Source organism: Marinobacter litoralis (genome assembly GCF_003336705.1).
Classification (GTDB): domain Bacteria; phylum Pseudomonadota; class Gammaproteobacteria; order Pseudomonadales; family Oleiphilaceae; genus Marinobacter; species Marinobacter litoralis.
The window spans coordinates 1-55,345 of the sequence record NZ_QMDL01000006.1 but is presented as its reverse complement, the minus strand read 5'-3'; the positions used below and the strand labels follow the sequence as shown (position 1 = coordinate 55,345).

Sequence of the window (55,345 nt, the reverse complement as noted above, 5' to 3'; positions counted from 1 at the left end):
TTTCGACGAGTCACTGTCCTGATATTTCGTATCTGAAATACCTCGGCCAGCGCCCACACGAATTACTTGGTCAACTTTTTAAAGAGCGTTTGAGCGTCTCGTTGCTCAACAGTGGGGCGAATTCTACAGCGTTCTCGTGACCTGTCAACAAGTATTATCAAAAGATTTCGTCTTGTTTCGGTTTCCCGCAACTCACTGATACACAATCGTTTATTAAACAACCAATGCGAGCAAGAAACAACCAGAACAACTTGCAAAATCGCGTTTGGAAGTGGTGTTACTATAAGGCAAATGCTACGTTCCTACTATAAACAAAACAAACGAACCTGATTTCATGCCGAACTCACGCCTAGCCTCCAAGCAGTCTGACCAAAACCATTCCCTTAGTGACTCTATAGAGAAGCATCGGTACCAGTCACTCCTCGCGCTTCATCCAGAGGCGGTATTCGAGCTTGACCGCGATGGTCACCTCGTCACGGTGAATGAGAAATTCAAACTCCTTCTGGGAGCACAGAATGAAGAGGTTATTGGAAAGCGCTTCCAGAGCCTCGCTAATATTGAAGATCATACGAACTTCACTAATGCCTTCAGTACTGCTCTTCGGGGACACCCAGCTCAGCTCAAGTGCACAGCTTTTCGGAGCGCAGAACAAGCCACGCCGATAGAAATCACCCTCTCGCCTTCAGCCGTGGGTGGCGTTGTTGCCGGCGTATTCGGGATTGCAAAGTTGCTAACACACAACGCGACAGGCCGAACGGGCGAAGATACCCTTACCGGGCTACCTAGCCGTGCTACATTCGAAAACCGAATCAATGACCCTCGGTATCTCGGGGAAAAACTCGCGGCTGTCCTAATTATCAATCTGGATGACTTCGGGTCGGTAAACCGGCACCTGGGCCACGACATTGGTGACAGGTTGCTCCAGGATGCGGCAAAACGTTTAGCCGAAGGTCTACAACCCGGCGATTACCTTGCGCGGTTTGCTGGCGACGAGTTTGCGCTGCTCTTACCGAATATCGCGAGTGAAGACATTGCACTTCAGATTGCCGAGGGATATCTCTATCTTCTCTCCTGCCCCTTCGTTATTGACCACCACGTGCTGCAAATAACAGCCAGCATAGGCATTGCATTTCACCAGAACCCTAATCTTCATAGTGCGACACTCATTCAACGCGCGTGCATTGCGGTAACCGATGCCAAAACACAAGGCCGTAATACCTGGGGTTGGTATTCTGATGATTCCGATTCCGTTGTTCTGGAACATATTTCTCTTCGCCGTGACTTGGCCGATGCCATTGAAACCAACAGCCTCGTTCTGCACTACCAACCGCTGGTAGATGCACAGACGGGTGAAGTGAAGTCGCTCGAAGCGCTGGTCAGATGGCAACATCCCGACCGCGGCTTGATGTCTCCGCAGGAATTCATTGCGCTGGCTGAAAAGACCGGTCAAATCATCGATATTGAACGCTGGGTACTCCGGCGAGCCTGTAAAGATATCCAGACACTCAACTCTGGTCGGATGGCACCTTTATCCATCGCCGTTAACATCTCCTGCGCTCATTTCGGCCGAAACGGTTTCATTGAAGAGATTGAACACATACTGCAAGTCAGCGGTCTGAATCCTCATCACCTGGAGCTTGAAGTGACGGAGAGTTCGTTAATGGCCGACACAGATAAATCGGTTAAGCGCCTACGCGCTCTTCGTTCTCTGGGAGTTAGAATCGCAATCGACGATTTTGGCACGGGCTATTCTAACCTCGCGTATCTGCACCAGTTCCCAATTCACACGATTAAAATTGATCAAGCGTTTATCCGGAACATCGATACCAATCATGCCAATGCGGCAATTGTGGAGGGCATTATCACTATGGCCCACCGGCTGGGCCTTAAAGTTGTTGCTGAAGGCATTGAAACGGCCGACCACCGCAACCATCTAGTCGAACTCAGTTGCGATACACTGCAAGGCTACCTTTTCTCCAGAGCCCTGCCGTATAACCAAATCGAAGAGCTCCCCGTTCATTTATATGATCAAACCGAGCCCTGTTCTGACCGTAAGGAGACCTCATGAAGACGCTCTTTCCCAAACTCTTGTTCGCCATTTCATTGGTTGCAAGCATGCCGTTATTAGCTCAAGACAACCCTTTGAGGGTTGGCATGTCTGGATCTTACTTCCCTTTCACGTTTGTTGAGCAGGACGAACTGAAAGGCTTTGAAGTTGACGTAATGAACGCCTTGGGCAAAGAAATGGGACGCGACATCCAGTACGAGACCGCAAACTTCTCCGGGCTGTTTGGCATGCTGCAATCCGGACGTATCGACACCGTCGCAAACCAGATAACGATCACCGAAGAGCGCAAAAAAGCTTACGTGTTCAGTGACCCTTACGTTTATGACGGAGCCCAAGTGGTCACCAAAAAAGGCAACACCGATGTGCAATCCGTCGAAGACCTGAAAGGCAAGACGGTCGCTGTAAACCTGGGTTCCAATTTTGAAGATCTTCTGCAGCAACTGCCTTACGCAGACCAGATCACCATCAAGACCTATGAAAGCAATCTTGAACGGGATACGGCCCTGGGACGGGTGGACGCTTTCGTGATGGACCGCGTGAGCGCCAGCCAAATAATCAAAGAGAAGCCCCTTCCCCTTGAATTGGCAGGCCCAACGTTTTCGCAAATCAGAAACGCCTACCCGTTCCACGACAACGAAGCCGGCCGAGCCCTTCGCGATGAGGTAAACGAGGCCATGGCCACTTTGCATGAAAACGGAACACTCCGGTCGATTTCTGAAAAATGGTTCGGAACCGATATAACTCAGCCTTGAGGGGCCTACCGAGGACTCGCTTTCCATGGACGTATTGAACGTCGAGTACATGCTTGGCCTGGTACCTGTGTTACTCAGGTACCTCCCCCTCACTTTGCAGTTAGCCGGCATCGGGATGGTTTTTGCGCTGGTGCTTGCGTGTTTGTTTGCAGTTGTACGGGTGCTGCGGATTCCGGTACTCAACCAGCTAACGATCGTATTCATCTCGTTCTTTCGAGGCACGCCGTTACTGGTGCAGCTGTTCCTGTTCTATTATGGGCTACCGCAACTGTTCAGTGCGCTTACCGTGATCGATGGCATTACCGCCACCATCATGGGTCTGACAATGCACTTTGCCGCCTACATGGCGGAATCCATCCGTGCTGCTATTGTCGGGGTTGATCGCAGCCAAACCGAAGCAGCCTTGTCTATCGGCATGACAAACGGTCAGCTGATGCGCCGAATTGTGCTGCCACAAGCTACCCGCGTGGCACTGCCAACGTTGATGAATTATTTCATCGACATGATCAAAGCAACGTCACTGGCATTCACTTTGGGTGTTACCGAACTGATGGGCGCCACACAGAAAGAAGCCGCCGGAAGTTTTCTCTACTTCGAGGCATTTATTGTCGCAGCCATCATGTACTGGATCGTTGTAGAGATTCTTTCCAAACTCCAACATTATCTGGAAGCCCGCCTTAACAGGGCCTATAACCGATGATCAAACTAGCCTCTCTTAGCAAATATTTCGGCGAAACCGTTGTACTTGACGGGATCGACCTGACCATAGAAAAAGGCGAGATTGTTGTCATCATCGGCCCTTCCGGCACCGGCAAATCCACTCTGCTCCGCTGCATTAATTTCCTCGAACAACCTACTGGCGGGACCATTACCGTTGGCGACCTAACAGTTGATGTTAAGCGGGCCAGCCGCGCCGACATTCTTTCACTACGCAGGCAAACCGCCTTCGTATTTCAGAACTATGCACTTTTTGCCAATAAAAGCGCCCTGGAAAATATCGCCGAGCGCCTGCTGGTCGTCGATAAATGGCCGAAAGAAAAGGCTCACCAAAAGGCACGCGAGATTTTGGGAAAGATCGGTTTAGCGGAAAAAGCCGATGCCTATCCTGCGTCAATGTCCGGCGGTCAGCAGCAACGCGTTGCGATTGGGCGAGCCATGGCTGCGGGAGCGGAAGTGATCCTGTTTGATGAACCCACCTCCTCTCTGGACCCAGAATGGGTGGAAGAAGTGCTGGGGCTAATGAAGCAGCTCGCTGCAGAGCGCCAGACCATGCTGGTAGTCACCCATGAAATGTCGTTTGCGCGGGATGTGGCAGATCGCGTGATCTTTGTCGATGGCGGCCATATTGTAGAGCAAGGACCTCCCAGCGAGATATTTCAGAACCCGAAAGACCCCCGAACCAAAGATTTTCTAAAGAAAATTCTCGCCACCAATCCCGTGTAAGTCTATCTATCCGCCGCAAGAGCGCTGGCGGGTAGATGCAGGCGCTTCCAGAACACCGCCTCTTTCGACGCCTCTGCGCACGTCTTGCTTTTCACGCAAGGTAACCAACCCCTGAATCACTTGCTGACGAAGCACAGAAGCCAGCTTGGTGGAGCTATAACCTTGGATAACATTGACGGGCGGGTGAAACATAATATCAACGCGTAGCGGGGGCTTACTCAACAGACGGAAAAGGTGCGACACGAACTCATCGTCATTGATAAAAGGTACGATTCGATCACGCTGCCCCTCTCGGTGGTAGGCAATGGTCACTGCCTGCACAGGGCGATTAGCTGCGAGCGCCGCACCCAGCAGATTCGGGTGAAACCGTTTGACACTCTCCCCGTTAGTCGTGGTTCCTTCCGGAAACAGCATGACAGATCTTCCGTTGTGTAAAGCTGAAACCAGTGTCTGCCGAACAGCTGCCGAGTCGCCCGCCCCACGTTGCACAAAGAGCGTGCCGACCTGACGCGCAATCCAGCCGATAAGCGGCCAGGAGGCCACCTCCTGTTTAGCGATAAACTGCAACGGAACATTGGCAGCCAGGATGGGAATGTCAGTCCAGGAGATATGATTGCATACCAACAGTCCTGTGCCATCTATGGGTGATCCATGAGTCTGGATGCGCAAACCCAACAGACGACATAAACACAAACAATACCGATGCACCAATATGGACTGGTTGATGGGCCGCCCACGACACAGTTCAAATGCCCGAATAAATACAAGGCTCATCATGCTGAACAACATAAACCCGACAAAAAACCCCAGCCGCATAGACAACCGAAGGCCCCCCGTAATGCTCTCTATTGCGATCAAGCGGTCTTGCTCTCTATGTTGAATCGGCGTGCGTAACGGGCTGCCAGATTATCCACGCTCAACAAAACCAACAGATCAGCACACCGGAACACAGGATCCCAACACGGCTCGCCGCACACTTCTGCTCCAAGCCGCATATAACTTCGAATCAACGGCGGAATGGTCACGTTTTCTGAATGGCCCCGATGATTGGCCAGATGAGGCAATTTACGCTTGGGCGTTACCCGGAACCTCTCATCAGCGAGGAAATCCTGCTCAACTTGGCGGGCGACTCGCCATGCTCTGTATCCACCGTCCAGCATACTTATACTTGCGCAGCCCAGCAGATAGTCGATTCCCTCCTGAACGAGATAGCGAGCCACCTCAGACCAAAGCATGCTAAGCGCCGCACCGGAGCGATAGTCGCTCCGTATGCAGGTCCGGCCAAGTTCTGCAAATACACCGGGATTTCGCTTCAAGCGGTCCAGATTGAATTCGTCTTCCGAATAAAAACCACCAATTGTCTTCGCAGCCTCACCGTGCAGTAACCGCGTGGTTGCCACTACGTCGCCAGATTGATCAACAACGACAAAGTGGGTACACCAAGGATCAAAGCGATCCACATCGATATCGATACCAGCACCCAGATCAGCGCCGTACTCGGCACTAAACACCTCGTACCTGAGTCGCTGAGCCTCAACTACTTGAGCTGGTTCCGTGGCCACGCCGGAGGCTAGCTTCCGACCTCTACTCGAGGCCATAGGCGTATTTTGCATGCTCTGATTCCTTTGACTGGCTAGTTTGAGCCCACCGGACATAGAGGCAGACCGGAATAACCAGACAATAAGCATGCGGGTTTACAAACAGATGAAGCGTTTGCTGCGGATCGATGACATTTCAGTTAGTGGGATTCTGACCAGGTAAGCCCTGTGGAAAGTGGGTAGCCAGTTGATCGATAAGCCACTGGGGGGCATCAAGAGGCAGGTCATGGCCGGCAGCGGGATGCAACTCTAAAGGGCACTTCAGGGCTTCAGCCAGAGCCAGACTGCAGCGCCAATCCGTCAGCCGATCCCCCTTACTTGCCAGCACAAGTGCCGGCACCTTTATGTTTTGAGCCCTCGGCTTATAACGCGATGCCGCATAAAGTTGACGTAGCACGTTAGCCCGGCGTACCGGTCGCTTCAGTTGAATCGCCCGCCATTGCTCAGCAACTGCCCCGTTGATTGGCCGGTTGCTCGTCAGCGAGAGAATGGCCAACTCCCTTGCTTCTATATTGGCTTGAGCCATCAAACGCACTACATTCGGCCATTGGGCGGGCTTCATGCGACGCCAGGGCGTGCTAAGACCGGAGCTGGAGGAAATCAGCACAAGACCTGCGCAGTCTTCAGGGTTTTCGAGCGCCCAGTCCAGCGCCACCATACCGCCGAGAGACAAACCTATCAGCCCCAGGGGGCGCGGCAACTGGAGACTTTGTTTCTCCGCGTACCCCCTTGCCTCAGCAATAGACGTTGGTGAACACAGATTTCGGGCGCCCCCTGTGCCGGGAAGGTCCAACGTGTGGAAGCGATCCATGGGGCGTGCATGTTGCAACTGCTTCAGCCAGCCTCCCCAATGTGCACCTTCCCTTGCCAGCCCACGAATCAACAGCCAGTCCATTACAAAGTTTCGCCCTTGCTGTACCAGTGCGTTCTTGCCGCCGCCCGAAGCCATTCACCTTCTGATGAATTGGGAACCCAGTGGCCATAATTTGCACAAGCATCAAGGAGGAAATTGAGCAGAATGAGATGACTGCGCAAGACACGCTGATGCCGATGAGCCACCAGCGGATTGAACAGCCCCTCCCGACTGAACGCCTGGCGAGGACTCTTGCGTAGCCAACGCCAGGAACCCATTTCCAGAGTTAACGGCAGCCAGGGTGCACTGGTTCTGCGATTATGGCGTTTGTAGAAATAGTCCCAGAGGTCGCCATGAGTGACATAGTGCTCTGATTGCGGCTCAAATTGATAATCATGGTGGGGGTAGGACTGCTCCCAAAGCAGTTTAAGCGCCATGATGGAAGAGATGTTACGCATCGGGCGGCGCCGGTAGGCGTAGGGAAACCAGATTTGGTCTCGCCAGCCAAAGCCGGAGTGGCAATCCAGCGAGATGCTGAATGGCCGGCCCGGGAGCACGTCGTCGATGATTCTCTGCAGAGCCAAATTTTCCGGCTCCATTTTATGGTTCAGCTTGCCTCGGTACCATGGAAGTAGCGGCGATATGCGTTGCCCACCTACCAGAAACGAGCTCTGGCCCTGGGCTTGAATCGGGGCATTTCGCATAAGATCTACACCCGAGGGGTTGCTACGGCGGTTCAGATACATACCACCGGGATTGAGCATCGGCACCACCACCAAACGTACGTGCTTTAACCGTTCAGCCAGATGCTCGTCCCAGCGCAGGCGATTGGCCAAATTGCGTAGCCATGCCAGAACCACCTGCGTGCCGATACGCTCCAACCCATGTACGCCGCCCACCAACAACAGTGCTGGTTGGTCAGCCGGAGCATCTCCAACCTCAACACGGTAAATTGGCAGATCGAGCGCGCCAACCGGCACGGTTGCCGTCACCTGTGCCGAAAACGGCTGAGGCGATTCGGCTAGGATTCGCTCAAGCTCAATCAACTCCGGTAACCGTCGGCGCAACAACCGGCGTTGTTTTGCATCTCGGAGATTCTGCTGTTCCGGAATTACTTTGATATGAGTGAGGGCCCTCAGTTCAGTCACGACCCCACCCAAACTCTTGAGCGGGTTGCGTGGGCCTGCACCTCGCCCCTCATTGCCATGCCGCCAGCCAACTGGTTTATGCCGGGCACTGCCATAACGCCCCTCCCTGTTCGATCTTGGTCAGTCTCTGATCATTGCGGCCTACTGTGCTGTGAGGCCTTGATAACGCATTCTGATTCCAGAAACTAATCGCGGAACGTTAAGCAGGCGTGTCAGTTTTTCTACGGTAAGATGACATGGAACCTGGCCAACCCAATGTTTGCATGCACAACGGGTAACAAAAGCGGCGACTTTGCTCGGTCAGGCCAATACTGTACGCAGATAAGAGAAAGAACCGAGGGTTTTATGTGCGGCCGATTCAATGTCACAGATTCACCCGAGATCCGGGCACTGATGGAACAGCTCGGCTTGCCCGGCATAACACCGAGATTCCAGCACAACGTGCCGCCGGGTGGTATAGGCGAATTCGTGATGGAATCAGGTGACGCTCGCTATCTGCTTTCGGGCATTTGGTCGCTACTGGTCGAACCTAGGCCGGACGGTCATGGGTATCGGCCAAACCCGAAATTTCACACATTTAATGCTCGAAGTGACCGACTAACCAGCAGTCCGCTCTGGAAGAAGGTGTACCCCTCAAACCGGTGTATCATTCCAGTTAGCGCTTTCCATGAATGGCAAGGCAAGCAGGTTTACAACGTTCATCCGTTAAATGAGGCTACCGCTCTCGCCGGTCTCTGGCAATCTTGGTACTTTGGCGACGAACAGGTGAACTCATTCACCGTCATCACCCTTCCACCACACCCCAAGTTCAGCCATATTCATCCAAAAAGTATTCCACTGATGCTCAGGCCTAAAGAGTTTGATCTATGGCTGGATCCACACTTTCATCAAGTGGAAGCGTTTCAAAAGCTCCTGAAAACACGCATTCCTGTTCCGCTGGTGTGTGAGCCGGTTCGCGGCCCTAAAGACTTAAAGCTAGTGGGCGATGTAGAGGTTATTCCGTCAGATTAATGGTTGCATTAGAGATGGGGTTTAGGGCGATGGAAAGGTAAAATCGATGTCACCATTTTGTCGCCATCGACACGCCGGTTAAGACAGCAAAACGCTAAGCGATTGAAACAAAAGGGTAAAAAATAGAGGCGCGGGTCGGAATCGAACCGGCGCACACGGAGTTGCAGGTCGGGCCGACATTAACGACAAACCTCTATTTATCAACAATATAGACAACTCAACTAAAGTGGCAAATTAACTAAAATCAGAACTTTTAGGTAACTTAAAATCAAGGGATTACGTTTGTTTTGTCGCCATATATTTTAGCCTTTCTGAGGCTCTAGAAGTCATTTCAGCAGACCGCGTCATGTGTCCTTTGCACCCCCTTGTAGTGGTCAACTAATCCCGGACAGTATTTTAAGGTTTTCCTCCGCTGCAACGGGAGAAATGCCCCCGTTGAACGTATGAGGTCGTTGCCGGTTGTAGTAGTCCATCAGATAGTCACCAACATCTTTTTTGGCCTCAGGCAGATTCCGGTACCCCATGGCAGGTATCCATTCAGATTTTAGACTCCGGAACAGTCTCTCCATCGGTGCGTTGTCCCAGCAATTGCCACGTCGGCTCATGCTTTGTGTCATTCGATAGCGCCAGAGCCGCTGACGGAACTTTCTGCTGGCATACTGGCTTCCCTGGACGCCCTTCTAAGAGTCAAGCAGCTATTTTCGACTGCCGAATCTCACGTTGCCGCTGGCGTAAAAGATAGAACAGCTCTCGCGCTATGTAACGTTTCAGACAACGGATAGCTTCCAACTTTGAATGGCCTTCTGTGATTCGTCTTGCAACATATTCTTGGGTTTTTGTGTCCAGTCGAAGTCTACCGATCGCAATTATGTGCAGTGCGCTATTAGCTGCTCGATCGCCCCCTCGGTTAAGCCTGTGGCGCTGCGTCTTTCCAGAAGATGCCGGTATGGGGTTGACCCCGCAAAGCGCAGCAAAACTGGCTTCGGAGCCAAGTCGATCTGGGTTGTCACCTACGGTAATCAGCAGCTGCGCAGCCGACTCATAACCGACAGCTGTTCTTGCCACTAAGTCGGGCGCAAGTTCGTCAACAATGGACTTGATCATGGTGTCTAAATCTGCGATCTCGTCATGTAGCTCTACATATCGGCGAGCGAGGGACTTGAGGGCTATTCGATAGGCCATCATGACGTCTCGGTATCCGCCCAGATCGGGACGTGATGATGCCAACGTCCGGATAAGTTGCATGCGCGTCATGTTCCTGAGCTGGTCCCGCAACTCCTCCGGTGCGGAGACAATCTGGGTTTGAATCATCTGAAGCGCTACCCTACGGGCTGCGACCGCAGTCTTTCGACAGACTTTCAGAACACGCAAGGCTTCAACCATGCCGTCACGGGTCTTCGGCGTTACCGTACGAATTCCTGCAAAAGCCGCGTGCGCAGCATTCTCAGCATCAATGCGGTCGTCTTTACCCCGCTTGCGGCGGACGGATTTATCGGGACTTGTAACCTCCAGAGTCGTGATGCTGGCCTGCTGTAAATAGCGCAACAAACCCGCGCCATAGGTTCCTGAGCATTCAATCCCTATTCTGGTGACGTCGCCAAAGCTACGCATCCACGCCAACATGGTTTTATAACCATGGCGCGTCGCTGGAAAGGTGGCTGTTCCGAGAACCTGATCCTGCCCATCAACCGCGGCAGCAACATGCAGATCTTTATGGGTATCAACGCCACCGACAATCACTGGTCGAGCAGCCTGCTGTAAAGACATGACGAAGCTCCTGGCTATCTATTTGAAGATGGCTTCACCATGCACGATAGCCTGGACACGACAGTAACGAGACAGGCTGTCAGGCCCTTCTTGAGTCACATGCATCGGCGGGGTGAAACCCCTGCCGCTAGGTGTTCTCGGATTTCCGACAGGTCCAGGGAAAGACACATATCTGGGTCGATCGGAGTGTGGGTCAGGAAATCCGAGAACACTTGCGACACCCAGTATTTCAAGTTGAGCCAAAATCAGAAATACCCGGCACTGACAGTATTACTATCCGAGTGGAACATGGTTTTCTCCGGTTGGCCACGCTGCTCCCAGGCGTGATCCAGAGCTTTTACAACCAGGTCTGCATCTGGGCTCGATGACATCGCCCAGCCAACAACCCGGCGAGCGTACAGATCCAGTACCACCGCCAGATAGCTCCATCGCTGGCCGCTCCAGATGTAAGTAATGTCGCCACACCAGACCTGGTCAGGCTGCTCGACTGCAAACTCACGATCCAGATGGTTCAGAATATCCGGTCGCTCAACGGTCGCCTGCTTGTAGGCGTGAGGGCCTGGCTGCTTACAGATCAGTCCCAGTTCGCTCATAAGACGTCGAACCTTGAAGCGACCGACGACAATACCTTCCTCGCTGAGCAAGCCCTTGATCGTCCGGCTGCCGGCAGAACTTCGGCTCTTAGTAAACAAACGGTTCACCTGAGCCTTCAGGGCCAGACGCTCAACATCCACACGGTTCCCCCGTTGGCGGTATTCGTAGTAACTGGAGCGACTGATATCAAACGCATTACTGACCATTTCAATAGGCACTCGCTCACTCAACTGGTCTATCAGCGCGTACGATTCATCTCGTCCGACATCAAGAGAGCGGTAGCCTTTTTTAGTATGTCTTTCTCCTGCTCAAGGCGTTTACAGCGGGCCTCCAGCTCCTGAATACGGCGCTGTTCCGGGGTTAAGGCTTTGCCCTTTGGGGTGACACCTTCACGCTCCTCGGCCAATTGGTTAACCCAGCGCCGAATAGCGCTTTCACCGACTCCCAGGGACACACTGGCCTGTGGAATGGTGTAACCTTGATCCAGCACCAGGCTGGCTGCCTCCTGTTTGAACTCAGGAGAAAAAGAACGTCGCTTTCTGGTCATCAGACACCTCGTTTATGGTGGCGATCTTACCACCTACGTTGGTGTCCGGAATCATTGAACCACTACACCTTAACAGCCTCCAACTTACAGACTCATAATTTCCCACCTACGCTTAAACGAGCCATCTTTGGTGCTGGTTAACCCCCTCCCATAACTCCCCACGAACTTACCGATCTCCCTATCCGAAGATCAACAATGTCGTTTTTTGGTCTTTTTCTGTCGGTTTTTAGAAATTGGGCCTGTCACCTTGTGGGTCACACTAGGCCATGTACCGGGCAGATATCTCAAGGAGCAATTGAGCTCCAGAAGTTTCTACCTGAGTAATGGCGAAAAATAGCAAAAACAAAAACCCCAAGCCGGAGTGATGAATCCTCATGTTATCTGCACGTTTCTTACACCCAAAATCCATCGCTGTGTTTGGTGGGCGTGAAGCAAAAAAAGTTATTGAACAGTGCGAAGCCGTGGGGTTTACCGGAGAAATCTGGCCGGTTCACCCAAAGCATGCCGAAATTTCCGGGCGCAAAACATACCGCTCGGTTGCTGAGCTACCCAGCAGCCCGGACGCGGCTTATATCGCTGTTAATCGCAACCTGAGCATCCAGATAGTTGCGGAACTAGCCGCTCGGGATGCAGGTGGTGTGGTGTGTTACGCCACAGGGTTCTCTGAGTCTGGTGAGGATGGTAAGGAACTTGAGCAGCAACTTTTAAAGGCAGCCGGAAATATGCCGTTGCTCGGGCCTAACTGTTATGGGTTCCTGAACTATATTCAGGGAGCAATGATGTGGCCTGACCAGCAAGGCGGTCGACAGGTAGATCGAGGCGTCGCTCTCATTACCATGTCGAGTAACATCGCCTTCAATCTCACCATGCAACGGCGCGGCCTGCCGATCTCTTACCTTGTGTCTTTGGGCAACCGCCTCAAATTTGATCTCCAAGACGCGATCACCACCTTTGCCGAGCAAGATGAAGTCACTGCAATTGGCCTATACGTCGAGGGTATTACCGATCCTCGAGCATTCCAGGAGGCAGCGGAAGTAGCGCGTCAGTTTGGTAAGCCAATTGTCGCCCTGAAGTCCGGCCACTCAGAAGTAGCCAGCCAAGTTGTAATGTCGCACACCGCTGCGCTCAGTGGTTCCGACGAACTGATCGATGCCTTGTTCGAACGCTCAGGCGTAGCCAGGGTTAACTCTTTGGAGACACTAATTGAAACGTTGAAGCTGCTACATGTGCACGGTCCCCTTCGCGGCGCCCGTATTGGTGCAATGAGCACTTCCGGCGGAGACATGACAATCCTGGCAGATGCTATTAGCGAAACAGAGCTATCTCTGGCGCCCCTATCTGACAGCGGTGCGATAGCGCTGAAACAAGTAGTTCACGAGCGCATGGCGGTTGGCAACCCTCTGGATTACCAGTTGTTCGATTGGGGTAACCAAGAACGCCTGCAGATCACCTATGAAGCGTTTATGAACGATGGCTTCGACCTGGCTATTAGCATGCTCGACCTTCCTCGCGAAGATCGATGCGATGCGTCTGACTGGCAAAGTGCCGAGTACGCTTTCATTGAAGCCAGCAAAAATACTCAGTACCCAACTGCCGTCATGTCGACAGTTTCAGACAACTTGCCTGAACCACTGGCACTTCGTTTAATTGACAGAGGTATCGTCCCCCTAAACGGCATTCAAGCGGCAGTTCCGGCCATCGAGGCTGCAGCCCGCATCGGCCAACTCTGGGCGCGCAATTGGACAACGGAACTGATACTGCCGAGTGTACCAACAGGTTTGTCGGGCGAGCAGATTATTGATGAAGCGAGCGCAAAAGCAGCGCTCGCCAAACACGGCTTGGCAATCCCTTCGTCCCGCATTGTTAAGACCGAAGAGGAAGGCATTGCAGCCGCTGAAGCACTTGGGTACCCGGTGGTTATAAAAGCACTGGGCATCGCTCATAAAACCGATGTAGGCGGCGTTCGCCTGAACTTAACCAGCCCAGCGTCTGTTGCCGACGCCGTGTCTGAAATGAGGCTACTGGCTAAGGATGTTCTTGTCGAAAAGATGGTAACTGGCGCTGTCACCGAGTTGATCGTCGGAGTTAGCCGCGACGAGCAGTTCGGGTTGCATCTTGTGGTTGGTGCCGGTGGCATCATGGTAGAGCTACTTAAAGACAGTCGCCCGCTTTTATTACCAACCAGCCGGTCTGAGATTGAGGCAGCCCTTCGCTCACTTAAGACCTCAAGCTTGTTGTTTGGCTTTCGCGGCCGGGAAGAAGCTGATCTTGAAGCTGTCATTGATGCTGTTATGGCGATCGCTGCCTACGCCCAAGAACACGCTTCTTCGCTGATCGAATTAGACGTTAACCCATTAATGGTTCTACCTAAAGGCCAAGGCGTGGTGGCTGCCGATGCCTTAATTCGCAAGTCACCCGCACTCCCTCACGCAGAACAAGCCGTTCGTGAGACCGCCGATAAGGAGCAAGCGTGATGAGCAACTACCTGGAACTGGAACGTCATGGGGCGGTGCTCGAAATAACGCTGAACCGTCCGAAAGCAAACACCATAGACATCCCGTTAAGCCAAGAACTGAGCCGGGTATTTGCTGAGTTTCGCGATGACCCCGAGCTTCGTGTTGCCATTATGACGGGGGCGGGAGATCGCTTCTATTCAGCGGGCTGGGACCTAAATGCAGTTGCTGATGGCGAGGAGTACATCGGTGAATTCGGCGAAGGCGGATTCGCCGGCTTCCCCGAATTGAGATCACTCAACAAGCCAGTGATATGTGCGGTCAATGGCATGGCCGTAGGTGCTGGTTTTGAAATGCTAACCCGTGCTGACTTTGTTGTTGCCGCCGAGCACGCCGAGTTCTTGTTGCCAGAGGTAGGCATCGGAATTGCCCCGGACATCGGGACCTTTATGCTGCCCAAGCTGTTAACCCGCCAGCGCGCCATGGAGGTCCTAATGACTCGGCGACGCTATTCGTCCCAGCAGATGGCGAGCTGGGGCCTAGTAAACCAAGTGGTTCCTAGGTCAGAGCTTATGACGGCTGCTCGGGCACTTGCAGAGCGCTTGCTCGCCTCCGCCCCACTGTCATTGGCTGCCATCAAAGAAACCGTTAACGAAACTGAAACCACGACGTTTTCTGACTGCTACCAACGTTTGCGGGGCAATCCCTGGCCAGCATTCAAGGCCATGCTGGAGAGCGACGACGCAGTAGAAGGTGCCAGAGCATTTGGTGAGCGCCGCCCTCCCCGCTGGACTCACAAATAAACAACTGAGATCCACAGAAAACTATAAAGGATGATCGTAATGTCTGACTATTTACACGCTGAACGTAACGGCGAAATTTTCGAAATCACTTTAGATAAGCCAAAAGGCAACGCCGTCAGCGCTGCCCTGAGCCGGGAGATGGGAAAACTGTTTGCCGAATTTCGAGACGACCCATCCCTACGAGTAGCGATACTGACTGGTGCGGGCGAGAAATTCTTCTGCGGCGGGTGGGACCTGAATTCGGTGGCAGACGGAGAGGAGTATACCGGTGACTTCGGTGAAGGTGGCTTTGGCGGTTTCATCGAAATGCCAAAACTCTACAAACCCGTCATTTGTGCCGTTAACGGCTACGCGATCGGTGCGGGTTTCGAAATGCTGCTGCGCTCCGACTTTGTGATCGCTGCTGAAAACGCACAATTCTGGCTTCCAGAATCCCAGCTTGGTGTAGCGCCAGATGTAGCAACCTTCCTGCTACCGAAACTCTTGCCTCGTCAAAAGGCCATGGAAATTTTAATGACCGGCCGTCGATATACAGGCCACGAGCTGGCCGACCTGGGATTGGTAAACAGTGTTGTGCCAGCGGGGCAAGCAATAGCCGCAGCACGCGATCTTGCAGAGGAACTCATCAAAGCCGCTCCGCTATCGCTGGCAGCCATAAAAGAAGCCGCTGAACTGACTGAGGGGCTTACATTCAGTGAAAGTTACGGCGCCCTTCGCTCGAAAGAGTGGCCAGCGTTTATGGCCATGCTTGAAAGCAGTGATGCGCAGGAAGGCGCCAAAGCTTTTCTCGAGGGACGCTCTCCAGAGTGGACCGGACAATAACAATAATCTAATCGGAGAAACGTTATGGATTTTCAACTGACTGAAGAACAGAGCATGCTGGTGCAGACCGTATCCACGTTTGTGGAAAAAGAGCTGCTGCCTTATGAAAACGAAGTTGAGGAACGTGGCTTTGTAAGCCCTGAACTAGCGGCAACCATCCGATCCAAAGCCCTTGATGCAGGCCTTTACGCTTTCAACCTGCCTGAATCTGTTGGTGGGCTCGGAATTGATCACGTTAGCCAAGCACTTATTGAGCGGGAACTATCGAAAGTTTCGTGGGCGCTTCACGTAAACGTAGCTCGTCCAAGCAATATCTTGATGGCCTGTCGAGACGACCAAATCAATGATTACCTAATGCCATGCGTACGCGGCGAAAAATCGGACTGCTTTGCACTTACAGAGCCAGGCGCCGGTTCGGACGCTGCAGGCATCACCACTCGGGCACGAGAAGACGGTGATGAGTATGTTATTAACGGAAGCAAGCACTTTATAAGCCACGCCGGTGAAGCTGACTTTGCCATTGTATTTGCGATCACAGGGGTTGATAACGCCTCATCACGTCCACGTAATCAGGTGACGGCATTCCTGGTCGACAAAGGCACAGCTGGCTTTGAATGCCGCCGCGGCCCGATTTGCGTCAGCAACCGCGGTTACGAGCAATATGAGCTGTTCTTTGATGATTGCCGTGTACACAAGTCCAAGGTGCTGGGTGAAGTGGGCAAAGGCTGGGAAGTCGCCAACACTTGGTTGACAGCGGGACGCGTTATGGTGGCCGCAAACTGTGTGGGACAAGCGCAGCGTGCCATGGACATGGCCGTCCAGTGGGCAGCAGATCGCAAGCAATTCGGAAAAGCCATAGGAAGAAATCAGGGCGTTTCTTTCAAGCTTGCGGATATGGCAACAGAGATTCGCGCCGCAGAGCTGTTAACGCTTCATGCTGCCTGGAAGATGGACCAAGGTACAATGACCGATTCAGATGCAGGTATAGCAAAATTGTTCGCGAGTGAAATGCTTGGTCGAGTCACAGACGAAGCCGTGCAGATCTTCGGTGGCATGGGGCTAATGAATGAAACACCTGTAGAGCGATTGTGGCGAAACGCCCGCATTGAACGGATTTGGGAAGGCACTTCTGAGATTCAGCGCCACATTATTTCAAAAGACCTGCTGCGAAATCAGGCACAGTAAAAGATATTGCCCAAAAAGATCTTCCAACAATAAAACAGATCAAAACAAAGGCATTGAACAATGAACAACAATATTGCAGGGGCTACCCGCCCCAAAGATGCTCCGATCGATAAACACATCTTCTGGCCTTCTTGCCTAATCGTTTCAGCAGTCATCCTTGGGATGATTGTCTTTGAAGATCAGGCGCTAGCAGGTATCAAGGTCGCATTTGATTTTGTTACCAACCAATTCGGCTTTGCCTATATCTGGGCTGGCGCGTTCTTTTTTGGTGCAGTGTTATGGTTATCGCTAGGGCGCTATAGTCAAGTACGCCTTGGCGGGCCCGACGCTCGCCCTGAATTCTCACGCCTAAGCTGGATCACAATGTTTTTCTGCTCAGGCATTGGCACCTCGCTGATCTTTTGGTCTTCCATTGAGTGGACCTATTACTTCACTGCGCCGCCTTTTGGGTTAGAGCCCAGAAGTGATCTTGCCGCAGATTACGCTGCGATGTACGGCATGTTTCATTGGGGACCGCTTGCCTGGGCGTTCTATTGTTTGACGGCCTTCCCTATCGGATACGCCTTCTACAACCGGAAAAAATCTCAGCTGCGACTGAGTGCTGCTTGTTCAGGGCTTCTTGGCGACAAGCACGCCAATGGCCTCGCCGGTAAGGTCATCGATATCCTGATGGTGTTCGGTCTAGTTGGCGGTATCGGCACGGTACTAGCGTCGGGGACACCGATGCTCGCAGAGGCCGTTAGCCGTCAATTGAATATTGAGCACACGTTCAAAGTCGATATCGCGGTAGTGCTCGTCTGGGTTGCGATCTTCGTTACCTCCGTCGTGCTCGGCCTTAAGAAAGGCATCCAACGCCTAAGCCGACTCAACATGTATGCGCTGACCATCCTGTGCCTCATAATTTTTATTGGTGGCCCTACCTTCTTTATGCTGAACAGCTTTACCAACAGTCTCGGCCTTATGGTTACTGAGTTTGCCCATATGGCGTTCTATACAGACCCAGTTGCAAACAGCATGTTCCCGCAGTGGTGGACGATTTTCTACTGGGCTTGGTGGGTAGCGATGGGGCCCTATATGGGCATTTTCATTGCACGGATCTCTCGTGGCCGTACCTTCAGAGACATTGGCCTAACCGTTTTGTCGGCGGGCAGCGCGGGGTGCATGTTGTTCTTCGTACTCTTCGGCAGCACCTCTATGAACGCTGAACTAACGGGTGCTTTCCCGGTACTCGAAACAATTACCAACGAAAGTCCTTCGGCTGCCATTTTAGGCACATTAGAGCAGCTTCCGTTTTATGACGTCATCCTCATCCTGTTCATCGTAGTCGGCTTCGTCTACTCAGGCACAACGGTCGATTCCTCAGCGTACGTTTTGGCCTCCGTCACTTCCTATAACCTCCGTGAAGGCGTTGAGCCAAACGTTGCCAACCGCTTTTTCTGGGCGATTGCGTTAGGGGGTGCCGGACTGGTTCTTATGAACGCGGGTGGCCTTGAGCCCATTAAAACAGCAAGTCTCGTTGTCGGCGTGCCACTTCTGGTAGTGATGTGCATGTCCTTCTTCTCACTTTTAAATTGGCTGAAGGCAGACTACCCCATGCATACCCCAAGCATAGAGAAGAAAAAGGCTAGCAACGAACACATGAATGCCGAAGCCAGCCGTAATTCAGCAGTAGGAGCAGAGAGCTATGTTTAAGACTCGAATAACCGAACTCTTCGGTATTGAGCACCCAGTTATTCAGGGCGGAATGCAACGGGTATCAACTGCAGAGTTGGTTGCAGCTGTGGCCAATGCCGGTGGGCTCGGATTTCTGAGCGCCCTCACCCAGCCCACCCCTGCGGCTCTGGCTGAGGAAATTGCTCGAACTCAGACGATGACGAACAAACCGTTCGGAGTGAACCTAACGATCTTGCCGAGCATTACACCTCCTCCATACGAAGAGTATGCTCAGGTCATCATTGATTCTGGCGTGAAGATCGTCGAAACCGCAGGGCGCAGTCCCAAACCGTTCATGGCCGCATTTAAGGAAGCGGGAATAAAGGTGGCCCACAAGTGCACATCTGTGCGCCATGCGCTGAAAGCACAAGAAGTCGGCTGCGATGCGGTCATCATTGATGGATTTGAGGCTGCGGGTCACCCAGGCGAAGATGACATCCCTTCTCTCGTTCTACTACCTCGCACCGTTGATGCTTTGGACATCCCGGTTATAGCCTGTGGTGGGTTCAGCGATGGCCGGGGGCTAGCGGCGGCTCTGGCCATGGGAGCGGAAGCCGTCAGCATGGGCACCCGTTTTTTAGGAACTGTAGAAGCACCTGTGCACCAGAACCTCAAAGACAAACTTCTCGAAGGCAGCGAGCTAGATACCCAGCTGATTTTCCGTAAGTTCCGTAACACGGCCCGAGTCTACCGAAACTCGGTGGCTGAAGAAGTTGTCAGCATTGAGCAAAAGAAGGACACAGAATTTTCGGATATAGCGGAATTAGTGTCCGGTAAACGAGGTGCAAAAGTTCTAGAAACCGGCGACATGGAACACGGAATCTGGTGGGCAGGTATGTCACAAGGCCTGATTTACGACATCCCAACCGTGGACGTTTTGGTAAAACGAATAGTCTCAGATGCTTACGAAATTGTTCAGGGGCGCCTAGCCAAACTGATCAGCGCCTAGTACATACTAAACAGAAATATGCCTTAAGCTTTGCCCCTTCGGGGGCTTTTTTTATGCCTGAATAGACGCTGCTGCACGTGCCCGGTGAGATTTACGGTCATTCGACGGAGTGCAGCTATATACCGATCGGTAATTTCGTGTCAGAGCTGCAGAAGAACTAAACCCACAACGCACCGCTATCTGAGTTATTCCGAGACTAGTTTCCCGCAATAAACGCTGTGCTGCGGCTATGCGCAACTCAATGTAATGCCGGGCCGGTGTTGTTTTAAATATTTCATGAAATTCTCGCTCGAGCTGACGTTGCGAAGCTCCTACCTTTGAAGCTAAATCCGAGATCGCGATTGGCTGTTCAATATTAGCCTCCATAATTCTCACGGCTTTTGCCAATCGCGGCGCTCGAACGCTAAGCCAAGTAGACGCATATTCTCTCTGTTGTTTACTGCCCGGCTGCTCAATATCGAATATAAGGTACTCAGCTACCGCAAGGGCTAATTGCTCGCCGTGGTGCTGGCGTATCAACTCCAAGATGAGGTCCATAGAAGTGCTCGCCCCACCTGTCGTAATCCTGTCTCTATCAATCACATAACGGTCGGCACACACTTTGATGTCGGGAAAACGCTCATGAAACACCTCTAGCTCTGCCCAATGAATCGTGGCCCGATAACCACTCAGCAAGCCCGCTTTAGCAAGCGCAAAAGCACCAGCATCCATCCCCGCAATTTGAACGGCATAAGGTTTAAGTTTCCGGAGGCTCTTAACCAAATCCGCCGTGATATAAGATTCATAATTATAGCTGGCTAATACAAAAAGCACGTCCAGCGGTGCTGTACCGGGAATGTCAGCAATGCTTTGATTAACAGGGAACGTCAGTCCACTGGTACTTGATACACATTGACCATCAACCGAGAATAAATGCCACTTAGCAACAGGTCGATCTGACAAATCATTTGCGGCGCGAATAGGCTCAATAAGATTGGAAAAACAGAGATTACTGAACTCTGGCAGCAAAAGGATGCCGTAATTTTTGATCATCGCTCACCGACCCGATTCATCACCGTTGACAATAACGACTGCCCCATTTCGTTACAAGGCCGCACATCCCATGAGACGGCTCAGTCATAACTGGGGGACCGCCGTTCCAAGAAAGCCCTAACCCCTTCTACGAAATCATCGTCGTAAACACAATCGGAAAAGCTATCTAACTCCGCTGCCAGAGTTGCATTAAATTCATCGAAATTACGCTGAGCATGCAGCAACCGCAGCGTATTTGCTGAGGCAAGATTCGGCCCTGAAACCAGTTGTTGCGCCACTTGGCTGACATCTTCCTCTAACTCATTTGCCTCAACCAACCTCGTAACAAGCCCCCAGTTCTCAGCCTGCTCAGCATCAAAGCTACGGTTAGTCAAAAGTACATCTGATGCTCGCCGCTCGCCGATCAAACGGGGTAGGCTGTATGACAGTCCGCCATCAGGTGTCACGCCAAGACCAAGGTAGGCGGGTACAAATCGGCTTCCACGAGCCGCAACCACTATATCGGCGACGCAACACAGACTAAGACCAAAGCCTGCGGCCGCGCCTTGCACAGCCACCAGCAACGGAACACGCAGTGAAGCAAAAAGCGCCATAACTTCATGAGCTAAGCTAACGTATTGGCGCGCTTGTTCAGACCGTTCGGAAGAAGGGAGGTCAACCAGTTCTGCGAAGAAATCAATATCACCTCCCGCACAGAATACCTTGCCATCACCCTTCAATATCACCACTCGTACGTCTTGATTGTCATGCAACTCACGAAGCACTTGCCTGAGCTCAAGAAAGGCTCCTTCAGACAAGGAATTGAGCTGCGAGGGGCGGCTAATGGTAATAGTCGCTGTATGCTGAACGTATTCAAGATTGACACAATGGGACATCTTAACCTCGCTGGGGTGCGCGTAGACTGGTTCGTATTCCAAGACTCAAATAATTATCGTCGCTATGAGCTTACTGAATTTTCAGCGGACAATCTCTTGGACTTTAGGCCGTTGATTCTCTGCGTGTTCACGTGTTCAGTTTTATCCGCCATCGCTTTTGTTTTGGTCTAAATCCATTTAAAGCCCAAACCGCTTTATTTTCCGGTACAGCGTTGCTCGGGTTATGCCCAACTCTCGCGCCGCAGCACTAATATTGTCACTGCATTTTTCGAGCGCCGCACACACAGCCTCGCGTTCGGCATTAGCCAATAAGCGTCCCGATTTCGGAGTCATTGCTGGCGCTAACGCGGTAAATCGATTCGCTTTTACTGCTTCAGGCAGGTGATCAACTTCAATAACACCGTTATTAGCCAGCGCCTGCCCTAACTTTAGTGCCTGTTCCAGCTCTCGAATGTTTCCTTTCCAGGGATAATTTCTTAACAGGTTGCGGGCTTCCGGAGACAATATCGATGGTCTATCTGGTGATGCGGCGACCGCCAGCAAATGATCGATCAACCCATCTAGATCTTCACGTTCTCTTAATGGCGGCAACGTTACCTTCAGGCCATTCACCCGATAGTAAAGATCATCGCGAAAGCTCCCTTGTTCCATTAGCTCATCCAGATTCCGGTGGGTAGCGCAAATCAAAGAAAAGCAGACCTCACGAGTTTTTTCTTCCCCCAGCCGAGTTACCGTTCGCTCCTGCAGTACACGTAACAAGCGTGCTTGAAACTCCACCGGCATGTCTCCAATCTCATCAAGAAACAGCGTCCCTCCGCAGGCCTCTTCGAACTTTCCTTTGGCGCCCCCACGGCGAGCACCGGTGAACGCTCCGTCGGCGTAGCCAAATAGCTCAGATTCAATTAAGCCTGCTGGGATAGCTGAGCAATTTACAGCCACAAAGGCACCTTTAGGGGAAGGGCCCTGCGAGTGTAACCAACGGGCAAGCACCTCCTTTCCTGTTCCCGTTTCACCGCTAATCAACATCGGCACACGATGCATGAAAGCACGGCGTGCCTTTTCAAAAAGAGGACGCAGGGAAACCTCTGCAAAAAATGGAGACGGTGCTGTTGCTGATGCGCGTTCCAACACAACTTGGGCGTGAACAGGTGAGGATACTTCGGGCACTGTTTCGGCCTTCAAAAACAGTTCTGATCCATTGTGGCATGCCACCTTAATTGGACTACGTTGCGAACGCCTTACCTCATCAAGACTGCAAGAGAACAAATCTCTGAACGTCACCGCTCCCCCGTTCTGCTCAAGAATGTCCAGTTCCAGCATCTGCCGAGCAGTGGGGTTTGCCCCCAACACTTCACCATCTGCACAGAAATGAATCAGACCTCGCATCGGCGAACCGGTTAGCTCTGGAAGATAGTGAATCGCAAGCACCCAAGCACCAGACAAATCTCCTACCATCCGGTTTTCAACAGCTCTGCTCGCCAAAGCAACGGACTCGAGTATCCCTACAGGACGACCATCGTAGTGCTTAGTCGCATTCAGGGCCCCGATCACCATTCCTGCCGGGTCAAAAATGGGGACAGCAACGCAAGCAAGATCTCGAAATTCATGCAAAAAATGCTCATCACCACACACGACTGAAGGCCTGTGTTCGAGCAAAGCACAGCCAGGGCCATTAGTACCCGCAACTTGCTCAGAAAGATCGAGCCCCGAGCTTAACGATGTTCCCAGCAGGCTTTCCTTTCCAAAATACTTAATACTCCGACCTTCTCTTTCCAGACAGGCAAAGACCCAGCCAGCTGCCCCCCAAGACCGAAACAAATTTCGCATTTCCGGTTCTACATAACACAGAAGATCTCGGTGCTGATCGTGCAAATAAGGTAATTCATTGAGCGACAAGGTCTTTCGTAAAACCTGATCGACAGGAGAAAGGCCGTGCTCTCTAGAGCGCAACCAGGATCGCATAACCTCATCCCGCACCCACTGAGACGGCACCTCAAGGCCCGCATCAAAAAGCTCCCGTGCTTGCTGAACCCGGGTATCTTGATCGAAATTATGTACCTCCATACTTCCTCCACCAAGCTGTTTTATTTTTATTCACCTGACCGGATGGTGTGTATTAAAACGATCCAGTTTTTCCTTCCCTGGGCCTTTATGTATTTCTATTGATCCGTAACCCTCTGTTTCATCGGTCTATTTATATTTCAGTTTACTTGGCACGAGCTCTGCTTAGACACGTCTGCGGTACCAACAAAATCAATAAGGAATCTGCACTATGCCATTTATGTCAAGCTTTGGAAAAATAACCCCAGCGTCCTCAAAGCAGCGTTTCCTATGCCTAGCTACTGCTACCATAGCCTCTTTGCTGCTCTCTTCAGGCAATGCCAACGCCGTTGATATCGATGCGGGAGACTACACTGCGCTCCCGCCGGGCACTAATCTAGCAATGGGCTACTACCAGTTCGCTACTCGGGACTCCCTCTACTCAGACGGCGATAAAGCCCCTATCAATGCTAGGCTCGATTCACATATCGGTATTCTTCGGGGCGTCCACTTTACTGAAATCGGAGGTTACACCGTAGATCCTCAGTTCCTTCTACCGGTAGGAAAGCTTGAAGGCAAGGACGACACATCTGGCCTAGGCGATGCCAGTGGCGTAGGTGATCTGATCTTAGCCGCCACAGTCTGGCTGGTAAACAAACCTGAAAGTAACACCTATTTCGGTATTACTCCTTTCCTCTACCTCCCCACTGGAAGCTATGACCGAACTGACGCTTTAAACCTTGGAGAGAATCGTTGGAAATATGCCTTGCAAGCCGGCTACGTTAACGGGATTACCCCTAAGATCTCACTAGATCTGGCCGCTGACGTTACGGTTTATGGTGACAACGATAAGTTTGGATCGACTAACGCAACCCTAGAACAGGACCCTTCTTATCAATTCCAAGGGTTTCTTCGTTATCACCTGTCTTCACAATTGGATTTTCGCGCAGGAGTTTCTCACACACTAGGAGGCGAAACATCTGTGAACGGTACCGATCAGGACAACCGGATATCACACACAAAGATAACCGTGGGTACGGCTTGGTCCGCGACGCCAGGCTTACAGTTAATGGCAAATTATGGGACAGACCTTTCAGTAGACAACGGGTTTAAAGAACAGCATCGAATCAACCTTCGTGTTCTCAAAGCCTTCTGAATGGCTAGAAGCAGAAATAACAAAGATAAAGGACATTGAGATGACATTTATAAAAAACGGCTCCGGAATCCTTATAATACCCCATGCCCTCCGATTGGCCCTGGTGGTGAGCCTAGGGTTTACTAGCGCTCATGCAATCGCTGCCAATCGCATTGACCAAGTCAATGAACGCTACATCTTAGAAAACGCCAAAACAGGCAAAGATTGGCCGGCTCACGGTTTCGATTACTCAGAAACACGCTACAGTCCCCTCTCCCAAATTACAGCCGATAATGTCGATAAACTGGGGCTCGCCTGGACCTACGACCTGCAATCAAGTCGCGGGATTGAAGCGACCCCCTTGGTTGTCGACGGAGTGATGTATGTCACCGCATCCTGGAGCGTGGTGCATGCAGTTGATGCCAAAAACGGTAAAAAGCTATGGACGTTCGATCCGGAAGTTCCTCGCGAAAAAGCCTACGAGGCCTGCTGTGACGTGGTCAACAGAGGTGTCGCCTTATACGAAGGCAATGTCTATGTTGCGGCACTTGATGGGAGACTGGTCGCCGTCGACGCAAAAACAGGCAAAAAAGTCTGGGAAAAAAATACGCTGATTGACAAGGAAATTGGTTACACGCTGACAGGGGCACCACGGGTGTTTAAAGGCAATGTAATCATCGGAAACGGCGGCGCAGAACGCGGTGTAAGGGGCTATATAACAGCATACGACGCCAAAAGTGGAGAGCAAAAATGGCGCTGGTTCACCGTACCCGGGAACCCAAACAAGCCCTTTGAGAACGAGGCTATGGAAAAAGCCGCAAAGACCTGGGACCCCAGTGGCAAATACTGGGAAAGCGGTGGTGGCGGCACCGTTTGGAACTCAATGGTCTTTGATCCAGACCTAAACCTTATGTACATCGGCACAGGTAATGGCGCTCCATGGTCGCATAAAAAGCGCAGTCCAAAAGGCGGAGACAACCTCTACGTAGCTTCTATCGTCGCACTAAACCCCGATACCGGCGAGTATGTTTGGCATTACCAGGAAACGCCGGGAGATAACTGGGACTACACCTCAGCGCAGGACATGATACTTACAGATCTGGTTATAGAGGGCGAACAGCGAAAAGTTATTATACATGCGCCTAAAAACGGATTCTTTTTCGTGGTCGACCGGACCAACGGGGAGTTTATATCCGCCAAGAATTTCGTCGATGTGAACTGGGCAGTAGGGTACGACAGCAACGGACGACCTATCGAGGCACCTGACGCGCGGGCTACTGACAAACCGTTTGATGCGATCCCGGGCCCCTTTGGCGGACACAACTGGCACTCAATGTCGTTTAATTCTGACACAGGGCTAGCCTACTTCCCGTCTCAGAACATTCCAGTGACATTATCCGAAGACCCCACCTGGCTAAATATAGACAGCAATGAGCCCGGACAACCCATGAGCGGTATTGGCTGGAATACGGCTATGAGGATCAACGAGGCCCCTCCTTCGAGTAAACCATTCGGACGCCTGACAGCCTGGGACCCAGTGAAACAAGAGGAGGCCTGGCGTTACGAGCATGCCTCTCCTTGGAACGGAGGCGCGCTTTCTACCGCTGGCAATCTGGTCTTTCAAGGCACAGCAGATGCTCGATTAATGGCGTTTAATGCTCAAACAGGCAAGCCGTTATGGGAGTCTCCCATGGGAACCGGTGTGATCGCAGCGCCGGTCACTTATGAAGTAGATGGCACCCAATATATCTCTATTGCAGCGGGCTGGGGCGGCGTATACGGCCAATCTCAGCGAGGCTCAGACCTAAAGACTCCCGGCACCGTTTATACATTTGCCCTGAATGGTGATGCGGAAATGCCTGAGTTCACCAAATATCAGTTAGGTTCACTGATATCCGGCGTTAAATACAATCCGGAGTTTGTCGAGGAAGGCACCGGACTTTACGTCAGTAACTGCGTTTTTTGTCACGGCGTCCCCGGGGTGGATAAAGGCGGAAACATTCCGAACCTAGGTTACGTCAATAGTGCTGTTATTGAAAATCTAGGAGCCTTTGTCTTTAACGGTCCATTTGTATCCAAAGGAATGCCTGACTTTACGGGCAGGCTGAGCGAAGCCGATGTCGAGAAAATAAAGGCATTTATCCAAGGTACCGCTGACGCAATTCGCCCTAAAAGCCAATGAATCGAGGAATTTTCAATGAACAGTATGACAAACGAAGTAGCAAATACCCAACAAAAGACACGTGCATTTCTAGATCGCCAAACTCACCGCATGTTGATAGGCGGACAATGGGTTGATGCACTGAATGGCGAGCGCCTACAGATCGTCAACCCGGCCGATGAAGCGGTAATTGGAAGCATACCGTCTGCCCACGCAGAGGATGTTGATAACGCTGTAGAGTGTGCAAAAAAAGCGTTAGAACATAGTGTTTGGGCGCGGATGCGGCCTTCCACTCGGCAAAATTTGCTTTTAGAGTTGGCCGATCTGATTGAGCGTGACGCTCGAGTAATCGCCGAACTGGAAGCCATCGACAATGGCAAATCTGCCGCCATTGCTCAGGCCGTCGATATAGGTTTAGGACTGGAATTTTTCCGCTACATGGCGGGCTGGACAACCAAAATTGAAGGGTCAACTTTGGATGTATCTGTGCCTTTTGCGCCGCCCGAAGCAGACTTTTTTGCCTACACTCGGCGGGAACCGGTCGGCGTTGTGGCCGCCATCATACCGTGGAACTTCCCCTTTCTAATGGCGTGCTGGAAACTCGCACCAGCCCTTGCAGCCGGCTGTACCGTGGTTCTTAAGCCCGCAGAGCAAACGTCTCTTTCTGCCCTGTATTTAGGGGAGCTTATTGAAGAGGCCAACTTCCCTGAAGGTGTCGTCAATATCGTCACGGGTGATGGGCAGAATGCCGGTTCGGCTTTGACCAAGCACCCGGGCATCAACAAAATCAGCTTCACGGGGTCAACACAGGTAGGACAGGTCATCGGCCGCGCCGCCATGGACAATATGGCCCGCGTTACTCTGGAGTTGGGAGGTAAGTCACCTATGATTGTCTTGGGGGACTGTGATCCTGAAAAAGCGGCACAAGGTGCAGCGACAGCCATATTTTTTAATCACGGGCAAACCTGTAGCGCGGGCTCACGCTTATACGTGCACCGAAGCATCTTTGATGCGGTTGTGAATCGGCTCGCGGAGCTAGCCGAGAGCATTCCAATGGGCTCGGGCCTCGACCCTGCTACGGAAATGGGGCCGCTGGTGTCCCAGGTACAGCTCGATAGGGTCTGCCATTTCATTGAGAAAGGACGCGAGGAAGGTGCCCGCTTGGTAACTGGCGGCGAGAGGGCTGATCGCAAGGGCTATTACGTCAAACCAACCATCTTCACCAGTGAAGATGACAGCCTAGTTATCGCCAAAGAGGAAATATTCGGTCCGGTGCTGGTAGCAATCCCCTTTGATGATGTGGACGATGTAGTTCTCCGCGCCAATGACAGCCGCTACGGCTTGGCAGCCAGCATATGGTCAAACGATCTCTCACAAGTGCAACGTATAATCCCAAGACTTAAGGCCGGCACGGTCTGGGTCAATGGGCACAATATGCTTGACGCAAACGTGCCATTTGGAGGCTACAAACTTTCTGGGGTTGGCCGCGATATGGGCAAACAGTCTCTGGACTCCTACCTAGAAACCAAATCGGTTTTTATGGCCCTTTAGCAAAATAGAGAGCATGAGGCCCCGGGGTACGGATACCGGGGCCTCGATATACGAGCCACAGGTTTACACTGTCAAACACCCTCTCAAGACGACACTTATGAACAACTACAAATTGACCTTTCGCTTGTTGAGTGGACTTATCATGTTGCCTTTCACCATGACAGCCTATGCACAAACACCCGCTGAAATAGTGGTGACGGCGCCGGTGATGGAGCGCACTTTGTACCAAACACCGGCGGCCATCTCGGTCGTACAGCCAGATTCGATTCATAAAGGCCAACCCAAGCTAAAGCTTGATGAATCTCTTGCTATGGTTCCTGGTCTTTTTCTGCAAAACAAGGAGAACTTCGCGCAAGGAGAACGTATAGCCATACGTGGGTTTGGAGCGCGAGCGCCTTTTGGAGTTCGGGGTATTACGGTTGTAGTAGATGGCATCCCGTATACGTTACCGGATGGGCAGGCCCAACTGGATGCAATTGACCTCGACAGCGCCGAGCGCATCGAAGTTATCCGCGGCCCGGCCTCAGCTCTATATGGCAACGCAGCTGGTGGCGTTATCAGTGTAACCACATCAGATGGGCGTCGTAGACCCAATGAAACATCTCTGCGAGTTACGGGCGGAAGCGATCGCTTTGGCAAGATCTCACTCAAAAACAGCCAGAACAATGGCCCCTGGTCTCACAGCATCAACGGTTCAGCACTTAACTATGAGGGATATCGCGAGAACGCTAAGGTTGAAAAATACCTTCTGAATGCCAAACTGCGCCGAGAGCTCGGAAACGATCGCTCGATGACCGCCATCATTAACCTCCTAGACAACCCACGCTCAAAAGACCCAGGCGCACTGACCACTCAGCAGGCTGAAGAAGACCGATCTCAGGCTGGGCGCTTTACTGAGGCTTACCACACCGGGCAATCCGTTGATCAACAAGTGGTAAGCCTCCAATACCAGGATCTTTCTGCGGGGCCAGGCGAATTCCGCGCGAATACCTTTTACCTCCGCAGGAATTTTGAACAGCAACTGCCCTACCCCGGTGACAGCCGAATTGATTACGATAGGGATTATTATGGGGTAAGGGCCGATTACCGAGAGTCGCTTTTAATCTCTGGGTTGCCTTTTCGCTATGTCGCCGGCCTAGAAGCCCGAAAACAACGGGATGATCGTATCCGCCGAGGCATGAGCTTCGGAGGAGAGCTGCAACGGCGGACCGCCGATGAACTGCAAACCGCCACGGCATTGGGTGCCTTCGCACAAGGAGATGTGAGCCTGTCCGAGCAATTAACCCTATCAGTGGGTGGTCGTTTCGATCGGGTACACCTCAAAGTCAATGATGATTTCACCACCGACGGAGACCAAAGCGGGAGTCGCACTCTACGTGAATGGAGTGGCTCTACAGGTTTGAGTTACCGCTACCTTAAATCCCACCAGGCCTATGCCAATATCAGCAGTGCCTACGAAACCCCCACTTTCTCGGAGTTTGCAAATCCTTCTGGAGTGGGTGGGCTTAACCCCGAAGCTGAACCACAAAAATCGCTGAATCATGAACTAGGGCTGCGAGGCAGCTTTGGTAACGGCGTCAACTACGACATAACCCTGTTCTGGGTAGATGTCCGCGATGAACTGATCCCCTATGAATTGCCAGGGCTGGATGACCGTACCTTCTACCGTAATGCTGGCAAAACCACACGCAAAGGTGTTGAGGCTGCGGCCGATTGGCTAATTTCGCCGAGCTGGCGCGCAGAAACAGCACTCACGTTGGCTAGCTACGAGTTTGATACATACCGTTCGGGTGCCACTAGTTATGATGGAAACCGTTTACCCGGCCTACCTGAGCAGTTTTGGTCAAACCAACTCACCTGGCAAGGCTTGGGCGGCGCGTTTACCACCCTAGAGGTCCGTTATATCGGAGACATCGTCGCCGACGATGCCAATGAAACCAAGGTCGATGACTACTGGATGATCCACTTTCGAGGAGGCAATACGCTTTACGCCGAAAGGAGTTATCTGTTGAAAGGGTTTGCGGGCGTGCACAATCTCGGCGATACAGAGCACTTTGCCAATGTTCGTATTAACGCCAGTAATGATCGGTACTATGAACCGGCTTCTGGGCGTACTTGGTACACGGGCCTTGAGTTTGTCTTCTGATGGATGGCTTCTATGATTCTGGGGCGCGGAAACAATGTTGCCCCACAAGATTAGCTATCTATAGTTCATCCCACCCACGTGCCGCATTACTTCGGCCGCAGTATGTTTCAATTCAGAGAGCAATGTCTCCATAACGCCTTCAGTATTCATAACAGGATCAGGTCCTGAAATGTTTATGGCCGCTATGACCTGCCCTGTAAAATTTCGGATAGGGATCGCGAGTGCCGTCGAATGATCTGAATAGTGATGTGTCCAGCCTTGAGCCCGCTCTTTTTCGCAGAGCGCCATCAATTCTGGCATGGACTGTGGTGCTGGCCGAGGATAGCCATCGAGTCGCTGGCCCTGAAAAAGGTGCTGCAACTCGGCCGGTGACATCCCCGTCAGGAGCGCCCTACCCATAGCGGTTGTGTGCAGGGGAAAACGAGTACCAACGGGCACGTTGACCGAAACCCTCTGTAACGCCAACGCACGATAGACATAGAGTACTTCCGTGCCGTCTCGAACGCCTACATGACTGGATAATGAAGTGCTGTCTCGCAATCGCGTCACGAAAGGAGCAGCTACCTCGACAATCTCCCGACTGGCGAGGTAGCTGAAACCACGAGAAACCACTTGAGTCCCTAACGAATAGGTATTGGTTCCGATCTTGTTCAAATACCCCATGGAGACCAGAGTCTGCACGATTCTGTATAAAGAACTCGTGCTGACCCCTAAGCTCTGTGCCATCTCCACTTGGCTCAATGCCCGACAGTTACTGTCAAACATTTCCAAGATACGTAGCCCTTTCTGTAAGGCCGGAACGGTATAGTCCTTCTGACTCAAGAGTTATCTTCCCTATGCTGCGTGCGCCACCGGTTGAGAGTGCCCCGCCCTGTAGTTCCTCCCAAGAATCACGAGTACTACTGCGCCGGAGACCAAGATCAGCCAAGGATTGTTGCCTACCAGAGACAACCCTGCAAGGCTAAGTATTGTTTTCTCCACCTTCGAAATTGGCGCACTGAAGAAACCGATATACGCCGCTGACAAGGCTACAATACACAGGATGCCACTGATCATCGCGAGCGAGAATTCGAACCATGTGAAATTGAGAAATAACAGGCTCGGAGCATAGATGAACATCAATGGCACCAGCGCCTTACCCATAGATAGCCGGAATGCGGTGACCCCGGTCTTCATCGGATCCGACCCCGAGATCCCCGCCCCTGCATACGCGGCCAAAGCTACCGGCGGCGTCACATCGGCAAGTACACCGTAATAAAAGATGAAAAAGTGGGATGCCAACAAGGCAATACCAAAATCATCTAGTGCCGGAGCCACGATAGCGGCAAGGATAATGTACGTGGGTGTGGTTGGGATTCCAGCCCCCATCAGGATGCAAGCCAACGCGACCAAGATCAGCGCGATGAACAGGGTCAGACTGTCTTCTGTCAATAAATCAAAAGGAATCACCACAGCCAACGTGCTACCAAAATCAGTAGCCAGGCCAACAATAGCTCCCGAGAACTTAAATCCGAGCCCAGTCAATGTCGTTACACCCAGCAGAAAGCCAACGCAGGCGCATGCAGCGGTAATAGCGATGGATTGCTTCGCACCTTCTTCAAGGCCATCAATCAAACGTCGTGGCGTTAAGGCACTTTCATGATCCAACTTGGTGAACCCGAGTGGTCTGAGCAAGAGAGGTAGGTAAGAGCAGACAATGGTCAGAATAATGCCCCAAAATGCTGCCAGGAATGGGGTGAACTGCATAAGCAGTAGTGTCACCATCACGACTAACGGAATAACCTGATGCCAGTGTTTAGATAGCACGGCGCCAAGGCGAGGAATTTGCTCTTCTGGCATACCTTTAAGGTCCAGGCGGCGGGCCTCAAAATGAACCATGCACAAGGTTGCGAGATAGTGAAACGCAGCCGGTATGATGGCAATCAGAATCAACTCGCTGTATGGAACACCGAGCATTTCGGCCATCACGAAAGCGGACGCGCCCATAATCGGCGGGGTAATCTGGCCACCACAAGAAGATGCTGCTTCTGTGGCTGCAGCGAAGCGACCACTAAAGCCGTACTTTTTCATCATCGGTATCGTAAATGCACCGGTGGTAACCGTGTTAGCAACGGGTGAACCAGAAATCATGCCAAAGAAACCCGACGAAACGACAGACACCTTTGCCGGACCACCTGAATAGCGGCCTGCAACGAGGGTTGCCAGCTCAATGAAAAGTTGGCCAAGGCCGGACGCCTGGGCCAATACACCAAAGAGCACAAAATGGAACACATACGTGGCGACAACACCAATAGCGATACCGTAGATACCTTCCGTTCCGAGATACAGGTGCTCAACCAGTCTAATGATGTCGTAGCCCCTATGCGCCATCACGCCCGGCAAACTCGGACCAAACATGGCGTACAACAGCGCGAGCACACCAATAATTGACAGTGACTCCCCCATGGTTCGGCGCGCACCCTCAACGACCAGCATGACCGCCATGCCGCCCATCAGGTAGTCGAACGCTTTTGGGAAGCCAATATTGATTATGAAAATCTCTTTGAAAAAAATCACTAAGTAAGCGGAAAAACCAGCACCCGCCAGTACTAACGGCCAATCAAGCCAACTGGGTTTATTCCGACTTCCCATAGCAGCAACGGGCAAAGCGGACAGCGCCATGAACACCGCAAAACCGTAAATCATCCATGTCCACCAGACCGGAATATCACTCGCCAAGGCTTGGGCTAGCTGATGGGCAACCAGCAGATAGAAGGCGCCGTAGGCAAGGCTCAAAACGACATTGATTTTGAGGTGCTTCGGTTGCCGCCTAGGAAATACAATAAACAGTAGGCCCATGATAAAGGCCATGTGCACATTGCGGTGGGTGATCTCGTTTAATAGGCCGAATCCCGCTGTATATATATGAAAAACACTCAGAACAACACAAGTGATCGTCACCAGTGTTTTGAGAATGCCTTTCAAGTCCCTGAAATTCGACTCGTTATCGAACTTTTTTATCAGGTTATCCAGATCAGCTTGGTGCATTTCAGGCCCGCTGGACGAAGAACGGTTGTCCGCCTGGCTGTTTGAGTTGCTCATACCCGTTCACTCTGAGTTATGGTTGGCAGTTATAGACCGGAGAAATCAGCAGCCCGCCGTCCGGCCATTGGTTCAAATTGATATTCTTATTTCCAGTGTGCAATCTGTTCTTGAAGCGCCGATCGGTTCGTACAATCAGCGGTCCAATATCCCGATCCATTTCCAGAATAAACTGGCCATCCCTGCGCTTGAAAGACGTCGCATCGGGTTCGTTCACCAGTGAGGGCAGCCCTTGCCCATGGGCGATAAAAACTTCTGCTGTCTGGTTAATCGTCAGTCCGCCAGCGGAGGATTCCACCAGTCGGTAGTAATCCTTGACAGGCGTATGCGACACAGAGTGGATGAATGAAAGTTCAAACGTCTTGTCGGCCACAGGAATACACGCAAGCAGCTTGCCTTCCCGGTAATAACTAATTTCCAGTTCTGCAGCCTGCAGTTTGCCAGCCAGGGCAAAGGCCCCGGCTAACAGCAGGGCTAGCTTATTCAATGATGCCCTTTTCACGGAAATACTTTTCTGCACCTGGATGCAAAGGAATGGATACCGACTCCAGAGCGGTTTCGCGTGTAATTTCCTTACCCTTCACGTGGACCTTGGCCAAGGTGTCTGTATTTTCGTAAAGCGCTTTGGTAACCGCGTAAGCAATATCTTCTGGCAAGTCAGCATGGGTTGCCCAGATCGCTCGGACAGCAATGGTTTCAACATCGTTGTCCACGCCTTTATAGGTGCCACCCGGCAGAATGGTGGATGCGTAATACGGCTGGGTTTCCTGCAATTTTTTGATCGGTGCACCGGTCAACGGAATAATGTTGATATCGTGCCCGTTAGCCAATTCCAAGATAGATGCGGTTGGTGAACCGGCAGTAATCAAGGATGCGTCAAGATTTCCATCTTTTATTTTCTCGGCAGATTGAGAGAAGGAAGAATAATCTTCGGTTAAATCATCACGAGTCATGCCATGAGCTTCCAACAGGTCCCCGAGTAGTTGCCACTGCCCGGAGCCAGGCGAACCGGAACTAACGGAGTGGCCTTTCAGATCACGAAATGACGTAATACCGGGCTGGGCTACCAATTGAACAGCCTCTGGATACAGAGCACCCAGAGCTCGAAGATTCTTCTGGGCCTTTCCCTCAAACTGGTTCTGTCCCTTGTAGGCCGAATCGAGGATATCGGCCGCAACAAAAGCAGACTCTATATCTCCCCGTCCGAGCAGGCCGGCATTTGCCACCGATGCGTTTCCAGTCTCAGCCGTCGCTGACAGTTTTTTGCCTTTCAACTCGGCGTTATTGGAGATCACTTGCGCTAACATGCCGCCAAGCGGGTAATAGGTGCCGCCCGTCCCACCGGTAGCGATTCCAAAAAACACTCGCTCCTGCGCCTGCGCAGCTCCCGCAGCCAGACCCACGCCCAAAGCGGCAGTCATAAGCATCGTTTTCAGCTTTTTCATTGTTTTGACTTCCTTTACTGTTTTAGCTTAGTGATACCGCCTCATGGGCGGCAGTGTTGACACAGCAGTGTGTCCGCCAGCAGAGCCGCTGTTTTAGCGGTAACGCCAGATTCATCAAATTCGGGATTCAACTCGCAAATTTCTACCAAAGGCATGCCGTAAGGTAATGTCGCAGCAATCTGTTGCGCTTCATTAATCACAGCTTGCACAACTTCCAACGCAACACCTCGTGCCGCTGGAGCACTAACACCAGGTGCCTGATAGTGAGGAAGTACATCCAAGTCGATGGTCAGGTAGAGCATGTCCAAACCCTGACTGAATTCGCGGACTTGTTTTATGACGTCCGGAATATCTACCTCCCGCATATCTCTATCTTCACGATAACTAACCCCCATAGCACGGGCACGTTCGAATAAGGAGGAGGTGTTGCTCGTCCGAGCAAGGCCCAAGCAGCAGTAATGAAAAGAATCCCGTCCGCAGCGCTCAGCTATTTGGGTAAAGGGCGTACCCGACGATGCACCCTGTTCACCTTTCATTCGCAGGTCAAAATGGGCGTCTAGATTGATAATGCCGATTCTTGTAGTGGTCGGGTCGTACACTTTTGCTAGCCCCGAAAAACTGCCCCAAGCTGTTTCATGTCCCCCACCTATTACTAATAGGCGATTGACGGACGCAAGTGCTTCCGCAACTTTTGACGCCAGCTCTTCTTGACCGTGCTCCAATGCGTCACCGACAACCTCGACCGTACCAAGGTCAATTACCGACACGTCATCACCACCGTGCCAAGCTAAGCTACCCAGTTGACGCCGAAGCGCATCCGGACCAGCAGCAGCACCGGGCCGCCCCTTATTTCTCTGGACACCTGCATCGCACGCAAAGCCAAGCATTCCCACGGTTTGACCGGAGCGTCCATCTGGCGCAAGTGACACCATTTGATGCCACCGTGTAGCACCAGCCCCTTCTTCACTATCTACCCTGCCGTGCCACTCTGATGCTGGCTTGAACGTGACCATACTCTCTCACTCTAATTCAACATGCGATCATATAAGCATACAAAAACCGACATTTAAACACCCTACCACCACCTATCGTGCATATATGAATACTGAATGTCCATATGAATTTCTATGGTTAAATTTCCGAATATTTCTCACTTTGCGATAAGCCAAAATGAACGCTAAGAGGTACAGTTACACTCAAAGAGGGCAATGAAATCGAAAAGGGTAAGACCGGTATGTATGAAAGCGGCATTCAAACTCTGGACAGAAGTTACTCATTGCTTCGCCGGGTGATAAAAGCCGGGCAACACGGCCTCTCCATTTCTGAGCTCACCGATGCAACGGGCCTGAGCACTGCGACAGTGTATCGCTTGGTTCGCGCTCTAAAAGATCTAGGTCTTGTCAGGCAACCACTTAGTCGTGGGCCAGTTTATCCCGGTCCGGAACTCTTGAGCTGGAGCGAGCTGACCCGCGCCGCACTGGACAAGGTTGCGCACATGCACCTGCTGGACATGGCAGAGAATTTAGGTGACAGCTTTTTTCTTATGATCCCTGACGGCTTTCACGTGCTATGCCTAGATATCGCAGATGGGCAACACCCCGCACGGAGTTACACCCGTCAAAAGGGTGACCGAATTCCCTTCGGGGTCGGCCAGGCGTCCATCGCCATCCTTAGCTTTATGAGCAAGCAAGAACAGACACACATCCTTGACCACAACGAAGCGCCGTTTCTGCGAGCAAAAGGAATCACGCGCGGGCTCGTGCAGGAAGCCATCGCCAACTGCCGACACCTCGAAGTCACCTGCGGAGTGGAAGGCACTGACCCGCCTGAATTTACGGGTGTAGCTGTCCCTGTTTTCGGAAAAAACCAGACACCAATCGCTGCATTAAGTTGTTGCCTGCGGCGCTCACGGTTGTCCGACGAACATTACGAGCGCCTTACAAAATCACTTCTGGCCAGTGCGAGAGCGATTAGCCACAACCTTTTCGACCCGGTGGAAAACACCCGGTAACAGAGTATACCTACGATGAACAGAAGCAACGCCCCCTACCCTGATTATAAACGCGCCTGTGGTTGGAAAGAGACAGCTGAGTTGTCCCAGAAACACCCTCGCCTTACAGGTTCTCAAACCTGCGACGCGATCATTATCGGCGCTGGCTATACCGGAATCGGCATAGCCAGCCAGCTCGCAAAGCTACAGCCAGAAAGTGATATCAGAGTTTTAGAGGCGGAAACCATTGGTGCAGGCTCCCCAGGCCGCAACTCGGGATTCGTTCTCGAGCACGCCTTCACCGGAGTCAACGCTGAAGCGACCGGAGAACTCTACCGGCACTATCAGTCCACCCAAAATGCTATGCGTGAAATAGCCTATCCGGGAGCCGTCACAGCAAACTCTACAATTTTCAAAGGCGCAGCTACAGACCGGGGCATGCGAAATCTCTCAACCTTAGCTTCACTCCTTAAAAAGAGCGGCCAACCCTTCGAGTGGATGAGTCCAGAACGCTTGAGGTCAATTACAGGCAGCAGCTATTACCGTGCTGGGCTGAATTTGCCAGGCAACAGCTTGGTCAACCCCTATGCACTGATTTCGAACTTGGCCCGAAGCCTTCCCGCCACGATTACATTGCATGAGCAGAGCCCGGCTATTCACCTGTCACAAACCTCATCTGGGTGGTTAGCCACAACACCCGAAGGTGCACTTCAGGCACCACAGGTATTTCTAGCCAACAATGCCTTCGCCGCCTCTTTGGGGTTCGGAAATGCTTATAGCGTGAAAATATTTACCTATGCAGGGATCACCCCAAAATTGCCAGCCGATTTATTCGCTGCCCTAGCACCAGAAGGTCAATGGGGGTTGCTGCCTGCCCACCGTCTTGGCTCCACCCTAAGAACCACTGACGATGGAAGACTTCTTATACGCGGCTTTTACGGCTACGAGCGCGAAGGCAATGACGCCACACGAAGCTATCTTGAACAAAGCCTGTTAAACCGTTTCCCTGAACTGAGCAGTTATGGCTTGGAGGAATGGTGGGGCGGCACCACGTCGCTGACAGCCAATGGAGCACCGCTTTGGGGTCAGCTAAAAAAAGGGCTATTCGCCTCCATCGGCTGCAACGGCGTCGGTATTTTAAAGGGAACGCTTCTGGGACAGCAGTTGGCCAATCTAGCTTCCGGCCAGCCCTGCCTGAACGTCCACGAGCTCATGGGCGTGCCCATTTGGATGCCACCTGAGCCAATTAGACACATTGGATTCAACCTCGTCAGCGCCGTAGAAAGGCGGCTGGCAGGTGCTGAGCGCTAACCAAAACCCACCTAAGGAAGAGCAAACATGGTTAAAACAGTAAAAACTGAATTATACGCGTCCCCATCACCACTAGAGTGGGCAACCATTGGTAACGGCATATTGTTCACTGCTCAGATCCCTATTGATGACAAAGGGAAAGTGGTTGACGGCGGTATTGAAGCCCAAACACGCCAGACCATGGAAAACCTTCGCCACACACTGGAATGCGCAAACGCAAACCTCACAGATGTCACACAGGTTTTGATTTATGTTACCGACAGATCGCACCTGCCGGTTGTTAACAAAATCTACGCAGAATACTTCGAAAAGCCGTACCCCAACCGTGCAGCTTTGGTAATAGCCGGCCTTGCTCGAGAAGAGATGCTAGTTGAATTGGTCGTCTATGCGACGGTCGAAGATTAAGCGTTAAATAATTACACAAAAACATTTCTCTTTTTAAAATTCCCAACAAGCTAGGCCGGCTGTTTGGGTCAACCACATGATAGCCCCAATCACTTTGGGGCTTTTTACTCCCTTCCATTCGAAACCTTTGCAATAACTTTGACACCTATTCGTCACGAACCTTCCTTAAGCTGAATCTGGCATATACCAGAGCTCATCATGCCGAGTGTCAAAAACCTAAAATCTAAAACCTAAACAGGAATTACACGATGCCTTTTGGAAAGTTTCCGAGTAAGCAGTTAGCTATTGCTACCGCAGCGCTAGTCGCGCTGAGTGGCTGCAATGACAGCAATAGCAACGAAGACAAAAATAACATCACTAAACCTGACATCGAAACACCAGTAACCGAACCTACCCGCAAGGCACTGGTGATCGGCATTGATGGTTTGATGTACGACTACATCGACGCTGTCGACAACCCCGAGATCGATGAGCCGGAAACCCCAAACTTTGCACGGTTTACGCTAACCAAGAGTTTTACCGGGGGTCTGCTTAACACCGATTCATATCAGGTTTCCTCTTCCGGCCCCAGTTGGTCCAGTATCCTGACGGGCACGTGGCAGGATAGCCACGGGGTGCAAAGCAATAACGATATGCCGGTCGCCAACGAAAGCATTTTCACTAAGCTCAAGCTGCGTGATCCAGCGATCAAAACCGGTAGTTTTGTATCATGGACTCCAATTAACAGCGGTCACATGATCAAAGAAATGTCGAGCATCGATCGAAGAATCGATGGTACGTCCCGCCCCAGCGGTGAATCGGTAGATCCATTCATCACTTCACAGCTGGTGAAGGAGCTGGAACAAGAAGACAGCAATCTCGGCTTTATTTTTACCCACCTGGATGAGCTGGATGGATCAGGCCATTATTGCGGCTGGTGTGAGCGCTATGAAATGACGCTGAGTGAGACCGATGAGCGCTTGGGGGACATTATGGCTGCGGTTGAGCATCGTGAACGCACCCTGAACGAAGACTGGCTGGTAATGATTGTATCCGACCACGGCCATCGTCCGGCCGGGGGGCACGGCGGTAATAGCTTGGCTGAACGCACCAGCGTGATCGGTGTAAACAAGCCTGAGGTGTTCAACCAGTTCCTGACGACTCCAGCCAAGGCACTGGAACTGTCCGATGATGAGGAACAGAACAAACTGATGGCTTATCCCGCTATTACCTCGGTGATGCCCACGGTTATGACCTATTTGGGCCATACCCCAACAGTAGACGACCAACTCGTGAGCCCCTCCCTTATTGGGGACCTAGGTACCTACAAGCTGCTAACTTCAGTAAAACAGACCGAACAGTCGTCAGCCACGGTCAACCTCAGCTGGCAGGCAACCAGCGATGTAAATCGAGTGTTTATCTACCGCAACGGCGAACAGATCGCAGAGGTGGATGCGCGGGAAACTAATTATACCGACACCCTGACACTCGAAAATTTCGGGGAAGGTAGCAACACCGTAGTCTACGCCGTGAAGGGTAATGTGGGCTCGCCGGTCAGCAGTTCGGTAAGAGTCTCGTTGACGGCACCTGTAGACATCGCCGCCCTGCTAGCAGAGCGAGAGGGCCTGTCTAGTTTCAACGCAACCATTGAGCCGTTCGGCTGGATGTCGAACGCGTCCGCCACTCCCTCCTATGTTAACGGCCCATTCAACAAAGCCAAAGCGGTTAATCTACAGCGCAGCCAAGGCTATCTAAGCCAGACTATGGATTTGTCTGGCAAGGACCAGATTTCCTTTGTTTTTCGCTTCCGGATTAACGGTACCCATAGCGGTGACCCCAGCGTGATGTCCAACAAAAACTGGGGCAGTGGCTTTTATAAGGGCTTCATCGTGGCGGCCAAAAACAATTCCATCAAACTGAACCTCGGAGACGGCTCCCACCGGGCCGACACCGCCTATATGCCTCTGGCTAAGGATCAGTGGGTACTTGCCGTTGTTTCAATTGATCTGACGAACGGCAAAGCGGCCTTGTATACGCACGATGAATCCTTTGGTTTTCAGGCTGCACTGACCGATACCGGCGACGTCTCCAGTATCGCCTCACCCAATCCCCTCAATCTGGGTGAGGACGGCACGGGCAACTACAACCTAGGCAAAGGCCTAAATCTGGACGTTGCAGATCTGGTGATATTTAACCGAGCCCTGACAGTGAACGAAGCAATGGGTCTCGCCAACACCACTGCTCGATTGGGCGACCTGTAAGCCCTGCCCCGGCCTGAAGTCAATTGGGCCGGGGGATTTCCTAGCAAAATCCAACTTAGACCCAAGAGTACAGCATGCTTGCTATTTTCGATCTCGACGACACATTAATTAGCGGTGACAGCGCCCACCTGTTCACGGCATTCCTCATAGAGCAAGGACTGCACCCCGACCCCAAGGCAACCGAAAAGGACACCCTGTTTCTCAAACACTACCAGAGTGGGCGCCTGAATTTGAAAGAATATATGAAATTCAGCCTGTTACCCATAAAGGGATGGAGCAAAGAGCAAGTAAACAGCGTGGTCAACGGGTTTATTGACGAGGTAATTCGGCCCCGCATTTGTCCAGCCATGCGCCAGCGCCTTGATTGGCACCGGCAACAACAACACCGACTACTCATTATTTCTGCGACCGGCGAACACCTGGTGCTGCCAATAGCTGAGGCGTTGGGGGTTCCAGATGCACTGGGGATTGAAGTCCTCTGGCGCGATTCCGCACTGACTGGAGAAATCGGTGCCCGGCGCCCCTTTCAAGCCGGTAAGTTAGAAGCGTTAAAGCAGTGGTTGTCTGTGCAAACGACACCTCTGGGAACTACGTGGTTTTATTCCGACTCCCACAATGACCTACCCCTGCTTGAGCAGGTCGATCACCCCGTGGCCGTTAATCCAGACCCGCAGCTACTGGCTCGAGCGCAGACCGCCGGCTGGACCATTCTGGAGGGAGCGAGACTGTGAGCCTCCGCCTCCTGTTACTGATGCGATCCATTCACAGTGGGCGATCTGGGCGCACTACCCCAGGACCACAAGAAACAAGCCAATCAAAATCACACCGACCCCCAGTATTTTGGGGCCGTGCAACGACTCTTTCAAAAACAGCCAGCCCATCAGAACCCCCATAGGAATACTGATCTGCCGAAACGCAACTATATAACTGACGTCTTCAGCGTAGGCCATGGCCCACACCACCAGCGCATAGGTTCCCAGAATCAAAATGCCTGCACCCAGAGTGCTCCGCCATTTCCTCACAAGAACCCTCATCAAGCGCCGCTCTTCAGGCTGGCACAGCACCCCCAGAGAGAGCCAAGCCAATGCCGACCAAGCTTGTAATATCACAAACAGCAACGCCACCTCACCGTCATTGATCGCCAAACCCGGTAGCGCCCGCATCTGCCGAGTGGCGTTATCATCAACCAACGAGTAACCCGCAGTACTCATCGCTGCTATCAGCGCAAACAACGTTGCAAGGTTGGCGTAGTTCGACCAGCGAAAATCCCGGAGGTAGCGCATGGGCAGAACCATACAACCTGCAACGATCAGCAGAATGCCACAGACAGCCGCTGCGGTGATCCTGTCTGCAGTTCCCAGGAACAGGGCTCCAACCAACAAAATGATGAGCGGAGAAGATCGAGCCATGGGGTACACAACGGACATCTCTCCATGGCGATACGCAGCCGCAAGCGCACTAAGATATAAAGCCTGAAAGACGCCAGTAAGAATCACAAGCGTCCATATTTGCAGAGTCAATTGTTGCAGAACATCCCAGTAAGAGAAAAGCAGAGGTGACGAAAGTATCGCCCCCCAAAAAGTGCTGTACCAAAAAAAAGCGCCACTTGGGTTGACGCTTTTTCCGAACAGGTTCCAGCTTGCATGAGCCAGAGCCGACAGCAGAACAATCAAAGTTGCCGAGAGGGTCATACCTTTCCTTGGCGCCAGGCTCTGGTGGAACGATCCAACCAGAACCGCAATAACCCCTGAACCAATTTCGCGCCGGCACAGGTGATAGTAATCAACACCGCCATAGCCGCCGCTGGCGCAATGTCACCGGCTTCGTCCATATTCAGCACCGCCACTGAGGCAAGCTGAGAATCATGTCCGTACAAGAACACCACTGCGGACACTGTCGTCATGGCATTTACAAACAAGTACAGAGCCACATCGAGGATCGCAGGTAAACACAGGGGCAAGGTAACGGTGACTAACACCCGCCAGCGGGATGCCTTCAGCGATTCACCCACGGCCTCAAATTCCCGGTCGAGCTGCTTCAAGGCCGTGATCGCCGTCAGATGCGAGACCGCATAGAAATGGGCGACGGTACATAGAATCAGGATCAACAGAGAGCCGTAAATCATATTCAAAGGATTATTCGGGTCGTTGAAAAAGAAAATGTACGAAAGCCCGAGTACCAGCCCCGGCACCGCCAGGGGCAGCAAAGAAAGCAGGTGGAACAGCCCTTTAAGACCTGATGGCTGGGGTGTTCGCTCCATCAGCCAGGCATTAAAGAACACCAGCGCCGTTCCAAATACCATTGCACCCAGCGCCATTTGAACGCTGTTGATGTAGGCCCCCCAGCCGCCCCCATCCATCAGATCGAATTGATAATTCCTGAAACTCATCTCCAGGTTATATGGCCAGAAAGTGACTAGCGATGCGTAGATGGCCATGCCAATGATCGCGAGAATAAACACGACCGCAGGGAGTAGCATCAGAGCACCGAACCAGTCACGGGCTTTGTTGGCTCTGGGCTTGTAGGGCGTCGACTGAGCGGTAAAGCTGGCGGTCTGCTTGCGCTGCACATATCGGTCTGCGACGAAAGCCAGAAGCGCTGGCAGCAACAGCAACACACTCACTACCGCCCCCATTTCAAATCGTTGCTGACCAACCACCTGTTTGTATATATCGGTAGCAAGCACGTCAAACTGACCACCAATCACTTTGGGCACCCCAAAGTCTGTGATCACTAACGTAAATACCACGAACGCGGCACTTACCAGACCGTATCGGGCACCCGGCACCGTGACCGTCCAGAAAATTCGCCAAGGGCTGGCTTTCAAAGAAGTGGCGGCTTCGTAATGGCGCCCGTCGGCATTTTCCATGGCGGTCAGAAGAATCATCAACGCATGAGGAAAAGTCCAGAAACACGAGCCCAGAACGACTCCGATTGGACCGTAAATTTCGGCACCAAACAACCAGCTTTTCAAGACCCCTTGATTCCCGAACAGATACACCAAACTGATGGCCGACAGCAGCGACGGCGCCAGGATTGGCACTACCAGGATGCCTCGAATTAATCCGGTCAATGGCAATCGTGTACGCGTTAAAGCCCAAGCCGCCATAAAGGCCAGCAGAACTACCACAACCGTACTTAAACCAGCGACCCACAGGGAGTTGAAAAGAGCTGACTCGACTGCCCCGGAACCTAGATACTGAGCAAAATTTTCGAGACCGACAAAGTCACCGGCTTTATTTTTCACACTTTTTGACAACAGGGTGTACAGTGGGGCCAAGACCAGTAATGTCAGTACGCCACACCCCAGAAGCAGCAACAGAGTATAGCCCCAGCGCTGAGCGAGCTGTTGCGCCTTTTCACTCAGCGGCACTGATGCCGCAGTAGATGCAGAAAGGTTCATAAATTCATCATTTCGTCAGTCAATAGTCGTTCTCTCAGGCCGCGAAGCAGTGCAACGAGTCTGAGGGTAAAGTCACATTCACCCAAGCACCTTGGGCCAAACCAAGCTCGCGAGCTGAGCGGGGGTCTACGTCCACCACCAAACGCAGCCCACACCCTCTGAGAGTCACTTGTGTCCGAACGAAGGCTCCCAGGTAGTCCAGTGTGTTTACCTGCGCCTCCCAACCATCGCCAGTTATTGGCTGCAGGTGTACATCTTCTGGACGAATCGCCAGCCGCACGGCACCTTTCCCGCGGGGCAACGGTTTTGGTAAATGCAGCACACGACTACCGAGTTGCACAGAACGATCGTTGACTGCAGCGCTGTCCATAAAGTTCATCGCCCCGATGAACTCAGCGACAAACGCTGACGCTGGCTGCTGATACACCTCCACCGGCGTTCCTACCTGCTCGATGACACCGTTGTTCATCACCACGACCCGATCGGCCATGGCAAGAGCTTCTTCCTGATCGTGGGTCACCATGATTGTGGTGACCCCCAACTGTTGCTGCAAATGTCGAATTTCGGCCCGCAGGTGATTACGAACTTTGGCGTCTAGGGCCGACAACGGCTCATCAAGCAACAGCAATCCGGGACTGGGCGCTAAAGCACGAGCCAAAGCCACTCGCTGTTGCTGGCCACCGGACAACTGGGTTGGGTACTTTTTGGCCTGGTCGGGCAATCCGACGGTGGTTAATAGCTCACAAACTCTATGCTGTATTTGTTGCTTAGGCGCACCCACACTGCGCAAGCCGTAGGCAACATTGTCCGCAACCGTCATATTCGGGAACAAGGCATAGGACTGAAAAACAATGCCAAAATCTCTCGCGTGAGGCGGCTTCAAAGATATATCGTCTCCGCCTTGGTACAGTGAACCTGAAGACTGGGTTTCCAGACCTGCAATAATTCTCAGAAGCGTGGTTTTACCGCATCCGGAAGGTCCGAGGAAACACACCAATTCGCCCGGTTCTACCTCCAGATTGATATCACGAAGCGCACAAAAATCACCAAAATGTTTGCCGACATTTTTCACGACCAACCGGCTTCCCTGGATAGACTGTTTCATCGTTTAACCCTCCGTCATTTATTCCAGCTTTGTCAGAGTTTCCGGCCCCGCCGAGGGGCCGGAAACAGCCCGATTATTGCGCTTCCGATTTGGTGTCGTAACGCTTCTGCCATTTCGACAGAATCGCCTCGCGATTCTCGGCTGCCCAGGCAAAGTCGTTATCGATGATCAGCTCGTCTGCATTTTCCGGAAAGTGTTTCACCGGCTTGGCCACGCCGGGCATCGCCACAATGGCAAAGCCTTCGTTGTACATTTCCATGGCCTCGCGGCTGATCGCCCAGTCAACCAGCGTCTGAGCGGCATCCATCTTAGAGGTGCCCTTGATGATACCGGCAGCTTCCACTTCCCAGCCCAGCCCCTCTTCAGGGAACACCAGTTCCAGAGGTGCACCTTGGTCTTTTAGACGAGCACCGCGAAAAGCAAATGACACTCCGATGGGAGTTTCACCAGAGGCCGCCATTTTGCAGGGCTTGGAGCCAGAATGGGTGTAGCGACTAATATTGTTGTGCAGGCCATCCATGAAAGCCCAGCCTTCGTCCTCGCCCATCATCTGCAACCAGGCAGAGACATCCAGGAACCCGGTTCCGGAGGAATTGGGATTCGGCATAACCACATGCCCTTGATAAACCGGCTTAGTGAGATCCTGCCAACTGGAAGGCAGCGGCAAGCCTTCATTCTCAGCCTCAATAGTGTTTACACAGACGGCGGCCATCCAGGCATTCATGCCAACCCAGGAGGGCACCTCATCGCGATCGCGAAACTTGGGTGACAGATTTTCCAGCCCCTCCGGTGCGTATGGCGCAAGCATGCCTTCATTCTTCAGCATCAGAAGGCTCGTGCCTGCAAGCCCCCAAACGACATCAGCACGGGGATTTTCTTTCTCAGCCAGCAAACGGGCGGTAACAATGCCAGTGGAATCACGGACCCAATTAATTTTGATGTCCGGATGGTCATCGTTAAAGCTCTGCGCGTATCTTTTCAGGTCGTCTGCTTCCAGAGCGGTGTAAACGGTAAGTTCAGTCTGAGCCTGAACGCCGGCAGCCGCAGCGCAAAGTGAGAAGGCAAGAGCGGATTTAAGCTTTTTCACGTGGCGATCCTCGTCGTAGATTGAATAAGTCATCAATTTCTGGTCTATACCAGAGCTTCACCACCACGATAACGACCCTGGATGTCATTATCGTGACAGTGCTGTGACGATTTCTGAGTGGCCAATCAGGGGCGGTCGCCAGCCTCAATCCGCTCCTGAATATTCGCGACAACCTCCGGCAGCTCATCAATGGAATCAATAAGATAGTGAGCACCCGTGAGAGCCATTTTTTGGTGCGCTACACGAAGACACTGAGCCCGTTCGTCATCATCCAGCTGTTCAAGCTGCGACTGCGACAAACCCACGGCATTCCCCGAAGCCACCACAGCAACCGTCCACATTCCCGCATTCAACCCTTCCTCAATGCCGGTGGCGGTATCGTCCACTTTTACGCAACCTTGAACGGCAGTCGCCCCCAGCTCCATGGCATTGCAAAAGCTCATATACGGCGCCGGGCGACCCTGAGGTACCTCGGTGGCACAGACAACGCTCTCAGGTTCAAAACCCTGACGACGAAGCTCCGGTAGCATCACGTTAACCATCTCTCGACTGTAGCCCGTATTAACGCCCAGCTTGATGCCATGGTCGCGAGCAAATGCCTGCAGATTCAAGGCTCCAGGAATCAACTCAGAGCGTTCCGCAATCGCCTGGACCTGAAACGGTACAAAAGCGTGATAAAGTCGCTCAACATCTTCCTCGGTCGGCGCGGCGCCAGTGCGATCCTGCCATTGCCGCTGAATCCGAGGCATCGCCAGCAGTTGCCGGATGTGCTCTCGCTTTTCGGTGCCCATCGGCTCACGGGCCTCTGCCTCCGTCAGCGAAAGACCTTCGGATTCAAACAGTGTGAGAAACGCTTGAATCGGTGCCAACGAGCCAAAGTCCACACACGTGCCGGCAAGATCCAGAATGATGGCCTGTACAGGCCCGGTGTACGAACGGGTATAACGGTACATAACAACTCCTTCAGTCGGATTTAAGGTTATCAGGGGTCAAGACAGGAGGTGGCACAGGCAGTGTCAGCCCCATATTTTTGCAGGCATTGGCCACCGCAGAAATAACGTCGTCCATTTGCTCATCAAACAGCTGGCCAATACAGCCAATTCGGAAGCTGTCAGTAACCGTGAGCTTGCCAGGGTAGATGACAAAACCCTGGTGCTTGATCTCATCGTAAAACTGGCGGAAGTCGAACGTTGACGCGCCCGGTGACAAAAAGGTCGTAATAATCGGAGAAAGCCACTCGTCGGCTAGCAAAGTCTGGAAACCCAGCTCTCGCATGCCAGCCACCAGCCGGTTCCGGTTGCGGGTATACCGGGTCAAACGCCCCGCCACTCCGCCTTCAGCCTCATGCTCTTTCAGCGCTTGCAGAAACGCGGCTACGACGTGGGTCGGCGGTGTATACCGCCACTGACCGTTTTTTTCCATGTAGCGCCACTGCTCATATAAATCCAGCGACAGACTGTGACAACGGCCTTGAGCGCCTTCCAACAACGACCGCTCAATGATTGCGAAGCCGAATCCGGGCACACCTTCAAAGCACTTGTTTGCGGATGACACCAGCGCTGCACAGGGCAATGCTGCGACGCTCACGGGCAAGGCTCCGAATGCACTCATGCTATCAATGATCAACCGGGTACCCGCCTGCTCACAAACTTCCGCAATCTCCTCAATCGGATTGAGGATTCCGGAGCTGGTTTCGCAATGGACCACCACAACTTGGGCCACCTCGGGGTGAGCACTCAGGAATGCGGCCACTTCATCGCCGCGCGGGGGTTCATAGTCGCCTTTGTCGATGCTCAAGTACGGCCGATCCAGGTAATCCAAAATCTGACCTATCCGCTTGCCATAAGCGCCGTTCATCAGCACGAGGGTGTGGCTATCTGGGGCTATCAACGTCCCTAAGACCGCTTCAACAGCGAAGGTGCCACTGCCCTGCACCGGTACACAAACGTGGCTTTGCTCGCCGCCGGCCGCCTCCAGCAATCGCTGACACACTTGTGCGGTCATGCCATTGAAATCACCATCCCAGGAACCCCAGTCCCGAAGCATCGCCTGCTTGACTGTCAAGCTGGTGGTCAACGGGCCAGGGGTAAGTAGGTAAGGGTCTTTCTCAATCATAGGTAATCTCCGTGGTAATTAACCGGAACGCTTACGGGCGCGAGCCTCGGCACAGCGTTGGATAAAAGTGGCATCAAAAGAATCGACTGGGCCAAACCGATCCAGCCTGAAATCGTTGATAGAAACAAAAGGGGTCTGACCGGACACCAAATCTGATACGAGGCGCCCAATACCTCCCGACAGACCAACACCAGCCCCCGAACACCCGGTAGCCGCGAGGAATCCACCCACACCGGGCATCGCTCCGATCAGCGGCGCACTGTCCGGCGTATAGCTAGAAATGCTGCTGATGTAGTGGGCGAGGGTCAGCTCTTCGAGTACCGGGCATTGACGCTGAAATGCCGGATAGCCTGTTTCCAGGGCCTCATCGCCAGTCGGATCGACATCGAAGCGATAACCATGCAGGCTATCGGGGAGAGCGTCCGGTTGGGCGTAAACGGCGCGGCTATCACGCAGCCCGAACAGCAGGCCGCCTACTTCTGGGCGTGCGTAGGCGCCGCTGTCGGGCAGAATGGTCATAGGAGCACCGTTAGCAATTCTCGGGTGAGGCGCAGAAATCCAGTAATGACTTCGAATTGGTGCCATCGCCAGGTTGATACCCTGTTGATGCGCCAGCGCCGTGCTCCAGGGACCTGCGGCATCTATCACTAATCCTGCCTGAACCGTATCGTCAGTCGACAGCCGAACACCTGTAACACGCTCCCCAGACCCAACCAGCTCCGTCACCTCGTGGTGCAAGAGGAATCGAACACCGTTACGCCGGGCCGCACGAGCGTATGCCATGCACAAGGCATACGGGTCGATATAACCATCGTCTGGGAGAAACAGGGCCCGAGTCCCCTCCTCCAGAGCCAGCCAAGGAGACAATTTTTCCGCTTCGGAGTTATCAAGCCATTCGGTGTGCCGTCCAAATTCGGATGCTCTGAGGGCCAGAATCTCGAGCTGACAATGCCCTGACGCGGAAGCAGCAACCTGCAAACTGCCCGCCCGCTGAATTGGCAGTGGCGTAACGGCGTCCTGCTCTAGCCGGTCGATGGCTTCAAAGGTCTCGGTCGCCAGTGCGGTCAGACCTGAGGACGGACGAATCCTGGTCAACAGGCCGGCTGCTTGACTGGTGGTTTGCTCGGCCAGTCCTCCGCGCTCAATGACGGTGACGGTCAGGCCGGGTTGTTGGCTGAGATAACTGGCAATGGAACATCCCAGGATGCCGCCGCCAATGACGACGACATCTGGATGATTGGCAATGGACATGGCAACTCCCCACTTATCTGGTATAGACCAGTATCACGGGAAGTTATGACAGTTTAATGAAGGATAGATGACGAAATAACGAGCAGACTCAAGCCACATTCACCTGAATACTGAGGGTGTCGTGAAGCCAGAACTCCTCGTCAAACTCCACAAAAACCCCGGCAGCGTCCCGGCTACAGCGATTCACGCACAGTCCTGCGGTACCGGCATTGACGCTCAGCGCGGATGCCTGAGGATCCACCAGCGCAGTGGGAAACATTTCAATCTTCTTCTGAACCAAATCAACGCTGTATTGATCGCGCAGAAGCTTCCACAGAGAGCGATTGAAATCAAAACCTTTGATGCCCGGGAGGTGACGGGAGTTGAGATAGATGTTTTCCACCAGCACCGGCCGCTCATCCAGGTAACGTCGGCGCCGGACCAGCACCACCGGATCCCCAGTCTCAAGACCTGTCTTACCCGCCAGCCAAGCCGAGGCAACAGTGCAGCGAACCTCAAGCGTCTCCGTTCGGGGGAGACGCCCTTGGGTAACAGCATTGTCCGAAAAACTGTAATCTTCCGTAGGGTTGTAGATCAGGCGCGGTGGGGACACAAACCACCCCCTTCGGTTGGAGCGATATATACGCCCTTCTGCTTCCAACTGAGCCAGCGCAAGCCGTGCTGTTACTCGCGTGGTCTCAAAACGTTCGGCAAGAACCCGCTCCGAGGGCAGCTTGATGTTCGCCGTCACCTCTCCCCGCTCTATCTGCTCAGCCAGCTGATCCCTGACACGCAAATACAGAGGCGAGCCGGCCTCTGAGGTGGCGATATTCTCTGGCATGTAACAAAACTCCGTATCGAAAAACGAGAGAGCATAACTGCAGTTTAATGCAGCATTGTGACACCCCCAAGTTACTTGAAATCCAACGGTCACCTAGTTGCAATGATTCCCCGCCAAAATATCCTGACACCGAAATCTGGCAGATACCATTAGGGTTCCATGTTCTTTAAGACGGGGAGATCTATTTTTTAGCTCACTTCACTCAGGCACACTGGCTATCTGCTTGTTCCCGATCGGGAAAATCAGAACAACCCGCAACCCCGGCTGGGCACTGGCCATCGACAGGTGAACATTAAGGCGCTGACATCCGGTATTCACCAACGCCAAGCCCAGGCCAATACCGCCCGAGCGCCGGTCTCGGCTTGGATCGAGCCGGCTAAAAGGCTGCAATGCCTGTTGCCGTAATTCCTCGGCAATGCCCGGGCCATCATCGCTGATCGACAGTTGCAACCGCCCGTTGTGAACCCCCAGTGTCACCGCCACACGGGACCTGGCGTATTGCTCTGCGTTATTCAGAAGATTGTCGATAATCAAATGCAGAAAATGTTCGTCTGTGGTGATCTCCGCGGGCTGCAACTCAAACTCCCAACTCAGACTGGATGTTCTGCCCCGGCGTAATCTCAGTTTCTGTTCCACCCAAGCCTTCAGGTCCAGCCTCTGACAATTGATCTCACTGTTTTGGAGCCGCACAAGCTGAAGGCTGTTGCTGGTGACGTTTTCCAGCTCATCTATGTAACGATCAAGATCCTGGAGCAAAGCAGCATGACTGTCGTCTTGTGGCTGGTAACGCTGCAACAATGCCAGGGCCAGACGGACACGACTAAGTGGTGTGCGCATTTCATGTGCCATGGCATTGGCCAGCAGTCGTTTTTCTTCCAGGTTCGTCTGGATAAGGCCAATCATCCGATTAAAACGATTGGCCAACTGGTAAAAAGGATGTACAGCAATGGTCGGAATCCGAACCGAGTAGTCTCCCAAGGCCAACGCATCGGTGGCTTCTCGCAACTGGCTTATCCAGCCCAATAAACGTTTCACCGGCCAAAGCAAAAACACGCCAATACTCAGCAATAGCAGCAGGGTCACCAGCAGCGCGGTTGCCAGAACCTCCAGCGGAAAACCGTCAGTCTCGGCCTCTTGCAGATGTTGTTCGCTGTCACGTACCCAGTAGGCTTGTGCCTGATTGCGAAGACTTGCCTGAAAACCATCAAAGTACCGATACACCGAGATGGTCAGGTCATCGCCCTGCCACTCACCGATTACCGAACCGGCGTTGGCCGATGCACCTGCACGGGCATCGGATTGCAGATAAGCGATAACGTCGAAGCCGTGATCATTAACCACGCTCTGAACACAGGGGTTGCTTAGCTGTTGGCTCCGACACTGGGCCTCGGCCACACGCACACTTCGCTCAACATCACGGGCAAAGTCCTGCCAGTCACTCTGGTTTTCAAGATAATTGATGGTAAAAAACAACACCGCTACCGTCAGCACCAGAGCCAGTGCTACCACGCCATACAGATACCAGAAAAAACTAACGGGTTTCATCGTTTGCCAACATGTAACCCACACCGCGAACGGTTTTGATAATGCGTGGCGATTCTGAGTCTGCCAGGCGCTTTCTCAGAGACGATATGCGCATATCCAGGGAACGATCACTGCCGTCGTAATCAATCCCCCGCAATGCCCGGAAGCAACGATCACGGCTGACGGCCTGCCCCTGGTGCCGGGCCAGCAACTCCAGCAAGTCGAATTCGGCACTCTGAATCTCGATCACCTTGTCGTTCAGCAGCACCTCGCGCCGGCCCGGTACAATCCTCAACGGCCCACTGCGGTATTCGTTCACCGTCGGGCGACGGCTGGTGCAACGCTTCAGAAGCGCCTGAATTCGCATCAGCAAGACATCGGGCCGAATGGGTTTGCGCACATAATCATCCGCGCCACTGCGAAATGCGGTCAGCTCCGAGATATCGTCGTCGCAGGCGGTCAGCATCAGCACCGGGCCATCATAAAACGCGCGAATTTGCTGGCACACCTGCAACCCGTCCTGACCGGGCAGAAGAATGTCGAGAATGATCAGATCGGGTGGCGACTGGCGTACGCGTAACGGAGCCTGATCCCCCCGCTGGCAAACATCCACAACATAGCCTTCGGTTTGCAGAAAAACCGTTAACAGCCGGCTGATTTCAGCATCGTCTTCGACCACCAGCAGATGAATATCAGCGCTCATTAGTACCGGTCCTTCTTAAATCGGATGTCCATCAACTGCAGTGCCGTGATGGACATCACTCAACGGTCTGAGGTCTCAGCGTGGCCGAGAGAGCTTCAGCACCTGGTCGGTAAACTGGACTTTTTCAATGTTAACCAGGGTGTCGATACCATCACGATCAGCAACAATGTCCTTGATCTGCCAGGCGCCATCTGTCGCCTTCAGCTGATACTCACGCCGCAAGCCTTTCATGAGAACCGTGTCCTCGGAGCCAGCGGCACCGTCAATGCGGTTGTTGCCGGCATTGCCTTGCAGTACGTTGTTGTAATCATTGCCACGAATGTTGCTGCTGTTACGGCCCGTCAAAGACACATGCCGCAGAAACTGGCTTTGATGGGTGTAATCGACCTTGGCATCGAATGCCAGAGAAAAGGTCTCGCCAGCCGGGAAATCCGGGCTGATTGGCATCATGGTCACAATGGTGGATGGCCATACTTCCTCGATCAACGCCAGACCACCAGGGTCACGCTGCTTCTGTCGTGCTCGGTTAATCCCGGCATAACCGTCGAGACCTGAGTCTGCATGCCCCCAAAGCCCATAATAACCCTCAACGGCAGCAGCCAGGTACTCATAATTCAGTGAGGTGTAGCCATTGTCGTCAAGTTCCGCGCTCCACTCATTGATGTCGTCCTGAGACGGCCTCCAGCTCTTACTTTGCAGCGCCCGGTTGGCTTGCGCCACGATGCGTTGTTGCAATGCCGGTTCAGCCACTGCCAACCCGTGGCCCTGTACCAAATGCAGAACCTCCTCGTAAGTCGCGTCACGTGCGACGGGAGGCTTGCGATTCATATAACGAACGTCACCCTCCACAAACACCTCTGTCGCACTTAAGTCCTGGCCGTGTTGCGCCAGCGGTAATTCGCCAAAATCACCGTCAAAGGCCGCTTGAGCATCTGCCTCTTTGGCAAACATAAACAGACCAGCCTGTTGATCAGCCAATTTATTGGCCATGGCATTTTTGTTCAGTACCCCTTGCTCATTGGAAAGGTAGTGGCCCATCACTGAACGCGCTTTGACAATCTGCTGCGTAGACACGTCGCTGGCGGCAAAAATGTGAATCGGCTTATTATTGGGGCTATCGATCCAAGTGTACTGAGTAAACAAAGCTTTCAGCTCACGATTGTTCTGCGCATGAGCTGTAATCATATTCAGCTCTTTGTCGTTGGCTGCACGCGTTGTAATGCCAAAGCGCTGGCGCTCATCCACACTCATCCAATGGATATTGTCGGCATTGGCGGCCGTGATGGTGAACCAGTAAAAGTCCGGGTCGATTCCCAATGCCTGATAATAATCGAGAAACATCTTATGGCCCGGGTGATCACGATCCAGAGTGCTGGCATCAGTCACCCCGCCACCGGCCCAGGAATGCACGCCAATCAGCACATTGGGTGCGGCAATGCGTTCTTTGCCAGCTAAAAACAGATCCACGCCGCCGGAAGCAATCTGGCTGCCCGGTGGCAGATAGGTATTTAGCCCCAATTCACGCAATCGCAACCCGGCCTTAAGGTTCATTTCATCGTCAAGGGAGCCAGGAACATTTTGCATCACAATGGTCCTAACCTGCGGATTCTCGGCCACCAGTGCGTTTAACTGATCAACGATCTTGCTGGTGATCTCACCATTCATAATGGCCCAGTCACCCCGAACCGAAAACAATGGGCTCTTGTGCTCACTCACCGGTTCAGAGCGTTCATTGCTGGACGAGCCACCACATGCACCCAGCGCCAGAGCAGCGACCAGCGCCGGGACCAGCATAAGTAACTTGCGGTTGAATAACGTGCGTCGAAAAAAGTTCATCTAATCGTCTCCTGTAAGAACAGGAGCAGATTAATCCAGTGCAGGACAGAAACAGATCTGACAAATGTTGCGACTTTGTCAGTAGATGTCAGCTCTACCTGGCAGTCATTCGAATCCCGACACGCATTGATCAGGCGCGAGCCTTCTCAAGAGCTCAATTTCAGAATCATCGGGTGAAATCACTTCTACACAGCTTCCGACCTCAACAATAGACCTGCTTACAACGAGCTTTGTTTCACTATCCTTGAGGTGGACCCAATCAGTTGGACAACCTGATGGTGTCCCTAACCCGGATTTCTCATGAGGGGATAAAAGAAAGCGGCTGAAAGTGCTATAGTTTCAGGACCTTACACCGTTCACTAAGCACCAACAGCCGCTATCCG

The 55,345-nt window shown here is 52.6% G+C and carries 44 protein-coding genes and 2 pseudogenes; 20 read left to right on the top strand and 26 right to left on the bottom strand.

Annotation, left to right across the window (positions count from 1 at the left end):
• Window positions 1-334: 334 nt before the first annotated feature.
• Genes DOQ08_RS15890 through DOQ08_RS15875 form a run of 4 tightly spaced genes read left to right on the top strand, consistent with a single transcriptional unit; the run spans window position 335 to window position 4,263 of the window.
• A complete protein-coding gene (locus tag DOQ08_RS15890) occupies window positions 335-2,068 on the top strand; it encodes a sensor domain-containing protein (protein WP_114335973.1) in 1,734 nt (577 codons plus the stop codon).
• Window positions 2,065-2,820: an amino acid ABC transporter substrate-binding protein gene (locus tag DOQ08_RS15885; protein ID WP_114335972.1), complete on the top strand. Its 756-nt coding sequence runs from the start codon at window positions 2,065-2,067 to the stop codon at window positions 2,818-2,820. The genes DOQ08_RS15890 and DOQ08_RS15885 overlap by 4 nt, the downstream gene beginning before the upstream one ends.
• Window positions 2,821-2,845: 25 nt before the next feature.
• On the top strand, window positions 2,846-3,520 hold the full coding sequence (locus DOQ08_RS15880; protein ID WP_114335971.1) for an amino acid ABC transporter permease: 675 nt from the start codon (window positions 2,846-2,848) through the stop codon (window positions 3,518-3,520).
• On the top strand, window positions 3,517-4,263 hold the full coding sequence (locus DOQ08_RS15875; protein ID WP_114335970.1) for an amino acid ABC transporter ATP-binding protein: 747 nt from the start codon (window positions 3,517-3,519) through the stop codon (window positions 4,261-4,263). The genes DOQ08_RS15880 and DOQ08_RS15875 overlap by 4 nt, the downstream gene beginning before the upstream one ends.
• Before the next feature lie 6 nt (window positions 4,264-4,269).
• On the opposite strand, the gene DOQ08_RS15870 is transcribed toward DOQ08_RS15875, so the two are convergent.
• The 4 genes from DOQ08_RS15870 to DOQ08_RS15855 form a co-directional block, all read right to left on the bottom strand.
• A complete protein-coding gene (locus tag DOQ08_RS15870) occupies window positions 4,270-5,037 on the bottom strand; it encodes a lysophospholipid acyltransferase family protein (protein WP_227537720.1) in 768 nt (255 codons plus the stop codon).
• 80 nt (window positions 5,038-5,117) lie between these two features.
• A complete protein-coding gene (locus DOQ08_RS15865; RefSeq protein WP_114335968.1) occupies window positions 5,118-5,876 on the bottom strand; it encodes a GNAT family N-acetyltransferase in 759 nt (252 codons plus the stop codon).
• 121 nt (window positions 5,877-5,997) lie between these two features.
• A complete protein-coding gene (locus DOQ08_RS15860; RefSeq protein ID WP_114335967.1) occupies window positions 5,998-6,810 on the bottom strand; it encodes an alpha/beta fold hydrolase in 813 nt (270 codons plus the stop codon).
• Entirely contained in the window at window positions 6,756-7,862 is a 1,107-nt protein-coding gene (locus tag DOQ08_RS15855; RefSeq protein WP_114335966.1) for a M14 family zinc carboxypeptidase, read from the bottom strand. The genes DOQ08_RS15860 and DOQ08_RS15855 overlap by 55 nt, the downstream gene beginning before the upstream one ends.
• Window positions 7,863-8,207: 345 nt before the next feature.
• On the opposite strand from DOQ08_RS15855, the gene DOQ08_RS15850 reads away from it, so the two are divergent.
• Window positions 8,208-8,873, top strand: coding sequence for an SOS response-associated peptidase (locus DOQ08_RS15850; RefSeq protein ID WP_114335965.1), 666 nt, complete (start codon window positions 8,208-8,210; stop codon window positions 8,871-8,873).
• 374 nt (window positions 8,874-9,247) lie between these two features.
• Here DOQ08_RS15850 and DOQ08_RS15845 read toward each other — a convergent pair.
• The 3 genes and pseudogenes from DOQ08_RS15845 to DOQ08_RS15835 all read right to left on the bottom strand — a co-directional run.
• Window positions 9,248-9,544 (bottom strand): annotated as a pseudogene (locus DOQ08_RS15845) (integrase core domain-containing protein); the annotation flags it as partial.
• A 16-nt stretch (window positions 9,545-9,560) separates the two neighbouring features.
• Entirely contained in the window at window positions 9,561-10,640 is a 1,080-nt protein-coding gene (locus DOQ08_RS15840) for an IS110 family RNA-guided transposase (RefSeq protein ID WP_114335964.1), read from the bottom strand.
• Window positions 10,641-10,906: 266 nt separating this feature from the next.
• Window positions 10,907-11,781 (bottom strand): annotated as a pseudogene (locus tag DOQ08_RS15835) (IS3 family transposase); the annotation flags it as partial.
• 374 nt (window positions 11,782-12,155) lie between these two features.
• On the opposite strand from DOQ08_RS15835, the gene DOQ08_RS15825 reads away from it, so the two are divergent.
• From DOQ08_RS15825 to DOQ08_RS15800, 6 genes are read left to right on the top strand one after another with little or no spacing between them, the layout of a single operon-like run.
• The gene (locus DOQ08_RS15825) at window positions 12,156-14,255 is read left to right on the top strand and encodes an acetate--CoA ligase family protein (protein WP_114335961.1); all 2,100 of its coding nucleotides are present in this window, start codon (window positions 12,156-12,158) and stop codon (window positions 14,253-14,255) included.
• The gene (locus DOQ08_RS15820) at window positions 14,255-15,037 is read left to right on the top strand and encodes an enoyl-CoA hydratase-related protein (RefSeq protein ID WP_114335960.1); all 783 of its coding nucleotides are present in this window, start codon (window positions 14,255-14,257) and stop codon (window positions 15,035-15,037) included. Before DOQ08_RS15825 ends, DOQ08_RS15820 begins: the two co-directional genes overlap by 1 nt.
• Window positions 15,038-15,076: 39 nt before the next feature.
• Window positions 15,077-15,859 (top strand): enoyl-CoA hydratase-related protein, encoded by a 783-nt coding sequence (locus tag DOQ08_RS15815; protein ID WP_114335959.1) that lies wholly within the window; start codon window positions 15,077-15,079, stop codon window positions 15,857-15,859.
• A gap of 24 nt (window positions 15,860-15,883) precedes the next feature.
• Window positions 15,884-17,044: an acyl-CoA dehydrogenase family protein gene (locus tag DOQ08_RS15810; RefSeq protein ID WP_114335958.1), complete on the top strand. Its 1,161-nt coding sequence runs from the start codon at window positions 15,884-15,886 to the stop codon at window positions 17,042-17,044.
• A gap of 60 nt (window positions 17,045-17,104) precedes the next feature.
• Window positions 17,105-18,736, top strand: coding sequence for a BCCT family transporter (locus DOQ08_RS15805; protein WP_114335957.1), 1,632 nt, complete (start codon window positions 17,105-17,107; stop codon window positions 18,734-18,736).
• On the top strand, window positions 18,729-19,706 hold the full coding sequence (locus tag DOQ08_RS15800; protein WP_114335956.1) for an NAD(P)H-dependent flavin oxidoreductase: 978 nt from the start codon (window positions 18,729-18,731) through the stop codon (window positions 19,704-19,706). The genes DOQ08_RS15805 and DOQ08_RS15800 overlap by 8 nt, the downstream gene beginning before the upstream one ends.
• A 51-nt stretch (window positions 19,707-19,757) precedes the next feature.
• Here the strand turns inward: DOQ08_RS15800 and DOQ08_RS15795 are convergent, their stop codons facing one another.
• From DOQ08_RS15795 to DOQ08_RS15785, 3 genes are all read right to left on the bottom strand, one after another.
• Window positions 19,758-20,738, bottom strand: a complete 981-nt coding sequence (locus tag DOQ08_RS15795; RefSeq protein WP_114335955.1) for a GlxA family transcriptional regulator — start codon at window positions 20,736-20,738, stop codon at window positions 19,758-19,760.
• Between the two features lie 80 nt (window positions 20,739-20,818).
• Window positions 20,819-21,613, bottom strand: a complete 795-nt coding sequence (locus DOQ08_RS15790) for an enoyl-CoA hydratase/isomerase family protein (protein ID WP_114335954.1) — start codon at window positions 21,611-21,613, stop codon at window positions 20,819-20,821.
• Window positions 21,614-21,790: 177 nt separating this feature from the next.
• On the bottom strand, window positions 21,791-23,575 hold the full coding sequence (locus DOQ08_RS15785; RefSeq protein WP_206074883.1) for a sigma-54-dependent Fis family transcriptional regulator: 1,785 nt from the start codon (window positions 23,573-23,575) through the stop codon (window positions 21,791-21,793).
• Between the two features lie 310 nt (window positions 23,576-23,885).
• Between DOQ08_RS15785 and DOQ08_RS15780 the strand changes: the two genes are divergently transcribed.
• The 4 genes from DOQ08_RS15780 (at window position 23,886) to DOQ08_RS15765 (ending at window position 30,646) form a co-directional block, all read left to right on the top strand.
• Window positions 23,886-24,809 carry a transporter gene (locus DOQ08_RS15780; protein WP_206074882.1) on the top strand — a complete coding sequence of 308 codons (924 nt, stop codon included), beginning with the start codon at window positions 23,886-23,888 and terminating at the stop codon, window positions 24,807-24,809.
• Between the two features lie 40 nt (window positions 24,810-24,849).
• Window positions 24,850-26,970 carry a PQQ-dependent dehydrogenase, methanol/ethanol family gene (locus tag DOQ08_RS15775; RefSeq protein WP_114335952.1) on the top strand — a complete coding sequence of 707 codons (2,121 nt, stop codon included), beginning with the start codon at window positions 24,850-24,852 and terminating at the stop codon, window positions 26,968-26,970.
• Window positions 26,971-26,985: 15 nt separating this feature from the next.
• Window positions 26,986-28,500 (top strand): aldehyde dehydrogenase family protein, encoded by a 1,515-nt coding sequence (locus DOQ08_RS15770; protein WP_114335951.1) that lies wholly within the window; start codon window positions 26,986-26,988, stop codon window positions 28,498-28,500.
• Between the two features lie 97 nt (window positions 28,501-28,597).
• Window positions 28,598-30,646 (top strand): TonB-dependent receptor family protein, encoded by a 2,049-nt coding sequence (locus DOQ08_RS15765; RefSeq protein WP_206074881.1) that lies wholly within the window; start codon window positions 28,598-28,600, stop codon window positions 30,644-30,646.
• A gap of 54 nt (window positions 30,647-30,700) precedes the next feature.
• On the opposite strand, the gene DOQ08_RS15760 is transcribed toward DOQ08_RS15765, so the two are convergent.
• Genes DOQ08_RS15760 through hutG form a run of 5 tightly spaced genes read right to left on the bottom strand, consistent with a single transcriptional unit; the run spans window position 30,701 to window position 36,185 of the window.
• A complete protein-coding gene (locus DOQ08_RS15760; protein WP_114335950.1) occupies window positions 30,701-31,468 on the bottom strand; it encodes an IclR family transcriptional regulator in 768 nt (255 codons plus the stop codon).
• A 12-nt stretch (window positions 31,469-31,480) separates the two neighbouring features.
• Window positions 31,481-33,727: a TRAP transporter permease gene (locus DOQ08_RS15755; RefSeq protein WP_114335949.1), complete on the bottom strand. Its 2,247-nt coding sequence runs from the start codon at window positions 33,725-33,727 to the stop codon at window positions 31,481-31,483.
• Between the two features lie 16 nt (window positions 33,728-33,743).
• Window positions 33,744-34,214: a DUF1850 domain-containing protein gene (locus DOQ08_RS15750; RefSeq protein WP_165823684.1), complete on the bottom strand. Its 471-nt coding sequence runs from the start codon at window positions 34,212-34,214 to the stop codon at window positions 33,744-33,746.
• Window positions 34,207-35,172, bottom strand: coding sequence for a TAXI family TRAP transporter solute-binding subunit (locus DOQ08_RS15745; protein ID WP_114335947.1), 966 nt, complete (start codon window positions 35,170-35,172; stop codon window positions 34,207-34,209). The genes DOQ08_RS15750 and DOQ08_RS15745 overlap by 8 nt, the downstream gene beginning before the upstream one ends.
• Window positions 35,173-35,213: 41 nt before the next feature.
• Window positions 35,214-36,185: a formimidoylglutamase gene (hutG, locus tag DOQ08_RS15740; protein WP_114335946.1), complete on the bottom strand. Its 972-nt coding sequence runs from the start codon at window positions 36,183-36,185 to the stop codon at window positions 35,214-35,216.
• A gap of 221 nt (window positions 36,186-36,406) precedes the next feature.
• Here hutG and DOQ08_RS15735 point away from each other — a divergent pair, with 221 nt between their 5' ends.
• The 5 genes from DOQ08_RS15735 to DOQ08_RS15715 all read left to right on the top strand — a co-directional run bounded on the left by DOQ08_RS15735 (window position 36,407) and on the right by DOQ08_RS15715 (window position 41,849).
• Window positions 36,407-37,183 (top strand): IclR family transcriptional regulator, encoded by a 777-nt coding sequence (locus tag DOQ08_RS15735; protein ID WP_114335945.1) that lies wholly within the window; start codon window positions 36,407-36,409, stop codon window positions 37,181-37,183.
• Window positions 37,184-37,198: 15 nt separating this feature from the next.
• On the top strand, window positions 37,199-38,473 hold the full coding sequence (locus tag DOQ08_RS15730) for an NAD(P)/FAD-dependent oxidoreductase (RefSeq protein WP_114335944.1): 1,275 nt from the start codon (window positions 37,199-37,201) through the stop codon (window positions 38,471-38,473).
• Window positions 38,474-38,500: 27 nt separating this feature from the next.
• Complete coding sequence (locus tag DOQ08_RS15725) at window positions 38,501-38,878, top strand: RidA family protein (RefSeq protein WP_114335943.1); 378 nt, start codon at window positions 38,501-38,503, stop codon at window positions 38,876-38,878.
• Window positions 38,879-39,126: 248 nt separating this feature from the next.
• Window positions 39,127-41,118: an alkaline phosphatase family protein gene (locus DOQ08_RS15720; RefSeq protein ID WP_114335942.1), complete on the top strand. Its 1,992-nt coding sequence runs from the start codon at window positions 39,127-39,129 to the stop codon at window positions 41,116-41,118.
• A 74-nt stretch (window positions 41,119-41,192) separates the two neighbouring features.
• Window positions 41,193-41,849 carry an HAD family hydrolase gene (locus tag DOQ08_RS15715; protein ID WP_114335941.1) on the top strand — a complete coding sequence of 219 codons (657 nt, stop codon included), beginning with the start codon at window positions 41,193-41,195 and terminating at the stop codon, window positions 41,847-41,849.
• A gap of 54 nt (window positions 41,850-41,903) precedes the next feature.
• Here the strand turns inward: DOQ08_RS15715 and DOQ08_RS15710 are convergent, their stop codons facing one another.
• The 11 genes from DOQ08_RS15710 to DOQ08_RS15660 form a co-directional block, all read right to left on the bottom strand.
• Entirely contained in the window at window positions 41,904-42,809 is a 906-nt protein-coding gene (locus DOQ08_RS15710) for a DMT family transporter (RefSeq protein WP_114335940.1), read from the bottom strand.
• Entirely contained in the window at window positions 42,806-44,521 is a 1,716-nt protein-coding gene (locus DOQ08_RS15705) for a putative 2-aminoethylphosphonate ABC transporter permease subunit (RefSeq protein WP_114335939.1), read from the bottom strand. Before DOQ08_RS15705 ends, DOQ08_RS15710 begins: the two co-directional genes overlap by 4 nt.
• Before the next feature lie 34 nt (window positions 44,522-44,555).
• Window positions 44,556-45,626 (bottom strand): putative 2-aminoethylphosphonate ABC transporter ATP-binding protein, encoded by a 1,071-nt coding sequence (locus DOQ08_RS15700; RefSeq protein ID WP_114335938.1) that lies wholly within the window; start codon window positions 45,624-45,626, stop codon window positions 44,556-44,558.
• 73 nt (window positions 45,627-45,699) lie between these two features.
• Window positions 45,700-46,746 (bottom strand): putative 2-aminoethylphosphonate ABC transporter substrate-binding protein, encoded by a 1,047-nt coding sequence (locus tag DOQ08_RS15695; RefSeq protein ID WP_114335937.1) that lies wholly within the window; start codon window positions 46,744-46,746, stop codon window positions 45,700-45,702.
• 92 nt (window positions 46,747-46,838) lie between these two features.
• A complete protein-coding gene (gene phnX / locus DOQ08_RS15690) occupies window positions 46,839-47,666 on the bottom strand; it encodes a phosphonoacetaldehyde hydrolase (protein ID WP_114335936.1) in 828 nt (275 codons plus the stop codon).
• Between the two features lie 10 nt (window positions 47,667-47,676).
• Window positions 47,677-48,828, bottom strand: coding sequence for a 2-aminoethylphosphonate--pyruvate transaminase (locus DOQ08_RS15685; RefSeq protein ID WP_114335935.1), 1,152 nt, complete (start codon window positions 48,826-48,828; stop codon window positions 47,677-47,679).
• Between the two features lie 18 nt (window positions 48,829-48,846).
• Window positions 48,847-50,079 carry an NAD(P)/FAD-dependent oxidoreductase gene (locus DOQ08_RS15680; protein WP_114335934.1) on the bottom strand — a complete coding sequence of 411 codons (1,233 nt, stop codon included), beginning with the start codon at window positions 50,077-50,079 and terminating at the stop codon, window positions 48,847-48,849.
• Window positions 50,080-50,167: 88 nt separating this feature from the next.
• Window positions 50,168-50,899: a UTRA domain-containing protein gene (locus tag DOQ08_RS15675; RefSeq protein ID WP_114335933.1), complete on the bottom strand. Its 732-nt coding sequence runs from the start codon at window positions 50,897-50,899 to the stop codon at window positions 50,168-50,170.
• Window positions 50,900-51,097: 198 nt separating this feature from the next.
• Window positions 51,098-52,444, bottom strand: a complete 1,347-nt coding sequence (locus DOQ08_RS15670; RefSeq protein WP_114335932.1) for an ATP-binding protein — start codon at window positions 52,442-52,444, stop codon at window positions 51,098-51,100.
• Window positions 52,431-53,126 carry a response regulator transcription factor gene (locus DOQ08_RS15665; RefSeq protein WP_114335931.1) on the bottom strand — a complete coding sequence of 232 codons (696 nt, stop codon included), beginning with the start codon at window positions 53,124-53,126 and terminating at the stop codon, window positions 52,431-52,433. The genes DOQ08_RS15670 and DOQ08_RS15665 overlap by 14 nt, the downstream gene beginning before the upstream one ends.
• A gap of 75 nt (window positions 53,127-53,201) precedes the next feature.
• Window positions 53,202-54,962 carry a COG3904 family protein gene (locus DOQ08_RS15660; RefSeq protein ID WP_114335930.1) on the bottom strand — a complete coding sequence of 587 codons (1,761 nt, stop codon included), beginning with the start codon at window positions 54,960-54,962 and terminating at the stop codon, window positions 53,202-53,204.
• Window positions 54,963-55,345: the final 383 nt, after the last annotated feature.

What these genes read in the sequence shown, in the direction of transcription:
- DOQ08_RS15890 (WP_114335973.1), top strand. Translation starts at nt 335, where the DNA reads ATGCCGAACTCACGCCTAGCCTCCAAGCAGTCTGACCAAAACCATTCC.
- DOQ08_RS15885 (WP_114335972.1), top strand. Translation starts at nt 2,065, where the DNA reads ATGAAGACGCTCTTTCCCAAACTCTTGTTCGCCATTTCATTGGTTGCA.
- DOQ08_RS15880 (WP_114335971.1), top strand. Translation starts at nt 2,846, where the DNA reads ATGGACGTATTGAACGTCGAGTACATGCTTGGCCTGGTACCTGTGTTA.
- DOQ08_RS15875 (WP_114335970.1), top strand. Translation starts at nt 3,517, where the DNA reads ATGATCAAACTAGCCTCTCTTAGCAAATATTTCGGCGAAACCGTTGTA.
- DOQ08_RS15870 (WP_227537720.1), bottom strand. Translation starts at nt 5,037, where the DNA reads ATGAGCCTTGTATTTATTCGGGCATTTGAACTGTGTCGTGGGCGGCCC.
- DOQ08_RS15865 (WP_114335968.1), bottom strand. Translation starts at nt 5,876, where the DNA reads ATGCAAAATACGCCTATGGCCTCGAGTAGAGGTCGGAAGCTAGCCTCC.
- DOQ08_RS15860 (WP_114335967.1), bottom strand. Translation starts at nt 6,810, where the DNA reads ATGGCTTCGGGCGGCGGCAAGAACGCACTGGTACAGCAAGGGCGAAAC.
- DOQ08_RS15850 (WP_114335965.1), top strand. Translation starts at nt 8,208, where the DNA reads ATGTGCGGCCGATTCAATGTCACAGATTCACCCGAGATCCGGGCACTG.
- DOQ08_RS15840 (WP_114335964.1), bottom strand. Translation starts at nt 10,640, where the DNA reads ATGTCTTTACAGCAGGCTGCTCGACCAGTGATTGTCGGTGGCGTTGAT.
- DOQ08_RS15825 (WP_114335961.1), top strand. Translation starts at nt 12,156, where the DNA reads ATGTTATCTGCACGTTTCTTACACCCAAAATCCATCGCTGTGTTTGGT.
- DOQ08_RS15820 (WP_114335960.1), top strand. Translation starts at nt 14,255, where the DNA reads ATGAGCAACTACCTGGAACTGGAACGTCATGGGGCGGTGCTCGAAATA.
- DOQ08_RS15815 (WP_114335959.1), top strand. Translation starts at nt 15,077, where the DNA reads ATGTCTGACTATTTACACGCTGAACGTAACGGCGAAATTTTCGAAATC.
- DOQ08_RS15810 (WP_114335958.1), top strand. Translation starts at nt 15,884, where the DNA reads ATGGATTTTCAACTGACTGAAGAACAGAGCATGCTGGTGCAGACCGTA.
- DOQ08_RS15805 (WP_114335957.1), top strand. Translation starts at nt 17,105, where the DNA reads ATGAACAACAATATTGCAGGGGCTACCCGCCCCAAAGATGCTCCGATC.
- DOQ08_RS15800 (WP_114335956.1), top strand. Translation starts at nt 18,729, where the DNA reads ATGTTTAAGACTCGAATAACCGAACTCTTCGGTATTGAGCACCCAGTT.
- DOQ08_RS15795 (WP_114335955.1), bottom strand. Translation starts at nt 20,738, where the DNA reads ATGATCAAAAATTACGGCATCCTTTTGCTGCCAGAGTTCAGTAATCTC.
- DOQ08_RS15790 (WP_114335954.1), bottom strand. Translation starts at nt 21,613, where the DNA reads ATGTCCCATTGTGTCAATCTTGAATACGTTCAGCATACAGCGACTATT.
- DOQ08_RS15785 (WP_206074883.1), bottom strand. Translation starts at nt 23,575, where the DNA reads ATGCGATCCTGGTTGCGCTCTAGAGAGCACGGCCTTTCTCCTGTCGAT.
- DOQ08_RS15780 (WP_206074882.1), top strand. Translation starts at nt 23,886, where the DNA reads ATGCCATTTATGTCAAGCTTTGGAAAAATAACCCCAGCGTCCTCAAAG.
- DOQ08_RS15775 (WP_114335952.1), top strand. Translation starts at nt 24,850, where the DNA reads ATGACATTTATAAAAAACGGCTCCGGAATCCTTATAATACCCCATGCC.
- DOQ08_RS15770 (WP_114335951.1), top strand. Translation starts at nt 26,986, where the DNA reads ATGAACAGTATGACAAACGAAGTAGCAAATACCCAACAAAAGACACGT.
- DOQ08_RS15765 (WP_206074881.1), top strand. Translation starts at nt 28,598, where the DNA reads ATGAACAACTACAAATTGACCTTTCGCTTGTTGAGTGGACTTATCATG.
- DOQ08_RS15755 (WP_114335949.1), bottom strand. Translation starts at nt 33,727, where the DNA reads ATGAGCAACTCAAACAGCCAGGCGGACAACCGTTCTTCGTCCAGCGGG.
- DOQ08_RS15745 (WP_114335947.1), bottom strand. Translation starts at nt 35,172, where the DNA reads ATGAAAAAGCTGAAAACGATGCTTATGACTGCCGCTTTGGGCGTGGGT.
- hutG (WP_114335946.1), bottom strand. Translation starts at nt 36,185, where the DNA reads ATGGTCACGTTCAAGCCAGCATCAGAGTGGCACGGCAGGGTAGATAGT.
- DOQ08_RS15735 (WP_114335945.1), top strand. Translation starts at nt 36,407, where the DNA reads ATGTATGAAAGCGGCATTCAAACTCTGGACAGAAGTTACTCATTGCTT.
- DOQ08_RS15730 (WP_114335944.1), top strand. Translation starts at nt 37,199, where the DNA reads ATGAACAGAAGCAACGCCCCCTACCCTGATTATAAACGCGCCTGTGGT.
- DOQ08_RS15725 (WP_114335943.1), top strand. Translation starts at nt 38,501, where the DNA reads ATGGTTAAAACAGTAAAAACTGAATTATACGCGTCCCCATCACCACTA.
- DOQ08_RS15720 (WP_114335942.1), top strand. Translation starts at nt 39,127, where the DNA reads ATGCCTTTTGGAAAGTTTCCGAGTAAGCAGTTAGCTATTGCTACCGCA.
- DOQ08_RS15715 (WP_114335941.1), top strand. Translation starts at nt 41,193, where the DNA reads ATGCTTGCTATTTTCGATCTCGACGACACATTAATTAGCGGTGACAGC.
- DOQ08_RS15710 (WP_114335940.1), bottom strand. Translation starts at nt 42,809, where the DNA reads ATGACCCTCTCGGCAACTTTGATTGTTCTGCTGTCGGCTCTGGCTCAT.
- DOQ08_RS15705 (WP_114335939.1), bottom strand. Translation starts at nt 44,521, where the DNA reads ATGAACCTTTCTGCATCTACTGCGGCATCAGTGCCGCTGAGTGAAAAG.
- DOQ08_RS15700 (WP_114335938.1), bottom strand. Translation starts at nt 45,626, where the DNA reads ATGAAACAGTCTATCCAGGGAAGCCGGTTGGTCGTGAAAAATGTCGGC.
- DOQ08_RS15695 (WP_114335937.1), bottom strand. Translation starts at nt 46,746, where the DNA reads ATGACTTATTCAATCTACGACGAGGATCGCCACGTGAAAAAGCTTAAA.
- phnX (WP_114335936.1), bottom strand. Translation starts at nt 47,666, where the DNA reads ATGTACCGTTATACCCGTTCGTACACCGGGCCTGTACAGGCCATCATT.
- DOQ08_RS15685 (WP_114335935.1), bottom strand. Translation starts at nt 48,828, where the DNA reads ATGATTGAGAAAGACCCTTACCTACTTACCCCTGGCCCGTTGACCACC.
- DOQ08_RS15680 (WP_114335934.1), bottom strand. Translation starts at nt 50,079, where the DNA reads ATGTCCATTGCCAATCATCCAGATGTCGTCGTCATTGGCGGCGGCATC.
- DOQ08_RS15675 (WP_114335933.1), bottom strand. Translation starts at nt 50,899, where the DNA reads ATGCCAGAGAATATCGCCACCTCAGAGGCCGGCTCGCCTCTGTATTTG.
- DOQ08_RS15670 (WP_114335932.1), bottom strand. Translation starts at nt 52,444, where the DNA reads ATGAAACCCGTTAGTTTTTTCTGGTATCTGTATGGCGTGGTAGCACTG.
- DOQ08_RS15665 (WP_114335931.1), bottom strand. Translation starts at nt 53,126, where the DNA reads ATGAGCGCTGATATTCATCTGCTGGTGGTCGAAGACGATGCTGAAATC.
- DOQ08_RS15660 (WP_114335930.1), bottom strand. Translation starts at nt 54,962, where the DNA reads ATGAACTTTTTTCGACGCACGTTATTCAACCGCAAGTTACTTATGCTG.